This is a genomic window from Pseudomonas pohangensis, from assembly GCF_900105995.1.
In the GTDB taxonomy this organism is placed as follows: Bacteria; Pseudomonadota; Gammaproteobacteria; order Pseudomonadales; family Pseudomonadaceae; genus Aquipseudomonas; species Aquipseudomonas pohangensis.
Window position 1 is genome coordinate 452466 of the sequence record NZ_LT629785.1, and the last position, 55184, is coordinate 507649.

Below are 55184 nucleotides of genomic sequence, written 5' to 3' on the forward strand. Positions count from 1 at the left end.
AGCTTGAAAGCCATCGAATTGGGGTTTATGTACTGTTGTACCTGGCCTTCTTCTTCGTATTCGCTTATCTGCTCAAGCGTGAGTTCTGGAAAGACGTACACTAAGACCTACTGGCCGTTCGAAGCGCGCGCCCTTTTGGGCGCGCTTGTCTTTCTGCCTCCCAAAAGCTATCTACTAGAGGAGGAGCGTCTTGAGCGCCATTAACAAACTGACCTGTTTTTCCGATCCTGCGGATCATTACAGTCACCGGGTGCGTCTGGTGCTTGCTGAAAAAGCAGTAGCCTGTGTGCATGTTGACGTTGCCAGCGGACAGTGTCCCGAGCAGCTGGCAGAGCTCAATCCTTACGGTACCCTGCCGACATTGGCAGATCGTGATCTGGCGTTGTACGAGTCAACGGTGGTGATGGAGTATCTGGATGAGCGCTATCCGCATCCGCCGTTGCTGCCGGTTTATCCGGTTGCCCGGGCGAATAGTCGTTTGTTGATCCACCGCATACAGCGTGACTGGTGTTCGGCAGTTGATCTGATTCTTGATCCCAAGACCAAGGAGTCTGCCCGCACCAAGGCGCGTAAAGAGCTGCGTGAAAGCCTCACGGGCATATCGCCGTTGTTTGATGACAAGCCCTTCTTCCTGAGCAACGAGTTCAGCTTGCTGGATTGTTGCCTGCTACCGATCCTCTGGCGCTTGCCGCAATTGGGCGTCGAGCTGCCGGCTCCGGCCAAGCCATTGCTCGATTACATGTCGCGAAACTTTTCCCGGCCAGGCTTTCAGGAGAGCCTATCCTCCATAGAACAGGCAATGCGTTGAGGAGATGCCCATGAACTCAAGCCGTCCATACCTGATTCGATCGCTTTACGAGTGGATCGTAGATAACGATTGCACGCCTCATCTGCTGGTTAACGCTGACTACAAAGGCGTTCAGGTGCCCTCCGGTTATGCGAGTGACGGGCAGATCGTATTGAATGTTTCGCCCCAGGCCGTTCGTCATTTGTTGATGGATAATGATGCCGTCAGTTTCGAAGGGCGCTTTGGTGGCGTGCCACAAACCCTGTTTATTCCGGCAATGGCAGTCCTGGCGATTTATGCCAGAGAGAACGGTCAGGGTATGGTTTTCGAGCTGGAGCAGCCGGAAGTCGAGCAGGAAGTTTCTGCAGCTGATCAGGCTTCGCCAGAAGTGCAGCCGCCCAATCCGGGCGGGCGTCCGAGCCTGAAAGTGGTCAAGTAAATAAAAAGGCGACCCGAGGTCGCCTTTTTATTTACAGCCAGACTGTTTAGTTTAATTGGTGTATTCGAAGAGTTTGACGACCTTTTGTACGCCTGCAGCTCCTGAAACGACAGCTGTGGCGCTTGCGCCTTCCTGACGGGTCACTATGCCCATAAGGAAAACCACCCCGTTTTCGGTGATGACCTTTATGCGGGCGCTCGGGACTGTTGAGTCAGCGAGCATCAATGTCTTGATTTTAGAGGTGATCAAGGCGTCATTGCTGCGTACCAGCAGCGAGGTGGGCTCCATGATCTGCAGCTCGTTATGCACGGTGCGGACCCCGCGTACCGAGCGTGCGGCTTGCCCGGCACGATCCTTCAGCTCGGCTCTGGGAGTCTGCCCGGCTATCAGAATGACGCCGTTATAACTGCTGGTGACAATGTGCGAGGTCGGGCTGCTCAGGTCGGGCGCTGCATCACTGATGGCAGAATTCACATCCGGGTCGAGAAACTGGTCATCAATCTTGTTGCCCATGCTGCGGTTACTGCAGGCTCCAAGCAAAAGAGTCGAGGCGAGTGCTGCAACCAGAAGGCTATTGCGGGTCATTCTTCACTCCCAAATAGTTGATGGTCAATCAGGTCGCACAGGCAGTGAATTGCCAGCAGGTGAACTTCCTGGATGCGAGCAGTAACTTTTGACGGTACACGAATTTCGACATCTTCAGGCAGCAACAGGGAGGCCATGCCGCCGCCATCTCGGCCGGTCAGGGCGACGACCAGCATTTCCCGGTCGTGTGCGGCCTGGATCGCCTGAATGACGTTTGCTGAATTTCCGCTGGTGGAGATAGCCAGAAGAATGTCTCCCGGACGGCCGAGCGCACGAATCTGTTTCGAGAAGACTTCGTTATAGCTGTAATCGTTGGCGATCGAGGTAATCGTCGAACTGTCAGTGGTAAGTGCAATTGCCGGTAGGCTGGGGCGCTCGCGCTCGAAGCGATTAAGCAGTTCCGAGGAAAAGTGCTGGGCGTCACCAGCCGAACCACCATTGCCACAGGTGAGAATTTTTCCTTCATTGAGCAGCGCATTTACCATCAGCAGGCTTGCCTCGGCGATGCTTGGTGGTAGTGAATCGATAGCCAGCTGTTTGGTTTCTATGCTGGCCTGGAAAAGCTGTCGAATGCGAGATTGCATTTCCATCGGGTTTAACCTTTCTAAGTTATGTATTCGGCATCGGTCAGGCTGCCTCAGTGCTTGCCTGTCTGCGTAGTTCCTTTAGCCAGCAAGTAAAACATTGCCCTTGTTCAGCTTTCAAATGCGCTTTTCAGCCAGTTCAGCTGTGGTGAGTCCGGCTGTTTGCCCGGCTCGATGGCGATGACATCAAACCGGCAGGGTGACTTGCTCCAGCGCGGCTCGCTTTGTAAATACTGTTGTGCAGCCAGTATCAGTTTGCCACGTTTACGCATGTCCACGCTTTCCAGGGCGCCTCCCCAGGCCGCGTGCTTGCGAAACCGCACCTCGACAAATACCAGGGTATTCCCTTCGAGCATTATCAGATCCAGCTCGCCACGCTTGCAGCGCCAGTTCTGTGCGACAAGCGTAAGGCCGTTTTGTTCCAGATGCTGGCGGGCAAGCTTCTCTGCTGTTTGCCCGCTGTGCTGGCTAATCCCCATCAGAGTGGCTGGACAAATCCATCACGAAACTCGGCCCATGGCAACTGGCGAACCACCCGTTGTGTCGGGCTCAGGCTGAGCAGGCCGGAGAGTCCCTGGGTATTGCTGTCAGGCAGCGCTTTCAGCTGGGCCAGATACGAGGTCAGCAGGTAGGCATCGTTGCCCATGGCGAACAGGCGACCCATGCTGCCCGCTGCTTGCGGCCATTGTGCAATTACCTGCTGTTGCAGGGGGGCCGAAGTATTCAGCAGCCAGGGGGTTTCACAGAAGAGGATGCCGTTCAGGTCTGCGGGTTGTGGCTGGTTGATCGAACCGCCAAGCAGGTGCGAGGTGGCATATACCGGCACGTCACCGGCGTACTGGAAGGCAAGGGTGGGCTTGATCTGTTGTGCCTGTTGCGGTGTGGCGGCGAGGAAAATGAAGTCAATGTCCTGGCGGCGCGCCGGTTGTGAGGCAATATCGACACCCAGTAGTGATTTCAGGCGTTTGGCGCGTGCTTCGCTGTCGCGCAGTTGAAACAGGCTGGCTATTTGCTGGGCCAGCTCGACCGGCTGTTCGACATGCTCAGCTGCGATCAGGCTGCCGCCTTCTGCCAGCCAGCTCTGCTGGAAAGCTGCCAGTGTTCTGTCACCCCACTCGCCGCGAGGTACCAGTGCTACAGCGCGACGCATGCCGTCAGCCCATGCACGGCGTGCCACTTCGCGTGCTTCGTCTTCGGCAGAAAGCCCGAATTGAAACAGTTGGGGCGGGCCGGGTTCTGTTGTATCGCTATAGTTCAGTGCCAGAGTTGTGATCGGCAGCTGGGATTGGGCGTTAAGCTGCCTGACCAGTGGTTTTTCCAGCGGGCCAACCACAAGGTCAATGCCATCCAGCTTGGCCTGCTGGTAGAACTGATCCATCGAGGTCAGCTGGCTGCTGTCATAGAGAATGATTTCCGGAGCCGAGGCGCCGCTCGCCAGCGTCTGGTAATAGGCAGCCATGAAACCGTTGCGCAGGGCTTCAGCCACCGAGGCCAGCTGGCCTTGCTGAGGCAGCAGCAGGCCTACCTTGTTAGGTGACTGACTGGCCAGTGCCTTGATCTCGGTCAGCGGCTTGGGCAGCTTGAGTGCTGCCGGGTGTTGCGGGTTTTTGTTGCGCCAGTCGTCGATAGCCGCTTGTTGTTGCTCCAGGCTGCTGGCGCTGCGGGAAATTTGTGCCAGCGCAAGCCATCCGGACAGATCGGCATCGTTGCCGGCTTGCAACTGATCATTGGGCAGGCTGGCGACCAGCTCCCAGATCATCTCGTGATTACTGCTTGCCGTATCCCCGCTGAGCAGGGGTGCAATGAACACGCGCTCGCGCGCAGCGGCCAGAGTCTGGTTGTCGGCCTGGAGGGCTTCCGCACGCACCAGCGAGCTGCGCACCTGCTGCTTGACGGGTAGCTGTGCGAGGTACTGAAAGCTGGGGTGGTTCAGGTCATTGAGCGCGCTCTTGGGTTTGTTGCGATGCAGCGCCAGTTCGGCCTGCAGGGTTTGTGCGTAGACCTGTTGCGCCGGCTGCAGGCTTTGCAGGGGGACTTGCTGGAGGATGCTGCTGGACCGCATGAAATCCTGTTGCTGATAGGCAAGATCTGCAGCAGAAAGGCGCAGCGCATTGGCTTCTTCGGGATCGCTGTCGTTGGCTTCTTCAAGCATTTGCTCGATGCTGGCGTCAGGAGCGCTCGGCAGCTCGCCAATGGAGCCACCCTGCTTGCTGGCGCAGGCAGCCAGCAAGCAGGCCATGAAAAGTACTGTGAGTGGGCGCAGGCAGACGTTCATTGAGCTATTCCGATACTCGGTTCAAGAGTCCGCGATTGTACCCAAGCCCTGCCCATGGTGCGATCTTGCCGTACCAGTTATGACTACAATGGCGAAATTATTTGCATTCCGGAGGTTTCCGTTGAAGGTCCCAGAGCTACCTACCCAGTCCAGCGGTACGCTTTATGTGGTCGCCACACCAATAGGAAATCTGGAAGATATCAGTGCCAGGGCCCTGCGCATCCTGGCCGAGGTGGCCTTGATCGCCGCCGAAGACACCCGTCATTCCGCACGTCTGCTCCAGCATTTTGGTATTGCCACGCCGTTGCAGGCCTGCCATGAGCATAACGAGCGCGAACAGGGTGGACGCTTCATCGGCCGGCTGCAGGCGGGAGATGATGTGGCGCTGATTTCTGATGCCGGTACCCCGCTGATCTCGGATCCGGGCTATCATCTGGTGCGCCAGGCGCGGGCTATGGGCATCCGGGTGGTGCCGGTTCCGGGCGCCTGTGCGCTGATCGCTGCACTGTCAGCGGCAGGCTTGCCATCCGACCGGTTTATCTTCGAGGGATTCCTGCCGGCGAAAATGGCCGCACGGCGTGCGCGTCTGGAGTTGTTGCGTGAAGAGCCTCGCACGTTGATTTTCTATGAGGCACCCCATCGCATTCTTGAATGTATCGAGGATATGCGCCTGGTCTTCGGTGCCGAACGGCTGGCCTTGCTGGGGCGCGAGTTGACCAAGACTTTCGAGACGCTCAAGAGTCTGCCCCTGGGCGAGCTGTATGACTGGGTTGCGGCGGACAGCAATCAGCAGCGTGGCGAATGTGTGCTGCTGGTGGCTGGCTGGGAGGCTCCGGCGGGGGACGAGCAGGTGAGTGCAGGGGTTATGCGTGTGCTTGACCTGCTGCTGGCGGAACTGCCGCTCAAGCGAGCAGCTGCGCTGGCGGCCGAGATTACCGGGGTACGCAAGAATCTGCTTTATCAGCAGGCGCTGGAGCGGCAGAAGGGCGCTTGAGCTTGTTCTCTGGCTGGCAGGTGGTTAACCTTGCCGGCGGAGAGTCGATCGGACAGTCGCTGCCTTCGCAAGAAGGGGGAGGAAAGTCCGGGCTCCATAGGGCAGAGCGCCAGGTAACGCCTGGGAGGCGTGAGCCTACGGAAAGTGCCACAGAAAATAACCGCCTAAGCACGCAAGTGCCGGTAAGGGTGAAAAGGTGCGGTAAGAGCGCACCGCGCGGCTGGTAACAGTCCGTGGCTAGGCAAACCCCGCTCGGAGCAAGACCAAATAGGGTTCCATTGGCGTGGCCCGCGCTGGAACCGGGTAGGTTGCTAAAGGCGTGCAGTGATGTACGTCGTAGAGGAATGACTGTCCTCGACAGAACCCGGCTTACAGATCGACTCTCCTCTTTTTACTTCCAGCCTGCGCGAAATTCTCCCAGGTAATACCAAAAAATTCTTACTCTTCATAAATCACTTTAACTTCGTGATTCATGGCGCTGTGTTCGCTTGTTTTTGGTTAATTTTCATCCGTCAAAAGACTGCATATCCTTCCGCTTTCGCAGCTAAATCACCGCCCCGTAAGGATTTTTCCCTATTTGCGCGCCTTGACGGTGGGTGCTCTGCGTTCCTATAGTGTGCACAAGTGGTAGAAAGTGGGTTGAAGTGGTTTTTTATGGCTAGGAAAGCCGATTAATAAGGGGAAATGCAGCAGTGTTTCGTGGAGCCAACGCCATCAGTCTCGACGCCAAAGGGCGCCTCGCGATGCCAAGCCGGTATCGTGAAGAGCTTGTTGCGCGTTGTGCCGGCCAGCTCATCGTGACCATTGACGCGATTGACCCCTGTTTGTGTGTTTATCCCCTGGCCGAGTGGGAGCTGATCGAAGCCAAGCTGCGCGAACTGCCTTCCCTGCGCGAAGAGAGCCGTCGCCTGCAGCGCCTGCTGATCGGTAACGCCGTGGATATCGAGCTGGATGGCAATGGCCGCTTCCTGGTGCCGCCGCGTCTGCGCGAATATGCCCGGCTGGACAAGCACGCGATGCTGGTGGGCCAGTTGAACAAGTTTCAATTGTGGGACGAAGCTGCCTGGAACGCGATTGCGGATGCGGACCTGGCGGCAATCAAGCAATCCGGCAGCCTGCCGGAAGAACTTCGCGATCTGATCCTGTGATTATGACCACTGCCTATAACCATGTGACCGTATTGCTGGACGAGGCTGTAACTGCCTTGGCGGTGCGTCCGGCTGGCTGTTACGTGGATGGCACCTTTGGTCGTGGCGGGCATAGCCGGTTGATTCTCCAGCAATTGGGGGGTGACGGCAGGCTGCTTGGCTTTGACAAGGACCCTCTGGCGATTGCCGAGGGACAAAAGCTGGCGGCCGAAGATGGCCGCTTTGTCGTTGTGCAGCGCAGCTTTGCCGAGATGGCCGAAGTTCTGGCCGAGCGGGATCTGGCCGGCAAAGTGGACGGCATTCTGCTGGATCTCGGGGTGTCGTCTCCGCAGCTGGATGATCCCGAGCGCGGCTTCAGTTTCATGCAGGACGGTCCGCTGGACATGCGCATGGATCCGTCGCGCGGAGTGAGCGCTGCCCAGTGGATCAATACGGCTGCTGAAGAAGACATCGCCCGCGCCTTCAAGGAGTACGGCGAGGAGCGCTTTTCCCGGCGCATGGCGCGTGCCGTGGTGTTGCGGCGTGCCGAGCAGCCTTTCGAGCGTACGGCCGATCTGGCCAAGGTGCTTACTGTTGCCAATCCGGCCTGGGAGAAAGGCAAGAATCCGGCAACCCGCGCATTTCAGGGGCTGCGAATCCAGGTCAATGGCGAGCTGGAAGACCTGCAAAGCGGTTTGCAGGCGGCGCTGGAGGTGCTGGCAGTCGGCGGGCGGCTGGTAGTGATCAGCTTCCACTCGCTGGAAGATCGCATGGTCAAGCAGTTTATGCGCGTGCAGGCCAAAGGCGAGGCCGACCGCTTGCCGCGCAACCTGCCGGTCATCCCGAAAGTGTTCGAGCCGCGCCTGAAGCTGATGGGTAAGCCGCAGTTTGCCAGTGACGCAGAAACCCGTGCCAACCCTCGTTCGCGCAGTGCGGTGATGCGTGTTGCGGAGAAACTGAGATGAAGCGCAATCAGGCCAAGCCATTGCCAGCCGGGAGCTTGCTGTTGCTGTTGCTGTTTATTGGCGTGCTGGGCTCGGCGCTGGCGGTTTCCTACAGCGCCCATGTGCATCGCCAGTTGCTCAATGGTCTGTTTGACGAGTTGAACGCGCGTGACAAGTTGCAAGCCGAGTGGGGCCGTCTGATCCTTGAGCAGAGTACCTGGACTGCCCATAGCCGGATTGAGAATCTGGCAGTTGCGCAGCTGCACATGCGTATCCCCGAGCCGGCCGAAGTGCAGTTGGTGAAGCCATGATTCGTCTCGAAGGCGCGGTCTATCCATGGCGCTTCCGCATCGTGCTGGTGCTGCTGGGGCTGATGGTGTGTGCCATAGCCTGGCGGATCGTCGATCTGCAGGTGATCGACCGGGAGTTCCTGCAGGGCCAGGGTGATGCGCGCAGCGTACGGCACATGCCGATTCCGGCCCATCGCGGTCTGATCACCGACCGCAATGGTGAGCCGCTGGCTGTCAGTACGCCGGTAATTACCTTGTGGATCAATCCGCAGGAACTGGCTGCGGTCGAGTCGCGCTGGCCGGAGCTGGCCAACGCCGTGGGCCAGAACCCGGCCGATTTGAGTGCCCGTCTGCGGGCGAACAAGGACCGCGAATTCTTGTACCTGGCCCGGGGGCTGATTCCCGAGCAGGGCCAGCAGGTGCTGGATCTGAAGATTCCCGGCGTGTATGGCGTCGAGGAATTCCGCCGTTTTTATCCGGCAGGTGAGGTAACCGCGCAAGTGGTCGGCTTTACCGACGTGGATGACCACGGCCGTGAGGGCGTTGAGCTGGCCTTCGATCAATGGCTGGCCGGTGTACCCGGCAAGCGCCAGGTGCTCAAGGATCGGCGCGGCCGCATGATCAAGGATGTGCAGGTCACGAAAAATGCCAAGCCGGGCAAGACGCTGGCGCTGTCGATTGACCTGCGCCTGCAATACATGGCCCATCGCGAGTTGCGTAACGCCCTGATCGAGAACGGTGCCAAGGCCGGCAGTCTGGTGATCATGGACGTGAAAACCGGTGAAGTGCTGGCCATGGTCAACCAGCCTACCTACAACCCGAACAACCGCAGCAATCTGGATCCGCAGGCCATGCGCAATCGGGCGCTGATTGATGTGTTCGAGCCGGGCTCCACGGTCAAGCCGCTGTCGATGAGCGCGGCCCTGCAGAGCGGTCGCTGGAAGCCTTCGGATACGGTGGATGTGTGGCCGGGTTCGCTGCGCATCGGTCGCTACACCATCAAGGATGTTTCCAAGACCGAAGGGCGGACGCTGGATCTGACCGGCATCCTGATCAATTCGAGCAACGTCGGCATGAGCAAGGTCGCCTTCGATATTGGCGGCGAGACTATCTACAAGCTGATGCAGCAACTGGGACTCGGCCAGGATACCGGGCTGGGCTTTCCCGGCGAGCGTCTTGGCAACCTGCCCAACCACCGCAAGTGGCCGCAGGCGGAAACTGCCACCCTGTCTTATGGCTATGGCTTGTCGGTGACCGCGGTGCAGCTGGTGCATGCCTATGCCGTGCTGGCCAACAACGGCCGCAGCGTGCCGATGACCATGACCCGTGCCGATGTACAGCCAGCCGGCGCACAGGTGATGTCCGAAGATGTGGCAAAAACCATGCAGGGCATGTTGCAGCAGGTGATCGAAGCGCCGCGCGGTGTGTTCCGTGCGCAAGTGCCCGGTTATCACGTCTCGGGCAAGAGCGGCACCGCGCGGAAAAACAGCGTGGGCAGCAAGGGCTACCGGGAAAATGCCTATCGCTCCCTGTTTGCCGGCTTTGCGCCGAGTAGCAATCCGCGCTATGCCATGCTGGTGGTGATCGACGAACCGAGCAAGGCTGGTTATTACGGTGGTCTGGTTTCGGCGCCGGTGTTCAGCCGGGTGATGTCGAGCGTATTGCGTCTGATGAATGTGGCTCCGGACAACCTTCCGGAAGTGCCTGAGCCGGCCCCGGCCCCGGCCCCGGCCCAGGCAGCCGTGCAGCAGCCCGTCAGTGGAGGGCGCATCTGATGCCTATGCCACTTAACCAGCTGCTGCCGCAGGCAGAAACTTCGGTGCTGATTCGCGAGCTGACACTGGATAGCCGCAAAGTGCTGCCCGGCGACATGTTTCTGGCCATACCCGGCGCCCAACAGGATGCCCGCGATCATATTGCCGATGCTGTTGCACGCGGTGCGGCAGCAGTGGTTTACGAAGCCGAAGGTGCGCCGTTTGCACTGGCCAATCCCGGCGTAGCGCTGATTCCGCTCAAAGGGCTGTCGGCCCAGTTGTCAGCGATTGCCGGCCGCTTCTACGGCGAGCCGAGCCGGGCCATGCATCTGGTCGGCGTGACCGGCACCAACGGCAAGACCAGCGTGACGCAGTTACTGGCACAGGCGCTGGATCTGCTGGGCGAGCCTTGCGGCATTGTTGGCACGCTGGGCTGCGGCTTTCATGGTGCCTTGCAGGCAGGGCGGCATACCACGCCGGATGCACTGGCTGTGCAGGCCATGCTGGCCCGGTTGAAACAGACCGGCGCCCGGGCGGTGGCCATGGAAGTGTCCTCACACGGCCTGGATCAGGATCGTGTTGCAGCGCTGGATTTTGATGTGGCGGTGTTCACCAATCTGACCCGCGACCACCTTGACTACCACGGCTCCATGGATAGCTATGCCGCAGCCAAGGCGCGGCTGTTTGCCTGGCCGCAGCTCAAGTGCCGGGTAATCAATCTGGATGATGCCTTCGGTCGCGATCTGGCGAAACAGCGCCTGCCTTCGCGCTTGATCGGCTATAGCCTGGATAACCCGAGAGCAGATCTCTATTGCCTGGACGCACAGTTCAGTGACCAGGGAATTCAGGCCCGCATAGTCACCCCGCAAGGGGATGGTTTGCTGCGCAGTTCGTTGATCGGGCTGTTCAATCTGAGCAATCTGCTGGCTGCCATCGGTGCACTGATGGCACTGGGTTATCCGCAAGACGAGATTCTCGCGGTGATTCCCCGCCTGCAAGGCCCGGCAGGGCGCATGCAGCGTCTGGGTGGCGAGCAACAGCCGCTGGTGGTGGTGGATTACGCCCATACCCCGGATGCACTGGAAAAAGTGCTTGCCGCACTGCGCCCGCAAGTCAGCGGCGAACTGTTGTGTCTGTTCGGTTGCGGTGGTGACCGTGACCGTGGCAAGCGTGCGCTGATGGCCGAAGTCGCCGAGCGGCTGGCCGACCGTGTGCTGGTCACCGATGACAATCCGCGCAGCGAAGATCCGGCGCAGATATTCAGCGATATACGTGCCGGTTTTGTCCATCCGGAGCGGGTTACCTTCAAGCATGGCCGTGATCAGGCCATCAGCAGCCTGATTGCCGCTGCCAAAGCCGGTGATGTGCTGGTGCTGGCCGGCAAAGGCCATGAGGACTATCAGGAAATCAATGGTCAGCGCCTGCCGTTTTCCGACTTGCAGGAAGCTGCCAGGGCGTTGGCTGCGCGGGAGGTGCCGCATGCTTAAGGCGCTGACCCTGAGTGAAATCGCGGCGCCGCTGGGCGGTCGTCTGCTGGGTGCCGATGCGCAGTTTGCTGCGGTCTGCACCGACAGCCGGCAGATCGTGCCGGGACAGCTGTTCATTGCCCTGAGCGGGCCGAATTTCGATGGCCATGACTACCTGGCGGATGTGGCGGCCAAAGGTGCGGTGGCGGCACTGGTCGAGCGGGCGGTAGCAAACTGCCAGCTGCCACAGTTGCTGGTAGCCGATACCCGTCTGGCGCTGGGTCAGCTCGGTGCGCTTAATCGTCAGGCTTATCAGGGCCCGCTGGTCGCAATCACCGGTTCCAGTGGCAAGACCACGGTCAAGGAAATGCTCGCCAGTATCCTGCGTGCCGGACTGGGCGGAGAGGTACTGGCTACCCGCGGCAACCTGAACAACGATCTGGGTGCACCCTTGACCCTGCTCGAACTGGGCGCGCAGCACGTGGCGGCAGTGATCGAGCTGGGTGCCAATCATCTCGGCGAGATTGCCTATACCGTCGGCCTGACCCGTCCGCAGGTGGCGATCCTGAACAATGCCGGCAGCGCCCATGTGGGCGAATTCGGTGGCCCGGAAAAGATCGTTGAGGCCAAGGGCGAGATCATCGATGGTCTGGCTGCTGACGGTGTGGCGGTGCTGAATCGGGACGACAAGGCCTTCGGCATCTGGCAACAACGCGCCGGCGGCAGAAAGGTCCTGAGCTTTGCCTTGCGCAATCCGGCGGCAGACTTTTCTGCCCGTGACATCCAGCAGGATGCGCGTGGCTGCCCGGCCTTTACCCTGCAGGGTCTGGCGGGCGAGGCACGCATCCAGCTGAACCTGCTCGGTGAGCACAATGTGGCCAATGCCCTGGCCGCCTGTGCGGCTGCCCATGCACTGCAGGTGCCGCTGGTCGGAATCCGTCAGGGGCTGGAAAGCCTGCAGCCGGTCAAGGGCCGCGGCGTAGCGCGGTTGGCGGCCAGTGGCATGCGGGTTATCGACGATACCTACAATGCCAACCCGGTTTCGATGTGTGCCGCGGTTGATATACTCGCCGCCTTCTCCGGCCGCACCGTTCTGGTGTTGGGAGACATGGGCGAGCTGGGCGAGTGGGCCGAGCAGGGGCATCGCGAAGTCGGTGAATATGCCGCCGGCAAAGTCAGTGCGCTATATGCCGTTGGTCCGCTGATGCGCCATGCCGTGGCCGCGTTCGGCGGCAGCGGCCGTCATTTCGCCGATCAGGCCAGCCTGATCGACGCTTTGACCGAAGAGCAGGGACCCTCAACCACGCTATTGATCAAAGGCTCGCGCAGTGCGGCCATGGACAAGGTCGTCGCTGCACTTTGCGCAACCACTGAGGAGTCTCACTAATGCTGCTGCTGCTAGCGGAGTATCTGCAACAGTTCTACAAGGGCTTCGGGGTCTTCCAGTACCTGACCCTGCGCGGCATCCTTGGCGTGCTGACGGCATTGGCACTGTCGCTGTGGCTGGGTCCGTGGATGATCCGCACCCTGCAGATCCGCCAGATCGGCCAGGCGGTACGCAATGACGGGCCGCAATCGCATCTGTCGAAGAAGGGCACACCGACCATGGGCGGTGCGCTGATTATCTCGGCAATCGCCATCAGCACGCTGCTCTGGGCTGACCTGAGCAACCGCTATGTGTGGGTGGTGCTGGCTGTCACCCTGCTGTTTGGTGCAGTCGGCTGGGTGGATGACTATCGCAAGGTCATTGAAAAGAATTCGCGCGGCCTGCCCAGCCGCTGGAAGTATTTCTGGCAGTCGGTGTTTGGTCTGGGCGCGGCAATCTTTCTGTTCGTGACAGCCCAGAGCCCGGTGGAAACCACGCTGATCGTGCCGATGCTCAAGGACGTAAGCATTCCGCTGGGCATCGGGTTCATCGTGCTGACTTACTTCGTGATTGTCGGAACCAGCAACGCCGTCAACCTGACCGATGGCCTCGATGGTCTGGCGATCATGCCGACGGTGATGGTCGGTGGTGCGCTGGGCATCTTCTGCTATCTGTCGGGCAACGTGAAGTTTGCCGAATACCTGCTGATTCCCTATGTGCCGGGTGCCGGTGAGTTGATCGTGTTCTGCGCGGCGATGGTCGGTGCCGGGCTCGGTTTCCTCTGGTTCAACACCTATCCGGCCCAGGTCTTCATGGGTGATGTCGGTGCACTGGCCCTGGGCGCTGCACTGGGAACCATTGCGGTGATCGTACGTCAGGAAATCGTGCTGTTCATCATGGGCGGCGTGTTCGTCATGGAAACCCTGTCGGTAATGATCCAGGTCGCCTCGTTCAAGCTGACCGGCAAGCGCGTGTTCCGCATGGCACCGATCCATCACCACTTCGAACTCAAAGGCTGGCCGGAACCACGGGTGATCGTGCGCTTCTGGATCATTACGGTAATTCTCGTCCTGGTTGGCCTGGCCACCCTGAAGTTGAGGTAATAAAGAGTGTCGCTGATTACTTCCGATCAGTTCCGCATCGTTGTCGGTCTCGGCAAGAGCGGTATGTCGCTGGTGCGCTTCCTTGCGCAGCAGGGCGTACGCTTTGCCGTGGCCGATACGCGCGCGAACCCGCCGGAATTGGCGACCCTGCAGCGCGACTATCCGCAAGTGGAAGTCCGCTGTGGTGAACTGGATGTGGATTTCCTCTGCCGTGCCAGCGAACTGTTCGTCAGTCCGGGTCTGGCCCTGAGCACACCGGCTCTGCGCGAAGCAGCCGCGCGCGGGGTGAAGATGTCCGGCGATATCGACCTGTTTGCCCGGCATGCCAGGGCGCCGATCATTGCCATTACCGGTTCCAATGCGAAGAGCACCGTGACCACGCTGGTCGGCGAAATGGCCAGAGCCGCCGGCAAGCGTGTGGCAGTGGGTGGCAATCTGGGGCTGCCGGCACTGGATCTGCTGGCCGACGACGTCGAGCTGTATGTCATCGAACTGTCCAGCTTCCAGCTGGAAACCACCGAAGCGCTGAATGCCGAGGTGGCCACCTGCCTGAATGTCAGCGAAGACCATATGGATCGCTACGCCGATATGCAGGCCTACCATCTGGCCAAGCACCGCATCTTCCGCGGCGCCCGTCAGGTAGTGATCAATCGTGATGATGCCCTGTCGCGGCCATTGGTGGCCGATCAGTTGCCGCGCTGGAGCTTTGGTCTGGACAAGCCGGACTTCAACGGTTTTGGCCTGATCGAAGCGGATGGCGAAAAGTGGCTGGCGTTCGAGTTCGAGCCGCTGCTGCCGGTACGCGAGCTCAAGATTCGCGGTGCGCACAACCAGAGCAATGCACTGGCCGCCCTGGCCCTGGGGCATGCCGCCGGTTTGCCGTTTGCGCCCATGCTCGAGGCATTGAAAAGCTTCACCGGACTGGCCCACCGCTGCCAATGGGTTGGCGAGGTACGTGGTACCAGCTACTACGACGATTCCAAGGCGACCAATGTGGGGGCTGCACTGGCTGCCATCGAGGGTCTGGGTGCAGATATCCCGGGCAAGCTGCTGCTGATTGCCGGTGGTGACGGCAAGGGGGCGGATTTCTCGGCACTGCGCGCACCGGTGCAGCGCTTCTGCCGTGCCGTGGTGCTGCTCGGCCGGGATGCCGGCCGGCTCGCGGAAACACTGGAGTCGACGGCTCCGCAGATCCGCGTCAACAGTCTGGATGAAGCGGTGCAGGCGAGCGCAAATCTGGCCCAGCCAGGCGATGCCGTGCTGCTCTCGCCAGCCTGCGCCAGCCTGGACATGTTCAGGAATTTCGAAGAGCGCGGCCGCTTGTTCGCGCAAGCCGTGGGAGGGCTGAACTGATGCTGCCATCCCTGTTCAATGCGCCTTCGCCACTCTTCAGTTCGCGCGGTGTCGATCTGGATTTCCCGCTGCTGGCCGGTTGCCTGGCATTGCTCGGTCTCGGCCTGGTGATGATCGCCTCATCCTCTTCGGAGATTGCCGCCGTCAATCTGGGCAACACCCACTACAACACCATTCGCCATCTGATCTACCTGGCTATGGGCATGATCGCCTGTGGTGTGACCTTGATGGTGCCCATGGCTGATGTGCAGAAATACAGCGGGCACCTGCTGCTGATTGCCGTGGTACTGCTGATACTTGTCCTGCTGCCGGGGATTGGCCGCGAGGTCAACGGAGCCAAGCGCTGGATCGGCGTCGGCCTGTTCAATGTGCAGCCTTCCGAGGTGGCCAAGGTGGCTGCGGTGATCTTCCTTGCCGGTTATCTGGTGCGCCGGCAGCAGGAAGTTCGCGCTAGCTGGAAGGGCTTCTTCAAGCCGCTTGTGGTGCTGTTGCCGATCGCCGGTCTGCTGTTGCTGGAACCTGACTTCGGCGCGACGGTGGTGATGCTGGGCGCGGCCGCCGGCATGTTGTTCCTTGGTGGTGTCGGTCTGTTCCGCTTTGGCCTGATGGTGCTGCTGGGACTGGGGGCCGTCTATGCGCTGGTGCAGGACCCCTATCGCTGGGCGCGGATCACCAACTTTTCCGACCCCTGGGCCGACCAGTTCGGTGCGGGTTATCAGCTGAGCCAGGCGCTGATCGCCTTCGGTCGTGGCGAGTGGCTGGGTGTGGGGCTGGGCAACAGCGTGCAGAAACAGTTCTATCTGCCCGAAGCGCATACCGATTTCGTGTTCTCGATCCTCGCCGAGGAGCTGGGGCTGGTGGGTGCCTTGCTGACCCTGGCCTTGTTCGTCTTTGTCGCAGTGCGCTCACTGTATGTCGGTCTGTGGGCCGAGCGCGCAAGACAGTTCTTCTCTGCCTATGTGGCTTACGGGCTGGCGATTCTGTGGGTTGGCCAGATCCTGATCAATATCGGCGTGAATGTCGGTTTGCTGCCGACCAAGGGTCTGACCCTGCCGTTCCTCAGTTATGGCGGAAGCTCGCTGATCATCTGTTGCGCCAGTCTGGGCATGTTATTGCGCATCGAGTGGGAGACACGCACCTGTCTGGGTAGCGCCGAAGTGGAATTCAGTGAAGAAGACTTTGCCTTCGAGGAGCTGAAACATGCCCGGTAATATCCTGATCATGGCCGGTGGCACCGGCGGACATGTATTCCCGGCGCTGGCCTGCGCGCGCGAGTTCAAGGCCCGTGGCTATAGCGTGCACTGGCTGGGTACACCGCGCGGCATCGAGAATGAGCTGGTACCGGCTGCCGGCCTGCCATTGCACAACATCAGTATCAGTGGTCTGCGTGGCAAGGGCCTGCTGGCTCTGCTCAAGGCCCCCGTGCAATTGCTGCGTGCCCTGATGCAAGCGCGGCGCATTGTGCGTGAGCTGCAGCCGGTTTGTGTCCTGGGCATGGGCGGATATGTCACCGGCCCGGGCGGACTGGCCGCCTGGCTGAATGGTTCGCCGCTGATCATCCATGAACAGAATGCAGTTGCCGGTACGGCCAATCGCAGTCTTGCCCTGTTCGCCAGGCGTATTTGCGAGGCGTTCCCCAATACCTTTGCCAGCAGCTCCAAGCTGTGCACCACGGGAAACCCGGTGCGCGAAGAACTGTTTCTGGAAACCCCGCGACAGCCACTGTCCGGTCGCCAGCCACGGCTGCTGGTACTGGGCGGCAGCCTGGGCGCGGAGCCGCTGAATCAGCTGTTGCCGCTGGCACTGGCGCAACTGGACGCGGCACTGCGTCCGCAGGTATTCCATCAGGCTGGCAAGCAGCATGCCGAGATCACCGCCCGGCGTTACCGGGAGGTGCAGGTCGAGGCCGAGGTTGTGCCGTTCATTGCGGACATGGCAGCAGCCTACGCCAGGGCTGACCTGGTTATCTGCCGCGCCGGTGCCCTGACCGTTAGCGAGCTGGCGGCCGCCGGCCTGCCATCGTTGCTGATTCCCTTGCCGCATGCCATCGACGATCACCAGACGCAGAATGCAGGTTACCTGGCCGATGCCGGCGCAGCCGTATTGCTGCCACAACACAAGACCGATGCGGCACAACTGGCCGCGAAGCTGACAGAGGTGCTCATGCAGCCGGGAAAACTCAAGGCCATGGGCGGCACTGCGCGCCGTCTGGCAAAGCCGGACGCGACCCGTAGCGTGGTCAATATCTGCCTGGAGGTGGCGCATGTTTAAGCAGCCTGCGACCTATCAGCAACCCGAGATGCGCCGCATCCGCAATATCCACTTCGTCGGTATCGGCGGATCGGGTATGTGCGGGATTGCCGAAGTGTTGTTGAACATGGGCTATGCGGTTTCCGGTTCCGACCTCAAGGCTTCGCCGGTCACCGAGCGGCTGGAGCAGTTTGGCGCGCAGATCTGTATTGGCCACAGTGCCGCGAATGTCGCGAATGTGGACGTACTGGTGGTCTCCAGCGCGGTGAACAAGGCCAATCCGGAAGTAGCCAGTGCGCTGGAGCGCCGCATCCCGGTAGTACCACGTGCCGAAATGCTGGCCGAACTGATGCGCTACCGGCACGGCATTGCAGTTGCCGGCACGCACGGCAAGACCACCACCACCAGCCTGCTGGCTTCGGTGTTTGCCGCCGGCGGGCTGGATCCGACCTTTGTCATCGGTGGCCGGCTGAATGCTGCAGGTACCAACGCCCAGCTCGGTGACAGCCGTTACCTGATCGCCGAGGCCGACGAGAGCGACGCCAGCTTTCTGCATTTGCAGCCGATGGTGGCAGTGGTAACCAACATCGATGCCGACCATATGAGTACCTATGGCGGCGACTTCAATGTGCTGAAGAAAACCTTCATCGAATTTCTGCACAACCTGCCGTTCTATGGTCTGGCGGTGCTCTGCGTGGATGATCCGGTGGTAGGTGAAATCCTGCCGCAAGTGGGCCGTCCCACGGTGACCTACGGCTTCTCCGAAGAGGCTGATGTGCGCGCGATCAACGTACGCCAGCAAGGCATGCAGACCTACTTCACGGTACTGCGCCGCGATTGCGAAGCGCTGGATGTGTCGGTGAACATGCCGGGCAATCACAACGTCCTGAATGCCCTGGCGACCATCGCGATTGCCAGCGACGAAGGTATTTCCGACCAGGCGATCGTGGCCGGTCTTTCCGGATTCCAGGGTGTCGGGCGGCGCTTCCAGGTGTACGGCGAACTGGAAGTCGAAAACGGCAGCGTGATGCTGGTGGATGACTATGGCCATCATCCGCGTGAAGTGGCGGCGGTAATCAAGGCGGTGCGCGGTGGCTGGCCCGAGCGGCGTCTGGTGATGGTGTATCAGCCGCACCGCTTCAGTCGTACCCGCGACCTCTACGATGACTTCGTGCAGGTACTCGGTGATGCCAATGTGCTGCTGCTGATGGAAGTCTATCCGGCAGGTGAAGAACCGGTACCGGGCGCCGACAGCCGGCACCTGTGCCACAGCATTCGCCAGCGCGGCCAGCTGGATCCGATCTATGTCGAGCGTGGCATCGACCTGGCGCCGGTGCTCAAGCCTTTGCTGCGTGCCGGTGACATCCTGCTGTGCCAGGGCGCGGGGGATATTGGCGGGGTGGCACCGCAGTTGTTGCAAAGCGACTTGTTCAAGGCGCAAGCCGGGGGGCAGTCGTAATGAGTAACGGATTGAAATCGATGCTGCCGGTGAGTGCCTTCGGCCGGGTTGCCGTGTTGTTCGGTGGCAAGAGTGCCGAGCGTGCGGTGTCGCTCAAGTCGGGTCAGGCAGTACTGGATGCCTTGCTGGGCGCAGGTGTAAATGCATTCGGCATTGATGTCGGCGCTGACCTGCTGCAGCGTCTGGCCAGTGAAAAGATCGATCGGGCCTTTATCGTCCTGCACGGTCGCGGTGGCGAGGACGGCGCCATGCAGGGCCTGCTGGAGTGTCTGGAGATTCCCTATACCGGCAGCGGGGTGCTGGCTTCGGCACTGGCGATGGACAAGCTGCGGACCAAGCAGGTCTGGCACAGCCTGGGCCTGTCTACGCCCAGACATGCCGTGTTGGCCAGCGCGGAAGATTGCCATGCCGCCGCCAGTGCACTGGGCTTCCCGTTGATCGTCAAGCCGGCCCACGAAGGCTCGAGTATCGGCATGGCCAAGGTAAGTAATGTCGAGGAACTGATCCGGGCCTGGCAGGACGCCGCGCGCTATGACGCCCAGGTGCTGGTCGAACAGTGGATCAGCGGTCCGGAGTTCACCATCGCCATGTTGCGCGGGCAGGTATTGCCGCCCATCCGCGTAGGCACGTCAAAACTCTTTTACGACTACGAAGCCAAGTATGTCGACAACGATACCCGCTACCAGATTCCCTGCGGTCTGGATGCAGTCAAGGAAGCGGAACTGATCGAATTGACCCGCCGCGCCTGTGAAGCGGTAGGTACCCGCGGCTGGGCGCGGGCTGATGTGATGCAGGACGCCGATGGGCGCTTCTGGTTGCTTGAGGTGAATACCGTTCCGGGGATGACCGATCACAGTCTGGTGCCCATGGCGGCACGTGCTGCCGGTCTGGATTTCCAGCAATTGGTGCTGTCGATTCTGGCCGACAGCGTAGAGACGAGGGGCTGATGGCATGAGCAGCGCAACCCTGCGTTATCCATCCTCACCAGTGCGTGCTCCGGCACGCAGCAAGCCTGCGCCGCGCGGGGCGAGCCGGGTAGTGGTTAAAGAGCCGCGCAAGGTGCAGCTACCCAAGCCCGACTTCGTGGTAATCAAGCGTCTGATCTGGCCAGTGTTGCTGGTGTTGCTGGTGGCTGGCGGGCTGTCTATGGGTGACCAGGTACTGCCGCTGCTCGATCGTCCGATCAGCAAGATCATGGTGCGTGGTGAACTCAGTCAGGCCAATCAGCAACTGGTGGAACAGCTGGTGGCACCTTATTCCGGTAGCAGTTTTTTTGCTGCCGACATGTCCCAGTTACGCGCCGAGCTGAAGCAGTTGCCCTGGCTGTCCGAGGTTGAAGTGCGGCGTGTCTGGCCCGACCAGATCCGCATAAGTCTTGAGGAGCAGTTGCCGGTGGCGCGCTGGGGCGAGGCTGCCCTGTTGAACAACAGCGGGACGGCATTTACCCCACGTGATCGCGAGAAATATCAGCATTTGCCGCTGTTGCAGGGGCCGCAACGGGCCCAGCAGCAAGTCATGCAGCAATACCAGATGCTGAGCCAGATACTGCGACCGCTTGGTTTTTCCATCACCCGGCTTGAACTGCGTGAGCGCGGCAGCTGGTTCGTATCCACGGCGCAGGGTATTGAACTGCTGCTCGGGCGGGATCATCTGGTGGAAAAGGTTCAACGATTCGTCGCCATCTATAACAAGGCGCTGAAAGACAAGACGGCCAACATTGCCAGTGTTGATTTGCGTTACCCGAATGGCTTGGCAGTTGCCTGGCGTGAGGCCGTAGTGCCCGCCGCCGCACCTGCTGCCGCAGTGAATTGAGGAGAGTGAAAGCCATGGCAACCGAGCACAGCAACAAGATGATCGTCGGTCTGGATATCGGCACATCGAAAGTGGTGGCCCTGGTCGGCGAGTTGAATGCCGATGGCGAGCTGGAAGTGGTCGGTATCGGCAGCCACCCTTCGCGCGGCCTGAAAAAAGGCGTTGTGGTCAATATCGAATCAACCGTGCAGTCGATTCAGCGGGCGATTGATGAAGCGCAGCAAATGGCCGGTTGCCGCATTCACTCTGCTTTTGTCGGTATCGCAGGAAGCCATATCCGCAGCATGAATTCGGACGGCAGCGTGGCGATTCGCGATCGCGAGGTGAGCTTTGCTGACCTCGAGCGGGTCCTTGAAGCCGCTCAGGCGGTGGTGATTCCGGCCGACCAGCGTGTCCTGCACACCTTGCCGCAGGATTATGTGATCGATAACCAGGAGGGCATTCGTGAACCTCTGGGCATGTCCGGTGTGCGCCTTGAGGCACAGGTGCATGTGGTTACCTGTGCGGTCAACGCGGCGCAGAACATCGAGAAGTGTGTGCGGCGTTGCGGACTCGAAGTGGATGACATCATTCTGGAGCAGCTGGCGTCTTCGTATTCGGTGCTGACGGATGATGAAAAAGAGCTCGGCGTGTGCCTGATCGACATAGGCGGCGGCACCACCGACATCGCCATCTTCACCGAAGGTGCAATTCGCCACACCGCAGTAATTCCGATAGCTGGAGACCAGGTCACCAGCGATATTGCCCACGCACTTCGTACGCCAACCCAGTATGCCGAAGAGATCAAGATTAGGTATGCTTGCGCCCTAGCCAAACTGGCCGGCGCCGGAGAGACCATCAAGGTTCCTTTCGTCGGTGACCGGCCACCGCGGGAGCTGTCCCGTCAGGCTCTGGCAGAGGTAGTAGAGCCTCGTTACGACGAGCTTTTTACCCTCATTCAGGGCGAGCTGCGGCGCAGCGGCTATGAGGATCTGATTCCTGCCGGGATCGTCCTTACCGGTGGCACCGCCAAAATGGAAGGTGCTGTCGAGTTGGCCGAAGAGATCTTTCACATGCCGGTGCGCTTGGGAATTCCGCATGGGGTCAAGGGACTGGCCGATGTCGTGCGCAATCCAATCTATTCAACCAGCGTTGGACTTCTGTTGTACGGCCTGCAAAAGCAAGCCGCAGGAGGTACCGGCACGGTTGGATCGTTTTCCGAAGAACCCAAGACACCTGTTCTGGATCGGCTTAAACGCTGGGTTCAGGGCAATTTTTAACCGCGGTGCAGTAAGGCTATAAAACTAGAAGAAAGGAGAGGGGCCATGTTCGAACTCGTAGACAATCAACCACAAAATGCAGTCATCAAGGTAATCGGCGTGGGTGGCGGTGGCGGTAATGCTGTCAATCACATGATGCGAAGCAACATTGAGGGTGTGGAGTTCATTTGTGCCAATACCGATGCCCAGGCGTTGAAGAACGTCGGTGCGCAACGCGTACTGCAACTGGGTACCGGCGTAACCAAGGGGCTGGGAGCGGGTACCAACCCCGAAATCGGTCGCCAGGCCGCCATGGAAGACCGTGACCGTATCCAGGAAATTCTCCAGGGTGCCGACATGGTGTTTATCGCTACCGGCATGGGTGGCGGTACCGGCACCGGTGCAGCCCCGATCATTGCTCAGGTTGCCAAGGAAATGGGCATCCTGACCGTGGCCATTGTCACCCGACCATTCCCTTTCGAGGGCAAAAAGCGCATGCAAGTGGCCGACGAAGGCATTCGCATGCTGGCCGAGTGCGTTGACTCGCTGATCACCATTCCCAATGAAAAGCTGCTGACCATTCTGGGCAAGGATGCCAGTCTGCTGTCCGCCTTTGCCAAGGCTGACGATGTTCTGTCCGGTGCGGTCCGCGGCATCTCCGACATCATGCAGCGTCCGGGCCTGATGAACGTCGACTTTGCCGACGTCAAGACAGTGATGGGTGAAATGGGCATGGCGATGATGGGTACCGGCTGCGCCAGCGGTACCAACCGTGCGCGTGAAGCCACTGAAGAAGCTATCCGCAACCCGCTGCTGGAAGATGTCAACCTGCAGGGCGCTCGCGGCATTCTGGTCAACATCACTGCCGGTCTGGATCTGTCGCTCGGTGAGTATGGTGCGGTAGGCGAGATCATCGAGGCCTTTGCCTCGGAGCATGCAACCGTCAAGGTGGGTGCAGTAATCGATCCGGACATGGGTGACGAGCTGCATGTGACCGTGGTTGCGACGGGGCTTGGCTCGCGTCAGGACAAGCCGGTCAAGGTGGTCGACAATACGGTGCATGTTGCCCCGTTGAGTGCGGTCCAGCCAGCTGCGCAGCCAAGCACGCGTCAGGATGGCAGCGTCAACTACAAGGACTATGATCGCCCGACAGTTCAGCGGCAGAGTCATGCCGGCGCGGCTACTGCAGCCAAGCTCAATCCGCAGGACGATATGGATTATCTGGATATTCCGGCTTTTCTACGGAGGCAGGCTGATTAGTCTCTTCTATGAGGCGAGTTAAAGTTGTAGCGATGTTCAGCAAGGGCTGGGTCTGCTATATTTCCAGTGATTGTTGATAACTTTTCTCAACTCGCCTTGAAGCGACCAAAACATGATCAAACAGCGCACACTGAAGAACACGATCCGGGCTACCGGCGTTGGCTTGCATTCGGGGGAAAAGGTATACCTGACCCTCAAGCCGGCCCCTGCCGATAGCGGAATAGTTTTCTGCCGCACCGATCTGGATCCTGTCGTGCAGATTCCGGCGCTGGCTGGAAATGTCGGCAAAACCACCATGTCGACAACCCTGGTCAAGGGCGACGTCAAGGTGGATACCGTCGAACACCTGCTTTCCGCGATGGCCGGTCTGGGGATTGATAACGCGTATGTCGAGCTTTCGGCACCGGAAGTGCCGATCATGGATGGCAGCGCCGGGCCATTCGTGTTTCTCATCCAGTCTGCCGGACTGGAAGAGCAGGATGTGCCAAAGAAGTTCATCCGCGTGCTGCGTGAAGTGAGCATTACTGACGGTGATAAAAGCGCCACCTTCGTGCCCTTTGATGGTTTCAAGGTGAGCTTTACCATCGACTTCGATCATCCGGCGTTTGCCGGCAGAACGCAGACAGCCAGCGTCGATTTCTCCAGCACGTCTTTTGTCAAGGAAGTCAGCCGCGCGCGTACCTTTGGTTTTATGCGCGACATCCAGTACCTGCGTTCACAGAACATGGCACTGGGCGGCAGCATGGACAATGCGATTGTGGTCGACGAGTTGACCGTGCTCAATGAAGACGGTTTGCGTTATGAAGACGAGTTCGTCAAGCACAAGATTCTTGATGCAATCGGTGATCTTTATCTGCTGGGCAATAGCCTGATCGGTGAGTTTCGCGGAGTTAAATCCGGGCACGAACTGAATAACCGGCTGTTGCGTTTGCTGATAGAGCAAGAGGATGCATGGGAAGTGGTTACTTTTGACGACGCCAGTCTGGCGCCGATTTCCTATGTAAGACCTCTGGCCGCAGGTTAAGCGGCAGGCTTTTCAGGTAATACCCTCTCGTTTCAATTTTCAGGCCACCCTTGGGTGGCCTTTTTTATGAGTTGGGTTTGTTGTCAAGCGGATTTCCTTCGCGCACCCAGAACAGGGTGGCACCGGCGACGGCCGCCGGCATGGCGAGTATGTTGACCACCGGCACCAGCAGCACCAGATAGGTCATGCCGCCAAAGCCGAGGCTTTGCCAGCGCCTTTCACGCAGCCATGCAAGCATCTCGTTCCAGCCCAGTTGGTGATTGTCGGCCGGATAGTCAATGTACTGCACCGCCATCATCCATACGCCAAAGAGCACCCATAGGGGTGTGGCGATCAGGTTGACCCCGGGAATCAGCGACAGAATCAGCAGGCCGATGGCCCGGGGCAGGAAGTAGACCAGTTTGCGCAATTCGCGGCCTATGGTTCTCGGCACCATCGCCAGCAGTTCACTCCAGTAGAACGGCGGTGATACATCGGTACCGCGTACAACGCTTTCAACCTTTTCCGAGAGAAAGCCGTTGAAGGGTGCAGCCAGCAAATTGGCGACCATGGTGAATGTGAAGAACATGATCACCAGCACCAGCAGGGTGAAAAGCGGCCAGAGCAGGAATTCGAGAAAGTCCAGCCAGTCCGGCAGCGAGGGCATGAATGCATCCAGCAGCATATTGAATTGCTGTGCCGCCACGCTGATGAGGCCGATAAACAGTAGCAGGTTGATGGTCAGCGGCAGGATTACAAAGCGGCGCAAACCCGGTTGTAAAACCAGCCGCAAGCCGGCGGTAAAGTAATCCGGGCCACGGATGGCGGGTGGCTGCATGGTTGGCTCCTGCGTGAAGTCTGCAATGAATGGGATGCTTGAACGGGCTTAAACCGTGCGGCGCTGCAGTGGTGGTGTCGCAAAGCGTACGCCAGCCAGGCCGCTGCGGATAAGCGCCCGGATGTTGCCGTGGTCCAGGGCGTCAGGGCTGGCGAGGACACTGCGATAGTGCTCGCCGAAGGCCAGCAGGGTTTCTTCCAGGCTCAGGCCTTCGAGTTGGGCCAGTCCGATCAGCCGGCAGGCGCCCTCGTTCTGGCCGGCCGGATTGTGCAGGTCGCCATTGTCGAATTGGCTGGGGCTGTAAACGTAATGCTCGGCAATGAACTGCAGGGTATCGGCAAATGGATAGTCTCGCTCATGCAGGCGCGCGCGGAATTTCTGCAACTCAGTCATCGGGTTTGTTCTTTTCGAACGCCGTCAGCTGTGCCGCAGAGGCCTCTTTCTGATAGCGCGATTTCCATTCGTGGTAAGGCATGCCGTAAATCTGTTCGCGGGCCTGTTCGGCACTGAGTTCGATGTCCAGATCATCGGCTGCGGCCTTGTACCATTTGCCCAGGCAGTTGCGGCAGAAGCCGGCCAGATTCATCAGGTCGATGTTCTGCACGTCAGGGCGTGAGCGCAGGTGCTGCACCAGCCGACGAAACGCGGCGGCATCGAGGTTTACGCGATCTTTCTCATTCATGTCGGGACGCCTTTTCCAGATTAACGATGGCTGGCCAGGGTAATTGAAACCGACTCGGCAAAGCGCAGGGCATGCGGTTTGTCGACTTCCACTTCGGCATAACTGACAGACTCGTTTTGCATGACCAGATCGAGAATTTCCTGGGTCAGGCGTTCCAGCAAGGCAAAACGATGGTCTTCCACATGCCGAATGATCGCCTTGGTGATGGTGCGGTAATTCAGGGCATGTTCGATGTCGTTGTCACGCACGGCTTCAACCGAAGGATACAGAATCGTCAGGTTGATCAGAACATCCTGCTGATTGAGGATTTCTTCTTCCTTGATCCCGATAAAGGTTCGCAGGCGCAGATCCTTGACGCGGATGCGCGCCATTCCAGGTTCAAGTCTTGGCATTTAGCGGCCTCTGCCGATCAGTTGGAGGAATTCATGGCGAGTGTTGCAGGACTCGCGGAATGCGCCAAGCATAACTGATGAGCTCATGACCGAATTCTGCTTCTCCACGCCGCGCATCATCATGCACATGTGCTTGGCTTCAATCACCACCGCAACGCCGGCCGCATTGGTAACCTGTTGAATGGCCTCGGCGATCTGCCGGGTAAGGTTTTCCTGTATCTGCAGGCGACGGGCGAACATGTCGACGATGCGTGCCACTTTCGACAATCCGAGTACTTTGCCGGTGGGTATATAGGCCACGTGCGCCTTGCCGATGAACGGCAGCAGGTGGTGCTCGCATAGCGAATACAGCTCGATATCGCGGACAATCACCATCTCGTCGTTGTCTGATTCGAACAGCGCGCCATTCACGACTTCTTCCAGACTCTTGCTGTAGCCGTTGCAGAGGTACTGCATGGCTTTTGCAGCGCGCATGGGGGTGTCGATCAGCCCTTCACGACTTGGATTCTCGCCCAGGCCGACCAGTATCTGCTGGTAATGATCGGAAAGTTGCGTATTCATTTTTAATTCCTCGCAAGACGCCTTACTTGAGGTGGCGCCCGCCATTGACGTTAAGGGTGGTGCCTGTCAGGTAGGGATTGTCGAGCAGATAGCGCAGGCTCTGGTAGATAACTTCAGCGCCCGGCTCGAGGCCGAGTGCCGACTTGGCCAGGGTATTTGCCCGGTAAGCATCAGTGTCAGCGGGTTGAAACTGGATCAGCGCCGGTGCAATGCCGTTGACTTTGATCTGTGGCGCCAGGCGTGCGGCAAACGACAGGGTCAGGTTTTCCATGCCGGCCTTGCTCGCCGCATAGGCCATGTGGCGAACGCTGCCTTTGCGCACCACGTCATCACTTATATGCACGATGTCGGCGGGCGAGGATTGCTCGAGCAGGTCGGCACACTGCAGGTTGATCAGATACGGCGCGAGCATATGGACATTGACCAGTTGCCGGAATGCTTCGGCTTCCTTGCCGTCCTGTTCGGGCAGCCAGACGGAAGCATTGTGCACGATGGCGCGCAGGCTGCCGGTTGTGTTCCGTACTTGGTCGATGAATTCAAGGATGCCCGCTTCGCTGGAGAAGTCGGCAAACAGCATGGTCGCGCCCATATCCCGCAGCTCACTCACTCCCGGACGATCGGTGCGATAGCTGGCAATCACCGGATGTCCATCAGCGATCAGGCGCTTGGCGCAGTGCAGTCCGATGCGCTGGCTGGCGCCGGTAATCAGTACGGGAGCTTGAAATGCGGTCATCAAATGTTCCAGATGAAATTCTGCGAGGACTGATTGTCGATTCGGGAGAACAAGTTATACCGAATGGAGTATTTGTACAACTAAACACATATTTTGCATAAGTTTTAGCAGGCGTGCATATTTTCAATGCTTACAGAGAAATTGTTCGGGAGGCTGTGGCAGCCCCTGTTTTACAGGTGAATTGCCCGGTTAATTCTGGACAGGGGCGGGACGCACTGTCCACCCGTTAAAAAGTGTAGTGGCAAACCGGCGAACGTTCGTACGACCTGATTCGGGTGGCGCAGCAACTAGCCCTTGCAGTACTGATTGATCTTGTACAGGATTTGTCGAATGTAAGCCGGGTGTGCCTGGGTTACAATTTGACCATCCCTCCTTGCTGACGTGCTGCCATGACTGACGTGAACAGAACTCCCGGTTTTGCTTCGGCATCTTTCAAACAGGAAGAGCTGTTTCCGATTCGGGAAGTTTCCCGGCTGACAGGGGTCAACCCTGTGACCTTGCGGGCCTGGGAGCGACGCTACGGCTTGATCGAACCAACCCGCACCGACAGTGGGCACCGGCTTTATTCCCAGGTCGATATCGAGACCGTGCGCAGCATACTGGCGTGGATTGATCGCGGTGTTTCGGTAAGCAAGGTTGGCAAGATTCTGGCCCGTACCGATGCCGCCAAAGCGGTTGTCGTGCCGCGCGATACGGATGCCGCCAGCACTGAGTGGGACGAGTGGCAAGAACAGCTGCGCAGAGCGGTCAGTGCTTTTGATGAGCCCGCCCTGGCGCGGTTGTATGGCCATGTATTTTCCACCTACCCGCTGGCTGTGGTGTTTGAGCAAATCATGCTGCCACTCTGGCAAGCGCTGCTGGTTCGCCAGGATGAGTTTGGCCAGACCAGTGAGTGGCTGTTTTTCGACAGCTTCCTGCGGGGCCGGGTGCTTGCAAGGTTGCAGTCAGGACAGGTGGCCAGTGGCCGCAAGGTTTTGCTGGTAGCCATGCCGGGACATTGTCATGAGCTTGAGTTGCTGGTGGCCGGTTTATTGATTGCCGGTCAGGATACCGTGATCCAGGTACTTGCTCTTGGTCAGCCACTGCTGGAGCTGCCGCTGGTGTGCGAGAAAGTCGAACCACAAGCGCTGGTGCTATTTTCCAATCACGCACCCGATCAGACGTTGCACCGCGATATGTTGCGACTGGCTCAGGGCCTGGAGTGTCCGGTTGCGCTCGCCGGAGAGGCTGCAGAGTTGGCCGCAGAGTCACTGGCGGGCACGGCCATCGGTTCCCTGGGCAGCGAAGCAGTACTCATGCGCCGCCGCCTGCAGCAGTTCCTCGACGGCCATCTGGATACCTAAGACCTTCCAGATTTTCGCTACCTATTCGTTCGTTACATCCCCCCTCCACCACTTGGGCGTCGAGCTGGCGTTAGTCTGGCCTGTCGATAAAGCTTGCAGCTTTTCGCTAAAACCTATACAAAAACTATACACAAGTACTTTTATGTATAGATAAGAGGTTTTCCCATGCCAACTTTCCGTGCCCCCCTGCGTGACATGAAGTTTGTCTTTGATGAGGTTCTGGATGCCTATCCGGTGTTGCAGGCAATACCTGCGCATGCCGATTTCACGGCAGATCTCGGTGAGGCGATACTGGATGAGGCTGCCAAACTGGCAGAAAACGTACTGGCACCGCTCAACAGTTCAGGTGACAAGCAGGGTTGCAGCTACGACGCCAAAACGCACAGTGTGAAAACCCCCGAAGGATTTGCTGCTGCTTATGACCAGTTTGCCGGTGGCGGCTGGACAGCTCTTGCCTGCTCAACCGAATTTGGTGGCCAGGGTCTGCCGCATGTTTTGAATATGATGGTGGAGGAGATGGTCTGCTCGGCCAATCTTTCTCTGGGCATGTACCCGGGTTTGACCCATGGCGCGATCAATGCGCTGACCCAGCACGGCACAAGAGAGCTACAGGAGCGTTTTTTACCGAACCTGATCAGTGGCCAGTGGACCGGAACCATGTGCCTTACCGAACCGCAGTGTGGTACTGATCTCGGCTTGATTCGTACCCGCGCGGAGCCCCAGGCGGATGGTAGTTATGCGATTACAGGTACCAAAATCTGGATTACCGGTGGAGAGCACGATCTGGTCGATAACATTGTGCATCTGGTACTCGCCAAGCTGCCGGAGGCGCCTGACAGCGTGAAGGGCATTTCCCTGTTCGTGGTGCCCAAAGTGCTTGAGAGTGGCGCCCGGAATCCGGCGTTTTGCGGTGGGCTTGAGCACAAGATGGGTATCAAGGGCTCTTCGACCTGTGTGATGAACTTCGAGGGCGCCCAGGGGTGGCTGGTCGGTGCGCCCAATGAAGGCTTGCGCTGCATGTTCACCATGATGAACTCGGCACGTCTGATGGTTGGTCTGCAAGGGCTGGGTATTGCTGAGGCCGCGTATCAGATCAGTTTCGGCTTCGCCCGGGAGCGGCTGCAAAGTCGTTCGCTCTCAGGTCCGAGGGCAGCCGACAAACCGGCCGATCCAATCACTGTTCATCCGGATGTACGGCGTAATCTGTTGCGCCAGAAAGTGATGATCGAAGGCGGTCGTGCGCTGGCATATTTCACCGGAGTACAGGTCGACGTGGCGCATGGGCATGAGGATGCGTCTGTGCGACAGCAGGCGGACGATCTGGTGCAGTTGCTCACGCCGGTCGTTAAAGCCTTTTTGACGGATGAGGGCTTCAGCTGTGCCAACGACGGGCTGCAGGTAATGGGTGGTTCCGGCTTTACCGAAGACTGGGGCATCGAACAATTGGTGCGTGATGTGCGGATTACCCGCATCTATGAAGGTACCAATGGTATCCAGGCGCTTGACCTTGTCGGAAGAAAGCTCGGTTTGGGCGGCGGCCGGGCTGTTCGTACCTTCTTTGCGCTGGTTGAGACTTGGCTCAGGGCCAATCCTTCGTCCCCCCATGTAGCGGCAGTGGGCAAGGCTTTGCAGCAGTTGCAGCGAGCAACCGTGTGGGTTGCCAGCGAAGGTATGAAAGATCCGGAGCAGGCCGGCGCTGCCGCTACACCTTATCTGCGTCTGTTTGCTCTGACCAGTCTGGCCTGGATGTGGGCGCGCATGGCCGCCGTAGCCAGTGCGCAGCTTGTGCAGGGAAGCACGGAGAAGAGTTTTTACAGCGCAAAACTGAAATCAGCGGACTTCTTCATGGCGCGCATTCTGCTTGAAAACGACACGCTGCTTGCTGAAGTGCTGGCGGGCAAGGCCACGTTGATGGCTTTTGAGGATGATGAGTTTGCGGCGTAAGGAAAGCCTGCAGACCCCCTGCAATTGCAGTGCCGCAGACTGCTATCCGGCAGTCCGCGGTTGGCTTTCCGAGCGCTACAGATTTTAACAGGCAGGAATTTTTTGGCGGCCTCTATTGCGGCTTGTCTGTACCCAGTTCTGTCAGTGCGTCAGGCTGGTTCTTGAATGCCCGGGCGAAAATTTCGCGGTGGCGGGCCATATAGATGCCCAGTTCTTCAAGTTGCTCCTCGTTCAGCGAGGGCACGGCCTGCTGCAGGACTTGCGCGAGGTTTTCCGCCAGCTCGAGCATCTTGTCATGCCGGTCGGCTTCCGCTTTATCCATGAACAGTTGCTCCGGATCGCGACTGCTGCGGTACACCACTTCGACGGCCATTCATCACCCCATACCTTTTATCAATAAAACTGCTGTTCGTTTGTACAGTATGCCAGTGCCCGGGCTAATTGCCTATGCTCGGCTTGTGGCGTGCAGCTGTATGGGCTGCGAATGCGCTCAAACTGCTCCCGCCGCTGCAAGGTTGCTCTGCTGAAGCGAAAATAAATGCCGGCGTAAAGCAATTAATAAACCGATTGACTGTCATAGCGGTGCTTCTGACCTGGCGCCGGGTGTAGATGAATCACGCATGGATGCGCTATTAGTGGTCCGGCTGCCTGATTAACGAGTTCTGAGGAGATGATGGATGCGCATTCTGCTGGTGGAAGACAATCGGGACATTCTGGCCAATCTGGCCGATTATCTGCAGCTCAAAGGCTATACGGTGGATTGTGCCCAGGACGGTCTTTCCGGTTTTCATCTGGCAGTTTCCCAGCCCTTTGACCTGATCGTGCTGGACGTGATGTTGCCCGGGCTGGATGGCTATGGCGTCTGTCGCCGTTTGCGCGACGAGGCGCGTATTGCAACGCCGGTGATCATGCTGACGGCGCGTGACACCCTCGACGACCGCCTGCTCGGTTTCAAGAGTGGTGCCGATGATTACCTGGTCAAGCCGTTTGCCCTGTCGGAACTGGCTGCGCGCATCGAGGCTGTGCTGCGCCGCAGTCTTGGCAGCAGCCAGCGCTTGCTGCAGGTCGGCGATCTGACCTATGACCTGGATACGCTGGAAGTCCGGCGTGGCGGTCAGGCCATCAAACTCAATCCGATCGGCCTGAAGTTGCTGGCCCTGCTGATGCAGCGCAGCCCGCACCTGATTCGTCGTGAAACGCTGGAGCATGCGCTCTGGGGCGATGACTGTCCGGACAGTGACAGCCTGCGCAGCCATATCCATCAATTGCGCCAGGCGATAGACAAGCCTTTTGCCAGCCCTTTGCTGCATACCCAGCATGGGCTTGGTTACCGTCTGCTGGAAAAGCCCGATGCGGTTTAAGCGCAGTCTGGCGCGGCGGATCGTCATTGCCTTCTTCGGCATGACGGTGGTGGTTGCAGGCGTCTTTGCGCTGGGCATCGTGGGCACCGTGTATATGCTGGAAGGCAGCCTGATTGCCGACGATCTGGGCAGCGAGCTGGACGGTCTGCTACGTATGGAAACCATGGAAGAGTGGCGCCTGAAACCCACCCCGGATCAACTCTTCTATTACAGCGACGGCCACGGCGAGCTGGCCATGCCGGAAGATCTGGCCGGCTTCTCGCCGGGCTTTCATGAAGTTTTCCGTGGCCGCTTGTCGTATCACATGGTGGTGCGGGAGGTGGATGGGCGCCGCTATTACCTGTTGCAGGACCAGAGTGATTTCGAGGATCGCGAGAACCAGCTGTTTCTGGTAGTGCTCAGCGGTTTCGTCCTCAGCAGCCTGCTTGCCGGGCTGCTTGGCTGGTTGCTGGCGCGCAGGGTGCTCGAGCCGTTGGGCCGGTTGGCCGGACAGGTGCGCAACCGTGAACAGTTGCTCAACGTGACCCCGTCGCTGGCACTCGACTATGCCAAGGATGAGGTGGGTGAATTGGCCGCCGCCTTTGACTACGCCATGGAGCAGTTGCACAACGCACTGGGCCGCGAGCGGATGTTTACCAGTGATGTCAGCCATGAGTTGCGTACGCCGCTGATGGTGATTTCCACCTCCTGTGAACTGCTCGAGGAGCAGCCGGGATTGCCGCCGCAGACGCTGCAGCAAGTACACCGCATTGCCAGGGCGAGTGCCGAGATGAAGGAGTTGGCAGAAACCTTTCTGTTGCTGGCGCGCGCCGAGCACGGGCGGCCGGATGTCTGCGCACAAAAGAGCTTGCGCGCGGTGGCCGATGATCAGGTGCAGGTCTGGCGTGAGCAGATCGAGGGCAAAGGACTGTCCTTTGTCTATCTGGCGGATTGCCAGCCGGATGGCATTTTCGATGAGGTATTTCTGCGTACCATCATGGTCAACCTGTTGCGCAATGCCCTGCACTACACCATGAGCGGCACCATTACCCTGGAACTGGATGCCACGGGCTTTAGCGTGAGTGATACCGGCAAGGGGATTCCCTCCGAACTACGCGCAGAAGTGTTCCAGCCATTTGTCCGCCATACGGATGTTGAGCAGGGTAGCGGTGTGGGTTTGTCACTGGTACGGCGCATTTGTCTTTTGCAGGGCTGGAAGATCGACCTGACTGCGGTGCAGCCGCAGGGCTGCCGGTTTGCGATCACGTTGCAGCCGGCTTGATGCTTTTTTCACTTTTTCCTGACCTGATCATCACGCGTCGGGGCATAGCCTGCCCGGCCGGTTACTGAAGGCAGGTGGACAATGTTGCCGCTCGTCGCAAGGCGGTGGCACATATAGCGTCTCTTGACTAGCTTCATAGGTAGTTAATTTGTATGTGTGTCATGGAGTTAAGTTAATGAAACTAGAAATTACTAGAGCTTTTGCAGTGTGCGCAGCCGTTGTGGTATGCGCTCTCGCCAGCGTGGCCTGGAGCGAGCCTGCGTTGAAGGTTCTTACTGCGGAAAACGGCCTGGGTTATTGCCCTGTTCCTGCGCAGGATTTGCGTCTGGAGGACCAGCAAGTCAATGAGGATTTTTTGTTGTTGATGTTCAGCCTGTCACAGGGCCGTGGCGGCTTGAGCTGATGTGCGAATGTTACCCGGCTGGCTTGGCATGACTGGCAAGACGCTCCAGGGCTGCTCGCAGCTGCGGATCACTGATGCCTTCGGCACTGGCCTGGATGGATCGCGCGGCATCGGCAGACAGGCTGACCTGGCGGGCGGCGGCTTGCGGCGCACTGACAGGTGGCCGCACCTTGAGGCTGATGCGTTGCAAGCCGGAGAATTCGGCCAGTTCGCCCAGCTGTTTCAACAGGCGCTTTTCCCGATAGCGCAAGCGGGTGGCCCACTGGCCATCGCTGACAATCAGTACGAGATGACCTTCGCGCCAGGTAGCTACCTTGCAATGCTCGCGCGCGGCAGGTTCCAGCTGGCCTTCAACTAACTGCTGCAGTAGCGACAGTCGCTGCGCCTCGCTGAACAATGACTGCAGTGGCCTTGCTTCGCGTAGCAAGGCAGACGGTGCCTTGGCAGGTAAGGGGCGGAAACTCATGCAGGCAGACCTCGGTCGGGATTGCTCATGCTAACAGCATGCTGGAATTTCTGCGGATTTCAGCAATCTGCCATTGCTTCTTGCTTCGCCGTCTGGCGGCAGATAGCTCGTTCGAGACGCTTGGCTGCTTTCCTGATTCGCGATTCAGGGTAGAATGCGCCCCTTGCATTCGGCCTGCAGGCCGCAAGGCTGTGCCAGCTGGCGCGTAGCCCCCTCTGAAAACTGGAAGATACAACTCCTATGTTTGCCCCCCTGTTGAAGAAAATCTTTGGAAGCAAGAACGATCGCGAAGTCAAGCGCATGCACAAGGCGGTGCAGGCGGTCAGCGCCCTCGAAGAGCAGATGCTCGGGCTTTCCGATGAGCAGTTAAGGGACAAGACAGCAGAGTTCAAGGGGCGCATAGCCAAGGGTGAAACACTCGACCAGCTCTTGCCGGAAGCCTTTGCCGTGGCCCGCGAGGCCGGTAAGCGGATCCTCGGCATGCGCCATTTCGATGTGCAGTTGATCGGCGGCATGGTGCTGCATGAGGGCAAGATTGCCGAGATGCGCACCGGTGAAGGCAAGACCCTGGTCGCGACGCTGGCGGTGTATCTGAACGCCCTGTCCGGTGATGGCGTGCATGTGGTCACGGTGAACGATTATCTGGCGCGCCGTGATGCCAACTGGATGCGCCCGCTGTATGAAGCTCTTGGTCTTACCGTAGGCGTAGTCACGCCATTTGCCGCGCCGGAAGAAAAGCGCGCAGCCTATGCCGCTGACATCACCTATGGCACCAACAACGAATTCGGTTTTGATTACCTGCGCGACAACATGGCATTTTCCCTCGAGGAAAAATTCCAGCGCGGGCTGAATTTTGCCGTGGTCGATGAGGTTGACTCGATCCTCATCGATGAAGCGCGTACACCGCTGATCATCTCCGGTCAGGCGGAAGACAGCTCGAAGCTGTATATCGAAATCAACAAGCTGATTCCGAAGCTGAAGCAACACATCGAAGAAGTCGAAGGCGAAGTCACACAGGAAGGTCATTTCAGCGTCGACGAGAAAACCCGTCAGGTTGAACTCAATGAGCAGGGTCACCAGTACATCGAAGAGCTGCTGACCAAGGCCGGTTTGCTGGCCGAGGGTGAAAGTCTCTACTCGGCACACAACCTCGGACTGCTGACCCATGTGTATTCCGGGCTGCGCGCGCACAAGCTGTTCCAGCGCAATGTCGAGTACATCGTGCAGGACAACCAGGTGCTGCTGGTCGACGAGCACACCGGGCGTACCATGCCGGGCCGTCGTCTCTCCGAAGGTCTGCACCAGGCCATCGAGGCCAAGGAAGGGTTGCCGATTCAGGCCGAGAGCCAGACTCTGGCTTCAACCACCTTCCAGAATTATTTCCGCCTGTACAAGAAGCTCTCCGGCATGACCGGTACGGCAGATACCGAAGCCTTCGAGTTCCGCCAGATCTATGGTCTGGATGTGGTGGTGATTCCCACGCACAAGGCGGTGGCGCGTACCGATTACAACGACCTGGTGTACCTGACCCAGGAAGAGAAGTTCCAGGCGATCATTGCCGATATCAAGGATTGCCAGGCCAAGGGCCGGCCGATGCTGGTGGGTACCGCCTCGATCGAAAGCTCCGAGACGGTCGCGCAGTTGCTGGTCAAGGCGGGTATCGAGCACAAGGTGCTGAACGCCAAATACCATGACAAGGAAGCCGAGATCATTGCCCAGGCCGGACGTCCGGGCGCGGTGACCATCGCCACCAACATGGCTGGTCGCGGTACCGATATTCTGCTCGGTGGCAATTGGGAAGCCGAAGTGGCTGCCCTTGAACTGGCCAGCCAGGAGCAGGCCGGATCGGAACAGGTTGCCCAGATCAAGAGCGAATGGCAGAAGCGCCATCAACAGGTTATCCAGGCTGGCGGTCTGCACGTGATTGCCTGCGAGCGGCACGAATCAAGGCGTATCGACAACCAGTTGCGTGGCCGTGCGGGTCGTCAGGGTGATCCGGGCTCCAGCCGTTTCTACCTGTCGCTGGAAGACAACCTGATGCGTATTTTCGCCTCTGACCGGGTTAAAAACTTCATGAAGGCGCTTGGCATGCAGGCCGGCGAGGCTATCGAGCATCGCATGGTGTCGAATGCCATCGAGAAGGCCCAGCGCAAGGTGGAAGGGCGCAACTTTGACATGCGCAAGCAGTTGCTGGAATTCGATGACGTAGCCAACGAGCAGCGCAAGGTGATCTACCACATGCGCAACAGCCTGCTGGCGGCGCAGGATGTCGGTGAAACCATCGCCGAGTTCCGCGAAGAGGCACTGAAGAACGCCATCGACGCGCACATTCCGCCGCAGTCGTTGCCCGAGCAGTGGGATATCGCCGGGCTGGAAGCGGCACTGTTCAGCGACTTTGGCAGCAAGATTCCGGTACAGCAATGGCTTGACGAAGACGACAAGCTCTACGAAGAGCCGCTGCGTGAGCGCATCCTGCAAACGCTGGTGGATGCCTACAAGGAGAAGGAAGAACAGGCTGGCGCCGAAGGCCTGCGTACCTTCGAGAAGCAGATTTTGCTGCGCGTGCTGGATGATCTGTGGAAGGATCACCTGTCGACCATGGATCACCTGCGGCATGGTATCCACCTGCGCGGTTATGCGCAGAAGAACCCCAAGCAGGAGTACAAGCGTGAGTCATTCACGCTGTTCCAGGAACTGCTCGACTCGATCAAGAATGACACCATCCGGGTACTGTCGTTCGTCCAGGTGCGTCGTGAGGATCCTGCCGAGGAAGAGGCGCGTCTGCGCCACGAAGCCGAGGAAATGGCCAAGCGCATGCAGTTCCAGCATGCCGAAGCCGCTTCTGCTCTGGGCAACGAACCCCAGCCGGCACCTGCGGAAGGCCAGGAAGCAGCGGCCGTACCGGTGCGTAGCGAGCCGAAGATTGGCCGTAACGAGCCTTGCCCCTGTGGCTCCGGCAAGAAGTACAAGCATTGTCACGGCCAGCTGAGCTGAACCGGCTTGCCGTGAACTGACAACGCCGCGACCGGCCCAGCCGCTCGCGGCGTTTTGCCAACTTGCGCAGCGCCTATGGCTATATCGCCATGAGCAACGTTGTTGCAGCCAGCTTTCTGCTAAAGAAGTTCGCGATGATTATGTTGCTGCAAGTACCCTCGAAGAGAAGGGCGGCTTTGTCAGAAATATCCTTGAGCTGACCGGTACTCGCGAGACTTAGGGATGATTGAGAAAAGACCCTGCAGGGTTGGTGGACGACAGACCGGTCAGGCAAGTGCGGTGCAGTAAGGCTTTCCCATAACCCATCTTCAACGAAGGCATCTGGAGCGTTGGTTTGCTGAAAGGACTGTTGGCCATATTGCGTTCCATGCTCGGGAGCTTTCGGGATCTGCTGCCGATTATTCTCGTCATTGGATTTTTTCAGCTTGTCGTGCTGCAACAACCTGTTCCCGATCCTGGTGATTTGTTCGTCGGTTTTGTCTGTGTCTTGCTGGGGCTGACCTTCTTTATCTTTGGCCTGGAAATGGGCCTGTTTCCCATCGGTGAGTCGATGGCTCACGCCCTGGCGCGCAAAGGCAGTGTGTCCTGGTTGATCGCCTTTTCCTTTGCCCTGGGTTTTGGCACCACCATTGCCGAGCCTGCATTGATAGCGGTTGCCGCCGAAGCCGCCTCGGTTGCTGCAGATGGCGGAATAATTGCGGGCGATGACTCGGCCAAGGCGTCCTACGCGTGGGGTCTGAGGTTTACGGTGGCATTGTCGGTGGGTTTGGCCATCATATTGGGGGTGTTGCGGATACTGTTTGGCTGGTCGATCCAGTGGATGATTATGGGGGGCTATCTGCTGGTCGTGATAATGACCTTCTTTGCTCCCAGGGAAATCATTGGCATCGCCTATGACTCTGGAGGGGTGACGACATCGACCATCACCGTTCCCCTGGTTACCGCGCTCGGCGTTGGGCTTGCTTCGTCGATCAAGGGGCGCAACCCACTAACGGATGGTTTCGGTCTGATTGCCTTTGCTTCGCTGACGCCGATGATTTTTGTCATGGCCTACGGCATGTTGTTCACGGGAGCCTAGTGATTTGATCGATTTTTTCGCAGAACTATTCGCAGTGCTGATGGTGACGGTCACGGATGTCTTGCCCATCCTCTGTGTTTTGGTGGGCTTTCAGTTGCTGGTGATTCGCAAACCGATACCCAGTCTGAAGAAAGTGGCGATCGGTTTCGTCTACGTTCTGCTCGGCTTGTCACTATTTCTGTTGGGTCTGGAAAAGGCACTGTTCCCCGTTGGCAAACTCATGGCCGAGCAATTGACCAAGCCTGAATTTATTTCCCAGGGAAAGGCATTTTCCGCGAACGGCTTGCAGTGGTTCGATTACTACTGGGTATATATCTTCGCCTTGGCGATAGGCTTCAGTACGACTATTGCCGAGCCATCTTTGATCGCTGTTGCGATGAAGGCCAACGTTGTTTCCGGTGGCGCGATAGGTGTTCTGGGACTGCGCATTGCTGTGGCGCTGGGTGTCGCGGTCGGCATTGCCCTGGGGACTTATCGGATTGTTTCCGGCGTGCCGATCCATTACTTCATTATCTGCGGGTATATCGTGGTGCTGATCCAGACCTTTTTCGCTCCGAAGATGATCGTGCCACTGGCTTACGACTCCGGCGGCGTCACAACCTCCACCGTGACGGTGCCTCTGGTCGCAGCCCTGGGCTTGGGGCTGGCCGGTACGGTACCGGGGCGCAGCACCCTGATCGATGGCTTTGGCCTGATCGCCTTTGCCAGCCTGTTCCCGATCATGTCGGTAATGGCCTATGCACAGTTGTCGGAATATATGAATAAAAGGGCCAGAGCCAAGCGGGATTGAATCCGGCCAGTACACATGGGTTTTTAACGAGGAAAGGTCTATGCACTTCAAATTGCTGCTGGTTTTTGTCGATCTGGACAAAACAGACAAAGTCATGAAAGCCGCACGTGATGCTGGCGCAACCGGTGCAACGGTCATTACCAACGCCCGGGGTGAGGGTATGGAGCAAAGCAAGACCTTTTTTGGCCTGTCGCTGGAAACCACCCGGGATGTACTGCTGTTTCTGGTAGAAGAGCACCTGAGTCGTCACATCCTGGAAACCATAGGTATCGTCGGCGAGCTTGATACCAGCGCCGGCACCGGTATCGCCGTGCAGATCGACGTGGAAGATGCCGTCGGCGTCTCCCACCAGATTCAATCCCTGGCGACCAAGGTGGAGGAAAAGCTATGAGTGAGCCAAAGCGTCAGGTAGTCAAAACCCGGGACGTCATGCAAAAGCGCTACATCCTGATGGATGGCTTGATGACGGTGAAAGAAGCACTGGTGCGGATGAAGGAATATGACGCGACCATGGTGCTGATCAACAAGCGGAGTGACCAGGATGAGTACGGTCTGGTGCTGCTCTCGGATATCGCCAAAAAAGTGCTGGCAAAAGACCGCTCGCCCGAACGTGTCAACCTTTACGAAATCATGTCGAAGCCCGTGATTGGCGTCTCTCCCGACATGGACGTGCGCTATTGTGCGCGACTATTCGACCAGTTCGGCCTGTCCATCGCTCCGGTCATAGATAATGGCGAAGTGATCGGATCAGTTGGTTACACCGAGCTGGTGCTTGATGGCTTGTTGGTTGAACAGCGCTCGCTGGAGTAAAGGTTACAGCGTATTTTGTTGACCTCGGATAACTGGCCGAAGCTGACTCGGCTAATAGAACAGATTGCCTAAATAAGGAGCTTACACATGGCTGTTGGTCTTGGTCCCTTACCCACCCTGCACCCGGTTGCGGGATTCGAGCTCGGTATTGCCTCGGCGGGCATCAAGCGGCCGGGCCGCAAGGACGTGGTGGTGATGCGCTGCGCCGAAGGTTCCCGCGTAGCTGCAGTCACCACCACCAATGCCTTCTGTGCCGCACCGGTGCTCGTCACCCGCGAGCGCGTGCAAGGTGATGTGCGCTACCTGCTGACCAATACCGGCAACGCCAACGCCGGCACCGGTGCCGAGGGGCTGGCCAACGCCCGGCGTACCTGTGCTGCGCTGGCCGGGCTGACCGGTGTGCCGGAGACCGCCATCCTGCCGTTTTCCACCGGCGTGATCGGTGAGCCGCTGCCGGTAGAAAAGATCGAGTCCGCCCTGCAGGCAGCGCTCGACGATCTGGCGCCGGAGCACTGGGCTGAAGCCGCCACCGGCATCATGACCACCGACACCCTGCCCAAGGGTGCCAGTCGCCAGTTCCGCCATGCCGGTGAGACCATCACCGTAACCGGCATCAGCAAAGGCGCCGGCATGATCCGGCCGAACATGGCGACCATGCTCGGCTACATTGCCACCGATGCCAAAGTGGCCCGTGACGTCCTGCAGAATCTGGTGCTGGATGCGGCGAACAAATCGTTCAACCGCATCACCATCGACGGCGATACCTCGACCAACGACTGCTGCCTGCTCATAGCCACCGGCCAGACCAACCTTGCGGAAATCACCGAGGCCAGCGGCGAGCTGTACACACAGCTCCGGCAGGCGGTGTTCGAGGTGTGCATGGAAGTCGCCCAGGCCATCGTCCGCGACGGTGAGGGTGCCACCAAGTTCGTCACCGTGCAGGTCAACGGCGGGGGCAACCATCAGGAGTGTCTGGACGTTGGCTATGCGGTGGCGCATTCGCCGCTGATCAAGACCGCACTGTTTGCCTCCGATCCGAACTGGGGGCGAATTCTCGCGGCAGTGGGTTATGCCGGCGTGCCGGATCTGGATGTGAGCAAAATCGACGTGTTCCTCGGCGATGTCTGCATCGCCAGCCAGGGCGGGCGTGCTGCCAGCTACACTGAAGCGCAGGGCGCGGCGGTGATGCAGCAGGAAGAAATCAGCATCCGTATCGAACTGGGTCGCGGCACTTGTAGTGAAACCATCTGGACCACCGACCTGTCCCACGAGTATGTGCGGATCAATGCGGAGTACCGCAGCTGAGGCTGCCGGAGCCGGATGCCAATCGGCGCTTCGCTGACCAGCAAAGCAATGGTGGAAAATCGCGGAGCGAGTTTTCCACCCAACCAATGCGAGGGTCGAAACATGCAGCTGGTGATAGGTGACAAGAACATTTCCTCCTGGTCGCTGCGTGCAGCACTGGTACTGGAACTGACCGCTGAACCCTACGCGGAGATACTGGTAAGGCTGTATCAGCCGGACACGCGGGCGCGCATCCTCGAACATTCGCCGACCGGCAAGGTACCTTTGCTGAAAACCGCAGAAGGCCCGATCTGGGATTCGCTGGCGATTGCCGAATACCTGGCGGAAACCTACCCCGAAGCACATCTGTGGCCGCGCGGTGAATATGCCCGGGCAGTCGCGCGCAGTGTCTGCGCGGAGATGCACAGCGGTTTCGTCGCCCTGCGTACCCATCTGCCGATGGACCTGTGCCGCGATCAGGCCCTGACTGTTGTGCCGGACGAGGCGCAGGCGGACATCCAGCGTATTTGCACGCTGTGGGCCGGGTGCCGCGCACAGTTTGGTCAGGACGGCCCTTTTCTGTTTGGTCATGCGAGCATCGCCGACGCTTTTTATGCGCCGGTGGCCAGCCGCCTGCGCAGTTACCGTATCGAGTTGCCGGAAGTGGCAGCAGCTTATGTCGAGAGCATCTATCAGTGGCCACCGTTCCAGCGCTGGCTGCTGGCCGCCAGGCAGGAAGTAACGGCTTGAAACGGGTGCATGTGGCGGCTGCAGTGATTCGCCGCGCCGATGGCTGCATCCTGCTGGCCCGGCGCCCCGAGCACTTGCATCAGGGCGGGCTGTGGGAGTTTCCCGGTGGCAAGGTCGAGGCCGGTGAAACAGTGCTGGCCGCCCTTGATCGTGAGTTGCACGAGGAGTTGGGGATTCGCGTCGGTCGTGCGCGACCGTTGCTCAAGGTCAGTCATGACTACCCGGACAAGCAGGTGCTGCTGGATGTCTGGGAGGTCACGCAGTTCAGTGGCGAGCCCCATGGCGCCGAAGGCCAGCCGCTGGCCTGGGTGTCGCCGCGACAATTGCCGGAGTATGACTTCCCGGCGGCGAATCAGCCGATCATTGCCGCAGCGCGCCTGCCGGACAGCTACCTGATTACGCCTGATGACTTGAGCCACGACGAAGTGCTGGTTGGTCTGCGTGAAGCCCTGGCCCGCGGTATCAAGCTGGTGCAGTTGCGTGCGCCGAACATGTACAGCCCGGCCTATCGTGATCTGGCGCTGGATGCCCAGGGTCTGTGTGCCGGCAAGGCACAGCTGATGCTCAAGGGCCCGCTGGAATGGCTGGGTGACTTTCCGGCGGCCGGCTGGCATCTGACTGCCGAGCAGTTGCGCAAGTATGCCGCTGCCGGGCGACCGTTCCCCCGTGAGCGCTGGCTGGCGGCCTCCTGTCACGGCGCTGAAGAGTTGCAGCTGGCGCAGCAGATGGGGGTGGATTTCGTCACCCTGTCGCCAGTGCAGCCGACCCGTAGTCACCCCGAAACTGCAGCGCTGGGTTGGGATGTGGCTGCCAGATTGCTGGAAGGGTTCAACCAGCCGGTGTATCTGCTTGGCGGCGTAGGCCCGGATCAGCGGGAGCAGGCCTGGCAGGCGGGGGCGCAGGGAGTGGCGGGAATCCGCGCGTTCTGGCCCGAAGCCTGAATCCGGGCTATTCGCCCAGGCGTGCCTTGAGTGCGGCCACTTCGGCTTCCAGTTCGATCACGCGCTGGCGCGCCTCGACGGTATCGCTGACATCCTTCTGGATGCCGATGTAGTAGGTCAACTGATCGGCTTCATTGAATACCGGGGTGATTGATAGCTCGTTCCAGAAGGCGCTGCCGTCCTTGCGGTAGTTGCGAATGATCTGCCGGCAGGGCTGGTTGTCGACAATCGCCTGATGGATTGCGTGCAGGCCGGGCTGGTCACGGTCACCGCTCTGCAGAAAACGGCAATCCTGGTAGAGGATTTCCTCGGTGCTGTAACCGGTCAGGCGCTCGAAGGCGGCGTTGGCATAGATCAGGATGTTGTCTTCGCCTTCCTGTTCGGCTACGACTATTCCGTCATTGGAGGCATTGACTACCAGTTGCAACAGTTTGGCATTGATCATGGTCTGGCATCCGGGTTGGTAGTTGCAGGAGCGCGTCAGCTTCTGGATTGCGGTTATGCAAGGCATTCTAAGGTATCAGGACGGGCCGTCCACTTGCGGCATAATGCCTGTCTCTGTGTTCTGTTTCAGGAGTTTGCATGAAGGTAGCGATTTTATCCGGCTCGGTTTACGGAACAGCCGAAGAGCTGGCGCGGTACGCGGAAAGCCGGCTCAAGGCTGCCGGGCTGGAGGCCTGGCACAAGTCTGCATTGACTCTGGAAGAGTTGCAGGCCTTCGCCCCGCAGGCACTGCTGTGTATCACCGCCACCACCGGGATGGGCGAGCTGCCGGACAATCTGCAGCCGCTGTATTTTGCCCTGCGTGATCGCCTGCCCAATTGGCGCGGTCTGCCCGGTGCCATACTGGCGCTGGGCGACTCCAGTTATGCCGATACCTTCTGCGGTGGTGGCGAACTGGTCAACGAACTCTACGAAGAGCTGGGCATCCATCAGGTGTTGCCGATGCTGCGCCTGGATGCCAGCGAAAGCGCGGACCCGCAAGGCGATGCCGAGCCATGGCTAGATGAGCTGATCGTGCAGCTGCAGGCGCTGCAGAGCCAGAACTGAGGGTGCCAGAGGATTCCCGCGCTACCGCCCGGGAATCCTGACCTTCAGGCATTGATTCCAGCTGCTGCTCAGAGCGGCAGGCCAGCCTTGACCCGGTAATGGCTACGTACCGGATTGGCATACTGCAGGATCAGGCAATCCCGATATTCGGCCGGGCAATGCTCCAGCCGCCGCTGCCATTCACCTTCGGCGCGGCGCAGGTCATCTGCCGGGAACAGTTCGCTGATCTGCGGTACCTGTATCTGCGCATCCTGCTGATCCCACATGGCATAGGCCAGGTAGTGCACCGGGAATAGCCGGTAATGGGTCAGGATTACCTGATCCAGCGCCGTTGCCAGCTGTTTGGCATCCTCGCAGGGCGCACTCATTTCGTTGCCGAAATGCAGGTGTACACGGCCTTTGTAGCCGGTGATGCCCAGGGCAATGCTGGCGTCGTCCTCGCCCTGTGCCTTGGTGTAGCTGCCACTGCTGGCACGGATCGACAGTTCGCGGGCCTTGGCCTGATCGCAGGGGTCGTATTCGTAGCTGATCGATACCGGAATGATGTGCAGCTGGCTGATCACTTCGGCGAAGGGCTGATCCTTGCGGCTCATGTGGAACATCTTGAGGATCGCCGGATCGGTACGGTCATTGCCGTCCTTGGCACGGCCCTCGGCCTGGGCGATCCATACCGATTCGCGGTCGTTGCGGATCGAGTGATTGATATAGGCCGAGAGCAACTGAAAAGCGGCCAGTTTTTCGCGGCGGCCGGTAATCGAGCGCGGCACGATGAAACTCTTGTTCAGGCGCATCAGGTCGCCGACAAAGGGTTTCTGCAGCAGGTTGTCGCCAATGGCAATGCGCACAGTCGGGTGCTTGCTGTGGTACAGCGCGTAGTTGACGAAGGCCGGGTCCATGACGATGTCACGGTGATTGGCGATGAACAGGCACGGCTTGCCTGCCGGCAATTGCTCGAGCCCTGAATAGGTGACACCGTCGGTGGCTTTCTCGATGGTGCGATCGACGTAGGGCTCGACCTTGTCCTGCAATTTGGCCACGCAATCGATGCCGGCACATTCGCGGCGCAGACGCCAGGCAATCAGCGGACGCAACAGCCAGCCAAGGGGGCCGGCCAGATGCGGAAAGCGGAAGCGCGTGAGCATGCCCAGCAGGGTCCGGTCGCTGGTCAGTCGCGTCAGTACGGCGGCAACTTCATCATCTTGGTAAGGTCGGATACTGTCGAATTCGCCCATCATCATCTCGGTATGGCTGGAGGCTGGCTGCACGGAAAAAAACGTCGGCTGGAAAACCCGTGCCCAAGTTGCAATTATAAGCGCAAGTGGCCGGAGATAAGTTCATGCTGGAACGCGAGGATTTTCACTGTCCCTACTGTGGCGAAAGGATCAGCGCATTGCTTGATCTTTCCGCTGGTGACCAGCAATACATCGAGGATTGTTCGGTCTGTTGCCGGCCTATGGTTTTCCAGCTGCACACCGATGGCGACAGCTGGGATCTGCAGGTACAGCGGGAGGATGACTGATGCAGCGAATTTACGAGCCGGAAAATCTGCTGGAAGCCGAGATGCTGCTGGGCATGCTCGCCAGCGAAGGGGTGACGGCACGTCTGACCGGTGAGCATTTGCTCGGCGCCATCGGTGAGTTGCCGGCTGCCGGGCTGCTTGGCTTGCTGGTGCTGGAAGATCAGGCCGAACGCGCCAGCGAGTTGATCGCTGCGTACAATGCGGCGCAACCTTTGCCGGGCGAAGCGCCGATGGACACCGAAGGCAGCCTGCTGTGCTGATGCTGCAATCCGCGGTGCATTTCGCTGAATAGATTTCCTTCGAGTTCACTTCCGCATGTCTGCACGCTATGCCCTGTTTCGCTGGTCTGCCCAGCTTGCCGCGCTACCCGGTTTTCCCGGCGAGTTTCAACCCTGCTGGAATCTGCTGCCTGGCGCCCAGGCCCTGATCCTGCGCGAGCAGGACGGTCAGCAACGTATGGATCTGGCGCGCTGGGGCCTGACCCCGGCCTGGTTCACCGATTTTTCGCGGACCCCGGCCCATGCGCGGCTGGAAAGCATCGCTACCCAGCCGATGTTTCGTCAGCCTTTCCAGCAGCGCCGCTGTCTGCTGCCGGCCAACGGTTTCTTCGAGTGGCGCGGTGTACGCAAACAGCCTTACTGGATGAGCATTGCCGAACCGCTGCTGTACTTTGCCGGAATCTGGGAAGCCTATCCGTCCGGTGCTATCGAGTACCTGAGTTTCGCCATGATCACCCGCGAGGCTGGCGCGCAGCGCCGGCCGATTTTGCTCAACGCGTCTGAGCAGCAGCAGTGGCTGGATCCGCACGCGCCTGTGGAGCGCTTGCAGGAATTACTGCAGGAGACCCGGCCAGCCTTATTCGAGCGCGCGCTGGCAACTATCGTTAATGATCCGCGGGTGGATGGCCCGGAGTGCCTGACCCCGATCTAACCGGCCCGGTTGCGATAGCTGCCGGGCACCGGTTGTGCTGTCAGGCCCGGAGCGGAGTACATGGCTTATGCCGCGTGGGTGCGAGGGGTTGCAGCAGTCGTTAGCCCGGTCCGCTTAGTTGCACGGCTTGCCAGACCGCATACAGCGCCAGCACGGCAAAGGCGCTGGCGGCGATGCGGCGGATCAGCGTCAGCGGCAGGCGCTCGGCGGCGAAGTTGCCGGCCAGCACCACCGGCACGTTGGCCAGCAGCATGCCCAGCGTGGTGCCGATCACCACCAGCAACAGATGCGGGTACTGTGCGGCCAGCATGACCGTGGCGATCTGCGTCTTGTCGCCCATCTCGGCGAGGAAGAAGGCAATCAGCGTGGTGACAAACGGGCCGTAGCGTTTCAGCCCGGACTCGTCGTCCTCGTCCAGTTTGTCCGGCACCAGTGTCCACAGCGCCACGGCAGCAAAGCTGATGGCCAGCAGCCAGGCCAGTGTGGCGGCAGAGAACAGGCTGCCCACCCAGTTGCCCAAAGCGCCGGCAGCGAAATGGTTGGCCAGGGTGGCGATGACGATGCCCCAGATAATCGGCCAGGGCCGGCGAAAGCGCGCTGCCAGCAGCAGAGCCAGCAGCTGGGTCTTGTCGCCGATTTCGGCCAGGGCAACGATACCGGTGGGGATCAGCAGGGATTCGAGCATGATTTTTCTCTGAGAGATTATTGTTCAGGTGGTGCAGTAAGGGGGGTAAAAAGCAGGGCGGACTTCAGCCCGCCATCGCCGAATCAGAGTCTTGGTGGGCTGAAGCCCACCCTACGATCACTCCTCCAGAATTTGGTCAGCGCTTGCTGGCCTGATAGATACGAAAACCTTCGGCATCGGCCAGTGTCTGGCAGCTGCCCAGATGCTGCTCGATCAGTGGCTTGTATTGCAGGAAGCTGTTGGCTACCAGCCGCAGTTCACCACCGGGCTGCAGATGCCCGCTGGCTTCACGCAGCAACTGTTCGGTGGCGGCGTAGCTGGTATGTACCCCCTGATGAAAGGGGGGATTACTGAGGATCGCTGCCAGCCCGAGGGGCGCGGCATGGATGCCGTCGCCGGCCAGTACTTCGGCTTGCAGGCCGTTGGCCGCGAGGGTCAGGCGACTGCTGGCCACGGCAAAGGCATCTACATCGAGCAAGCTGATCCGGCTCTGCGGATAACGGCGCTTGAGTACGGCACCCAGCACCCCGGCACCGCAGCCGAAATCCAGCAGATGGCCTGCGGGCAAGCGATCCAGATGTTGCAGCAGCAGTGCAGTGCCGCGATCCAGCCGGCCGTGGCTGAACACCCCGGGCAGGCTGATTACCTGCAGCGGGCCGTCGTCCAGCTGCAGACTGAACTGCTGCGCCAGCTCCTCCAGTTGCGGCACCAGCGGCACCTGCGCGACCTGCACCTGCCACAACTGGCAATGTCGGGCGCTATCCAGCTTGCGCGGCTTGCCGAAAGCCGCCAGCTGCTTGCTGGCGCGCTCGATGCCGGCGCGTTTTTCGCCGACCAGGTAGAGCATGCCGCCAGCAAGATGCGCCGCCAGTGCCTGCAGCAGGTAGTCGGTGAGTTCGCGGGATTTGGGCAGGAACAGCACAGCACTATCGAAGCGCGCTGCGCCTGGCTCAGTACCGTAATGGCAACGCCCGGCAAAGCGCGCGTCCAGCTGCGCCTGTTCGCCGGCATGCCAGCTCCAGCCATGGGCTGCCGGCAGCTGGCCGAGCAGGTCGTCGGCCGGCAGCCCGGCCAGCAGCACAGGGCCCTCGAACAGCCGGGCCTGACGCAGCAGCACTTCACTTCGCGGGTCCATGGGCCTGATCCTTTAGCGCGGGGGAATTGGGGGTGGCTAGATTAACCGACCACCCTTTGCGGCGCACCCGCGGCGAAGGCTGCGGCATTCTCCGCCAGCTGGCCAACGATCCGCTGCCGCGCCTCGCGGCTGCCCCAGGCGTTGTGCGGGGTGATGATCAGGCGCGGAATATCGGCCGCCAGTAACGGATTGCCATGCCGTGGCGGCTCTTCGCTGAGTACATCGAACGCGGCGCCGCCCAGATGCCCGGCGCGCAGGGCGTCGGCCAGTGCCTGTTCATCGACCAGCCCGCCGCGAGCGGTGTTGATCAGCAGTGCCTGCGGCTGCATCAACGCCAGCTCGCGGGCGCCAATCAGGTTGCGCGTCTGTTCGGTCAGCGGGCAGTGCAGGCTCAGGGCATCCACTTGCGGCAGCAGCTCATCCAGCGGCAGGCGCCCCGGCTGGGCAGGCCGTCCAGGCAGCTGGCCGAGCAGCACGCGCATGCCGAAGGCTTCGGCCAGCCTGGCGACGGCGCTGCCCAGCTCGCCATGACCGAGCAGGCCGATGGTCTTGCCGTCCAGTTCCATGATCGGAAAATCCAGCAAACAGAACTGCTGGGCCTGTTGCCAGGCACCGCCGCGCACGGCCTGCTGGTAGTCACTCAGACGCGTGGCCAGCGCCAGCAACAGCAGCAGCGTGTGCTGGGCGACCGAGGGCGTGCCGTAGGCGCGGCAGTTACAGACTGTCACGCCACTGGCCCTGGCCGCCTGCAGGTCGACGTTGTTGGTGCCGGTCGCGGCAACCAGAACCAGTTGCAATTGCGGGTTGGCGGCAAAGGTTGCGGCGGTTAGCGGCACCTTGTTGCTGATCGCCACCTGCGCGCCTTGCAAGCGCGCGCTGACCTCGTCAGGGCTGGTCTGTGCATGCAGTTGCAGGCTGGCGAAACCGGCGCGTAACAGATCCAGATCCAGGTCGCCGAGGTCGAGGGAGGCATGGTCAAGAAATACGGCATGCAATTTATTGCTCAAGGGTTTTACCTGCACAGGGTTGATCAAGTAGGTTAGCCGGCCAGTTTTGACTATTTTGCGGGAGCCTTGCGTGCACTGGACAGATCTTTATTGGCAAGAGTTTCTTACCGTGGCGCTGGTGCATCTGCTGGCGGTGGCCAGCCCGGGGCCGGATTTTGCCATCGTGATCAGGGAGAGCGTGAGTCACGGCCGTACCGCGGGCACCTGGACGGCGCTCGGCGTGGGCGTCGGTATTCTGCTGCACGTCACCTATTCGTTACTGGGCATCGGTCTGGTGGTGGCGCAGTCAGCGGTTCTGTTCAATCTGCTGAAATGGGCCGCGGCGGCTTATCTGTTGTATCTGGGGATCAAGGCGCTGCGCAGTCGGCCGCTGGTGGTGCAGGCTGTGGATCCGCTGGCACAGAAAGTCCGCACGGCACACGGTGCCTTTGCCAGTGGCTTTATCACCAATGGGCTGAACCCCAAGGCCACGCTGTTCTTTCTTTCGCTGTTCACCCTGGTGATCAACCCGCAGACGCCGTTGCTGATTCAGGCCGGTTATGGCCTGTATCTGGCTTGTGCCACGGCAGCCTGGTTTTCGCTGGTGGCGCTGCTGTTCAGTCAAGCACGAGTGCGCAGCGGCTTTGCGCGCATGGGCCACTGGTTTGATCGTCTGATGGGTGTGGTACTGGTCGGTCTGGCGGTGCGGCTGGTGTTCAGCGAGATGCGTTGAGATGCGGATTGGTAATCCGCAGGGGATTTCACTGCATTTCTATTGCCGATTAGCGTGCATGTCTGAGGCATTGGTTCCGCCCTGCTGGGCGTCTCACTTTTGCCAGTCGCCCGGCAAAAGTAAGCAAAAACGCTTGCCCCTGCATCCGGCCCTGCGCTGCGCTCCGGGTTCCCTCGCTCCGGTGCCGCTCCGCAGGCACGCCCCGAAGGGCCGTCCATGGCCCATCGGGGCTTTCTCGGCGTCCTGCCTCGAAACCTGCTGCGCAACACCTGCACTCGGCCTTCTGAAGGGGCGGTTGGGTGCCCACCGCATCATCTGCGTTTAACCAATCAAGGAGCTACCTGTTTGCACGGACTAGCAGTCCCGTCAGGAGGGTGAGCGGAATCGGTGTGGAAGCGGGCCCCTGGAGCAGCGATGCAGCGAACGAACCCGGTACGTAGCGCAGCGAAGAACCGGGCCGGATGCCGGGCGCGCTTTCTCTTTGCTTACTTTCTCTTTGCGCGCGCAAAGAGAAAGTGAGGCGCCGTGCAAGGCGCAACCTGAAGCCGAGTGCCGAGGAAAGCGCTACGGGCTAACTCGAAGCCTAAGCCAACCAAAAAATCAAAGCGGATTACCAATCCGTAAACACCTTACGGCATCCCTGCGCTGTCGAGCCGCTGACGCTGAAACGACAAAGCCCGGCACTTGGCCGGGCTTTGCTTTGAACGGTCGGGGCTTACAGCAGTTCGATCGCCACTGCCGTTGCTTCACCGCCACCGATGCACAGCGAGGCCACACCACGCTTGCCGCCCTTGCGTTGCAGGGCGTTGATCAGGGTGACGATCAGTCGCGAGCCGGTAGAACCAACCGGGTGGCCCTGGGCGCAGGCACCGCCGAACACATTGACCTTGGCGTGATCCAGGCCGTGCTCGCGCATGGCCAGCATGGTGACCATGGCGAAGGCTTCGTTGATCTCGAACAGATCGACGTCATCCTTGCTCCAGCCGGTCTTGTTGAACAGGTTGGTCAGCGCGCCGACCGGGGCGATGGTGAATTCGCTCGGGTCCTGGCTCTGGGTGGCGTGACCAACGATTTTCGCCAGTGGCTTGAGGCCGCGCCTGGCTGCTTCTTCGGCAGTCATCAGGACCAGAGCGCTGGCGCCATCGGAGATCGAGCTGGCGTTGGCTGCAGTCACGGTGCCGTCTTTCTTGAACGCCGGTTTGAGCGTCGGGATCTTTTCCAGATTGGCGTTGAACGGCTGCTCGTCGTCCTTGACCACTACATCGCCCTTGCGTCCGGCCACGGTGACCGGAACGATTTCACTGGCCAGCGAACCGTCGGCAATTGCCGCCTGGGCGCGCTTGAGCGATTCGATGGCGTAGGCGTCCATGTCCTCGCGGGTGATGCCGTACTGGTCGGCGGTGTCCTGGGCAAAGGAACCCATCAGACGGCCAGTGCGGGCATCTTCCAGACCGTCGAGGAACATGTGGTCCTTGACTTCGCCATGCCCCATGCGCAGACCGCCGCGGCCTTTTGGCAGGATGTAGGGTGCGTTGGACATGCTTTCCATGCCGCCGGCGACCATTACCTCGTTGCTGCCGGCCTTGAGCGCATCGTGGGCCTGCATCACGGCTTTCATGCCCGAACCGCAGAGCTTGTTGATGGTGGTGCAGCCGGTGGCGGCAGGCAGACCGGCGTTCAGCGAAGCCTGACGGGCCGGGCCCTGCTTGAGACCGGCGGGCAGTACGCAGCCCATGATCACTTCCTGCACATCGGCAGGCTGGATGCCGGCGCGGGCAACGGCTTCGCGAATGGCGACGGCACCCAGATCAACGGCCGGCACTGCGGCCAGGCTGCCCTGGAAGCCGCCCATGGGGGTGCGCACAGCGCTGACGATTACGATATCGGACATGGTATATGCACCTTTCAATAGAAGTGGGTGTGAACGGAATTGTGAATTTATTCTAACATGTGACTAGAATGCGTAAAATAGTCACAGTGATGAATGGTTTTCTGCTTGCGGAAATCTGGTCTAGCATCAGTATTCTGCAACTCATGCCAATCACAAGAGCCTTTCAGGTAATCGCCATGCTCCAGACTCGTGTTATTCCGCCAGCCGAAAACGCCTACCAGTACCCATTGCTGATCAAGAGCCTGCTGCTCACCGCCGGCCGCTATGAGCGAACCCGCGAGATCGTCTACCGCGACAAGGTGCGCTACACCTATCCAACCCTGCTCGAGCGGATCGCACGTCTGGCCAACGTACTCAGCGAAGCCGGAGTCAAGGCCGGCGATACAGTCGGGGTGATGGACTGGGACAGCCACCGTTATCTGGAATGCATGTTTGCCATCCCCATGCTCGGCGCAGTTCTGCAAACTATCAATGTCCGTCTGTCGCCCGAGCAGATGCTTTACACCATGAATCACGCGGAAGCGAAGTTCGTGCTGATCAACAGTGACTTCATCCAGGTGTTCAATGATGTAGCGCCGCATCTGAACAGCGTGCGCAAGACCATCCTGTTGACCGATGGCGAAGAAAAAACCGCCAACCTGTTCAACCTGGTTGGCGAGTACGAGGAGCTGCTGAGTGCTGCCAGTACCAGCTACGACTTCGAGGACTTCGACGAAAACTCGGTCGCCACCACCTTCTATACCAGTGGCACCACCGGCAATCCGAAAGGCGTGTATTTCACCCACCGCCAGCTGGTGCTGCACACCCTGACCCTGGGCACTACCATGGGCTCGCTGGACAGCATTCGGCTGCTGGGCAACAACGACGTGTACATGCCGATCACGCCGATGTTCCACGTGCATGCCTGGGGCATGCCGCTGGTGGCGACCATGCTCGGTCTCAAGCAGGTCTATCCGGGTCGCTACGAGCCGGAGTACCTGGTCGAGCTGTGGAAAACCGAAAAAGTCACTTTCTCCCATTGCGTGCCGACCATCCTGCAGATGGTGATGAACGCCAAGGCCGCAGAGGGTGTGGACTTCAAAGGCTGGAAGCTGATCATCGGCGGCTCCGCGCTGAACCGCTCGCTGTATCTGGCGGCGAAGGAGCGTGGCATGCAGCTGACTGCCGCCTACGGCATGTCGGAAACCGGGCCGATCATCTCCTGTGCCTATCTCAACGACGAGGACATGGCCAGCGAGGAGTTGCAGGTCAAACATCGCATCCGTGCGGGGGTCAGCGTGCCGCTGGTGCAGGCGCGCATTGTCGATGCCGAAGGCAAATCGCTACCGCAGGACGGTCAGGCCCAGGGCGAGCTGGTGCTGCGTGCACCCTGGCTTACCCAGGCCTATTTCAACGAACCGCAGAAGAGCACCGAACTCTGGGAAGGCGGCTGGCTGCACACTGGCGACGTTGCGGCGATCGACCACAACGGCGGCATAGAAATTCGTGACCGCATCAAGGATGTTATCAAGACCGGTGGGGAGTGGATTTCCTCGCTGGAACTGGAAGACCTGGTCAGCCGCCATCCGGCGGTGCGTGAAGTGGCGGTGGTCGGCATGCCGGACGAGCGCTGGGGCGAGTCGCCGTTTGCCCTGGTGGTGCTGCGTGACAGCCAGAGTCTCGACGCTGCCGCTTTGCAAGCGCACATGCTGCCGTTTGTCGAACAGGGCCGCATCAACAAATGGGGTATTCCACGGCAGATCGCGCTGGTCAGCGAGATTCCCAAGACCAGCGTCGGCAAGCTGGACAAGAAGGTTATTCGTCTGCAGATCGCCCAATGGCAGACAGAAGGGAGTTCGATCATCTCTTCGTTGTAAACTCGGCCGGTCGCATCATGGTGGTGTGACCGGTTTCCTTTCTGGTTGTGATGATTCCTTTCCTTTCTCTGCGCCAGCTACTCCCCCTGTTCCTGCTTCTGGGTTGTGCACGCCCGGCTCTGGCCGGCTTGCCGTTCAATATCGGTGTGGTCGAGGCGCAGCTGGATAGCGCGCTGGATTACTCGCTGCTGTGGGCCACGGAAAATCCGCATAGCGACCTGATCGGCGCCAACAACGGCGGCCGTGGGCTGTCCACGGCAACCGACGATGCACGGCTGAATTATGGCCGTGGCGATAGCGTCAGCCGGCGTTTGAGCGGCTTCAATGCACTGGAATTGCGCTACCAGGACAGCGGTGCCTATCTCAGCGGCCGCTACTGGTATGACTTCGCCCTGCAGGACGACCACCTGCCGTTTCGCCAGATTGATGATGGCGGTCGTCAGCAGGGCGCCAAGTCTTCCGGCGGAGAATTCCTTGAGGCCTTCGTTTATCAGCGTTACCAGCTGGACCAGCAGCCCGGGGAAGCGCGGCTGGGCCGGCAGACGCTGAACTGGGGCGAAGGGCTGTTTATCGGCAATGCCCTGAATGACCTGAACCCGCAGCAGGCCTCGGCCTATCGCCAGCCGGTGACAGCGCTCGGTGAGGGCTTCTTGCCGAGCAATCTGCTGCATCTGTCACAAGCACTGAGTGAGCGCTGGGAGCTGCAAGGTTTCTATCAGTTGAACTGGGATGCCGATGTGGCGGAAAACTGCAGCACCTTCTTTTCTCCGGCGGATTATCAGGCGCCGGGTTGCAGCGACAATCTGGCGGTGTTGCGTACCCGGCAGCAGGTAGTCGATCAGTATGGCCAGGCGGCGCTGACCGGCCTGCAAGGGCTTGGGGTCGGCTGGAATGTCCCGGATGAGGGCGTGCTGGTGCGCCGTGGTGCCGATCGCGATGCCTCGGACGGTGGCCAGTTCGGTGTGGCCCTGCATTATTTTGCCGTGCCGCTGGACACCCGTTTCGGCCTGTATGCCCTGCATATCCACAGTCGCCAGGCCTATCTGGGCATCCAGGCGCCGGACCAGGCAGCCTATGACGCCGCCCTGACGCAGGGTGCTCTGGCGCCGCTGGTGGTGGCGGGTAACAGCCAGTACTTCATGACCTATCCGGAAGATCTGCAGACTTACGGCCTGAGTTTTTCCAGCCTGCTGCGCAATGGCACGACCTGGGCCGGCGAGTTGAGCTACCGGCCCAATGCGCCGCTGCAGTTGAGCAGCGTCGACCTGCTCGCCGCACCGCAGACCCCGCTGGATGCCAGCCAGTCGCCGTTGCAACTGGCCCCCGGGCAATCCCTGTCCGGTTACCGGCGCAAGGACATCACCCAGCTGCAGACCTCACTGAGCCAGACGGTTGATCAGGTGCTCGGCGCCAGTCAGATGCTCTTGCAGGGTGAAGTGGCGCTGGTGCAGGTAGGCGGGCTGGAGAGCCGCAATGCGGCGCGCTATGGCCGCGATCCGCTGTACGGCTCCGGTAGCCTGCCGGGCAATGCCTGCGTGACGCGCAATGCCGAGCAGCTGAATGCTGCCGGTGCCGCGCTGGACAATGTTGCACGCTACTGTTCGGGTGATGGCTTCGTCACTTCCACCGCCTGGGGCTACCGTACCCGCGCCGTCTGGGAATACCCGCAGGTTTTGCCG

The 55184-nt window shown here is 59.7% G+C and carries 58 protein-coding genes and 1 other RNA gene (2 of these 59 cut by a window edge); 41 read left to right on the forward strand and 18 right to left on the reverse strand.

What is annotated here, in order from left to right; genetic code table 11:
- The 3 genes from BLT89_RS02205 to BLT89_RS02215 all read left to right on the forward strand — a co-directional run.
- Positions 1 to 104: the 3' portion of a cytochrome c1 gene (locus tag BLT89_RS02205; protein ID WP_090192882.1), read on the forward strand. Its footprint begins 679 nt before the window's first position; the window shows 104 of its 783 coding nt (coding positions 680–783); its start codon lies beyond the left edge, outside the window; the stop codon is at positions 102 to 104.
- A gap of 86 nt (positions 105 to 190) precedes the next feature.
- Positions 191 to 808, forward strand: coding sequence for a glutathione S-transferase N-terminal domain-containing protein (locus tag BLT89_RS02210; protein WP_090192883.1), 618 nt, complete (start codon positions 191 to 193; stop codon positions 806 to 808).
- Between the two features lie 10 nt (positions 809 to 818).
- Positions 819 to 1226 (forward strand): ClpXP protease specificity-enhancing factor, encoded by a 408-nt coding sequence (locus BLT89_RS02215; protein ID WP_090192884.1) that lies wholly within the window; start codon positions 819 to 821, stop codon positions 1224 to 1226.
- A gap of 51 nt (positions 1227 to 1277) precedes the next feature.
- Here the strand turns inward: BLT89_RS02215 and BLT89_RS02220 are convergent, their stop codons facing one another.
- From BLT89_RS02220 to BLT89_RS02235, 4 genes are all read right to left on the reverse strand, one after another.
- Positions 1278 to 1811: a BON domain-containing protein gene (locus tag BLT89_RS02220; RefSeq protein WP_090192885.1), complete on the reverse strand. Its 534-nt coding sequence runs from the start codon at positions 1809 to 1811 to the stop codon at positions 1278 to 1280.
- On the reverse strand, positions 1808 to 2401 hold the full coding sequence (locus BLT89_RS02225; RefSeq protein ID WP_090192886.1) for a phosphoheptose isomerase: 594 nt from the start codon (positions 2399 to 2401) through the stop codon (positions 1808 to 1810). Before BLT89_RS02225 ends, BLT89_RS02220 begins: the two co-directional genes overlap by 4 nt.
- A 104-nt stretch (positions 2402 to 2505) precedes the next feature.
- Positions 2506 to 2874, reverse strand: coding sequence for a YraN family protein (locus BLT89_RS02230; protein ID WP_090192887.1), 369 nt, complete (start codon positions 2872 to 2874; stop codon positions 2506 to 2508).
- Positions 2874 to 4670, reverse strand: coding sequence for a penicillin-binding protein activator (locus BLT89_RS02235; RefSeq protein ID WP_090192888.1), 1797 nt, complete (start codon positions 4668 to 4670; stop codon positions 2874 to 2876). Before BLT89_RS02235 ends, BLT89_RS02230 begins: the two co-directional genes overlap by 1 nt.
- 121 nt (positions 4671 to 4791) lie before the next feature.
- Between BLT89_RS02235 and rsmI the strand changes: the two genes are divergently transcribed.
- The 18 genes from rsmI (at position 4792) to lpxC (ending at position 24110) form a co-directional block, all read left to right on the forward strand.
- A complete protein-coding gene (gene rsmI / locus BLT89_RS02240) occupies positions 4792 to 5664 on the forward strand; it encodes a 16S rRNA (cytidine(1402)-2'-O)-methyltransferase (RefSeq protein ID WP_231975053.1) in 873 nt (290 codons plus the stop codon).
- A 40-nt stretch (positions 5665 to 5704) separates the two neighbouring features.
- Positions 5705 to 6052: RNase P RNA component class A (gene rnpB / locus BLT89_RS02245), an RNA gene on the forward strand.
- Positions 6053 to 6356: 304 nt separating this feature from the next.
- On the forward strand, positions 6357 to 6812 hold the full coding sequence (gene mraZ, locus BLT89_RS02250) for a division/cell wall cluster transcriptional repressor MraZ (RefSeq protein ID WP_090192890.1): 456 nt from the start codon (positions 6357 to 6359) through the stop codon (positions 6810 to 6812).
- Positions 6813 to 6814: 2 nt separating this feature from the next.
- Complete coding sequence (rsmH, locus tag BLT89_RS02255) at positions 6815 to 7756, forward strand: 16S rRNA (cytosine(1402)-N(4))-methyltransferase RsmH (protein ID WP_090192891.1); 942 nt, start codon at positions 6815 to 6817, stop codon at positions 7754 to 7756.
- Positions 7753 to 8046, forward strand: coding sequence for a cell division protein FtsL (gene ftsL / locus BLT89_RS02260; RefSeq protein ID WP_090192892.1), 294 nt, complete (start codon positions 7753 to 7755; stop codon positions 8044 to 8046). Before rsmH ends, ftsL begins: the two co-directional genes overlap by 4 nt.
- On the forward strand, positions 8043 to 9800 hold the full coding sequence (locus BLT89_RS02265) for a peptidoglycan D,D-transpeptidase FtsI family protein (protein WP_090192893.1): 1758 nt from the start codon (positions 8043 to 8045) through the stop codon (positions 9798 to 9800). The genes ftsL and BLT89_RS02265 overlap by 4 nt, the downstream gene beginning before the upstream one ends.
- Complete coding sequence (locus BLT89_RS02270) at positions 9800 to 11266, forward strand: UDP-N-acetylmuramoyl-L-alanyl-D-glutamate--2,6-diaminopimelate ligase (protein ID WP_090192894.1); 1467 nt, start codon at positions 9800 to 9802, stop codon at positions 11264 to 11266. Before BLT89_RS02265 ends, BLT89_RS02270 begins: the two co-directional genes overlap by 1 nt.
- Positions 11259 to 12632 (forward strand): UDP-N-acetylmuramoyl-tripeptide--D-alanyl-D-alanine ligase, encoded by a 1374-nt coding sequence (locus BLT89_RS02275; RefSeq protein ID WP_090192895.1) that lies wholly within the window; start codon positions 11259 to 11261, stop codon positions 12630 to 12632. The genes BLT89_RS02270 and BLT89_RS02275 overlap by 8 nt, the downstream gene beginning before the upstream one ends.
- Positions 12632 to 13714 carry a phospho-N-acetylmuramoyl-pentapeptide-transferase gene (mraY, locus tag BLT89_RS02280; RefSeq protein WP_090192896.1) on the forward strand — a complete coding sequence of 361 codons (1083 nt, stop codon included), beginning with the start codon at positions 12632 to 12634 and terminating at the stop codon, positions 13712 to 13714. The genes BLT89_RS02275 and mraY overlap by 1 nt, the downstream gene beginning before the upstream one ends.
- 6 nt (positions 13715 to 13720) lie before the next feature.
- Entirely contained in the window at positions 13721 to 15067 is a 1347-nt protein-coding gene (gene murD, locus BLT89_RS02285; RefSeq protein WP_090192897.1) for a UDP-N-acetylmuramoyl-L-alanine--D-glutamate ligase, read from the forward strand.
- Positions 15067 to 16278: a putative lipid II flippase FtsW gene (gene ftsW / locus BLT89_RS02290; protein ID WP_090192898.1), complete on the forward strand. Its 1212-nt coding sequence runs from the start codon at positions 15067 to 15069 to the stop codon at positions 16276 to 16278. The genes murD and ftsW overlap by 1 nt, the downstream gene beginning before the upstream one ends.
- Positions 16268 to 17338 carry an undecaprenyldiphospho-muramoylpentapeptide beta-N-acetylglucosaminyltransferase gene (murG, locus tag BLT89_RS02295; protein ID WP_090192899.1) on the forward strand — a complete coding sequence of 357 codons (1071 nt, stop codon included), beginning with the start codon at positions 16268 to 16270 and terminating at the stop codon, positions 17336 to 17338. The genes ftsW and murG overlap by 11 nt, the downstream gene beginning before the upstream one ends.
- Entirely contained in the window at positions 17331 to 18776 is a 1446-nt protein-coding gene (murC, locus tag BLT89_RS02300; protein WP_090192900.1) for a UDP-N-acetylmuramate--L-alanine ligase, read from the forward strand. The genes murG and murC overlap by 8 nt, the downstream gene beginning before the upstream one ends.
- The gene (locus BLT89_RS02305; RefSeq protein WP_090192901.1) at positions 18776 to 19723 is read left to right on the forward strand and encodes a D-alanine--D-alanine ligase; all 948 of its coding nucleotides are present in this window, start codon (positions 18776 to 18778) and stop codon (positions 19721 to 19723) included. The genes murC and BLT89_RS02305 overlap by 1 nt, the downstream gene beginning before the upstream one ends.
- Positions 19724 to 19727: 4 nt before the next feature.
- A complete protein-coding gene (locus BLT89_RS02310) occupies positions 19728 to 20588 on the forward strand; it encodes a cell division protein FtsQ/DivIB (protein WP_090192902.1) in 861 nt (286 codons plus the stop codon).
- Between the two features lie 14 nt (positions 20589 to 20602).
- Complete coding sequence (gene ftsA / locus BLT89_RS02315) at positions 20603 to 21847, forward strand: cell division protein FtsA (protein ID WP_090192903.1); 1245 nt, start codon at positions 20603 to 20605, stop codon at positions 21845 to 21847.
- A gap of 45 nt (positions 21848 to 21892) precedes the next feature.
- Positions 21893 to 23086, forward strand: a complete 1194-nt coding sequence (ftsZ, locus tag BLT89_RS02320) for a cell division protein FtsZ (protein ID WP_090192904.1) — start codon at positions 21893 to 21895, stop codon at positions 23084 to 23086.
- Positions 23087 to 23198: 112 nt separating this feature from the next.
- Positions 23199 to 24110 (forward strand): UDP-3-O-acyl-N-acetylglucosamine deacetylase, encoded by a 912-nt coding sequence (gene lpxC / locus BLT89_RS02325; protein WP_090192905.1) that lies wholly within the window; start codon positions 23199 to 23201, stop codon positions 24108 to 24110.
- 64 nt (positions 24111 to 24174) lie between these two features.
- Here lpxC and cysZ read toward each other — a convergent pair whose 3' ends face one another.
- The 6 genes from cysZ to folM are packed head-to-tail and all read right to left on the reverse strand — an operon-like array spanning position 24175 to position 27295.
- Positions 24175 to 24927: a sulfate transporter CysZ gene (gene cysZ, locus BLT89_RS02330; RefSeq protein WP_090192906.1), complete on the reverse strand. Its 753-nt coding sequence runs from the start codon at positions 24925 to 24927 to the stop codon at positions 24175 to 24177.
- A gap of 48 nt (positions 24928 to 24975) precedes the next feature.
- On the reverse strand, positions 24976 to 25320 hold the full coding sequence (locus BLT89_RS02335) for a HopJ type III effector protein (protein WP_090192907.1): 345 nt from the start codon (positions 25318 to 25320) through the stop codon (positions 24976 to 24978).
- Complete coding sequence (locus BLT89_RS02340) at positions 25313 to 25609, reverse strand: DUF1244 domain-containing protein (RefSeq protein ID WP_090192908.1); 297 nt, start codon at positions 25607 to 25609, stop codon at positions 25313 to 25315. The genes BLT89_RS02335 and BLT89_RS02340 overlap by 8 nt, the downstream gene beginning before the upstream one ends.
- Positions 25610 to 25629: 20 nt before the next feature.
- The gene (gene folX / locus BLT89_RS02345; RefSeq protein ID WP_090192909.1) at positions 25630 to 26001 is read right to left on the reverse strand and encodes a dihydroneopterin triphosphate 2'-epimerase; all 372 of its coding nucleotides are present in this window, start codon (positions 25999 to 26001) and stop codon (positions 25630 to 25632) included.
- Positions 26002 to 26562, reverse strand: coding sequence for a GTP cyclohydrolase I FolE (gene folE / locus BLT89_RS02350; RefSeq protein ID WP_231975054.1), 561 nt, complete (start codon positions 26560 to 26562; stop codon positions 26002 to 26004).
- A 22-nt stretch (positions 26563 to 26584) separates the two neighbouring features.
- Entirely contained in the window at positions 26585 to 27295 is a 711-nt protein-coding gene (gene folM, locus BLT89_RS02355) for a dihydromonapterin reductase (protein ID WP_090192911.1), read from the reverse strand.
- A gap of 389 nt (positions 27296 to 27684) precedes the next feature.
- Here folM and BLT89_RS02360 point away from each other — a divergent pair, with 389 nt between their 5' ends.
- Both BLT89_RS02360 and BLT89_RS02365 read left to right on the forward strand, forming a co-directional pair.
- Positions 27685 to 28638 (forward strand): MerR family transcriptional regulator, encoded by a 954-nt coding sequence (locus tag BLT89_RS02360; protein WP_090192912.1) that lies wholly within the window; start codon positions 27685 to 27687, stop codon positions 28636 to 28638.
- Positions 28639 to 28803: 165 nt separating this feature from the next.
- A complete protein-coding gene (locus BLT89_RS02365) occupies positions 28804 to 30582 on the forward strand; it encodes an acyl-CoA dehydrogenase C-terminal domain-containing protein (protein ID WP_090192913.1) in 1779 nt (592 codons plus the stop codon).
- 112 nt (positions 30583 to 30694) lie between these two features.
- On the opposite strand, the gene BLT89_RS02370 is transcribed toward BLT89_RS02365, so the two are convergent.
- Positions 30695 to 30955 (reverse strand): YebG family protein, encoded by a 261-nt coding sequence (locus BLT89_RS02370; RefSeq protein ID WP_090192914.1) that lies wholly within the window; start codon positions 30953 to 30955, stop codon positions 30695 to 30697.
- 304 nt (positions 30956 to 31259) lie between these two features.
- Between BLT89_RS02370 and BLT89_RS02375 the strand changes: the two genes are divergently transcribed.
- From BLT89_RS02375 to BLT89_RS02385, 3 genes are all read left to right on the forward strand, one after another.
- Positions 31260 to 31943: a response regulator transcription factor gene (locus BLT89_RS02375; RefSeq protein ID WP_090192915.1), complete on the forward strand. Its 684-nt coding sequence runs from the start codon at positions 31260 to 31262 to the stop codon at positions 31941 to 31943.
- Positions 31933 to 33204 (forward strand): sensor histidine kinase, encoded by a 1272-nt coding sequence (locus BLT89_RS02380; protein WP_090192916.1) that lies wholly within the window; start codon positions 31933 to 31935, stop codon positions 33202 to 33204. The genes BLT89_RS02375 and BLT89_RS02380 overlap by 11 nt, the downstream gene beginning before the upstream one ends.
- 175 nt (positions 33205 to 33379) lie before the next feature.
- Complete coding sequence (locus BLT89_RS02385) at positions 33380 to 33607, forward strand: hypothetical protein (protein WP_090192917.1); 228 nt, start codon at positions 33380 to 33382, stop codon at positions 33605 to 33607.
- A 10-nt stretch (positions 33608 to 33617) separates the two neighbouring features.
- Here BLT89_RS02385 and BLT89_RS02390 read toward each other — a convergent pair whose 3' ends face one another.
- Entirely contained in the window at positions 33618 to 34073 is a 456-nt protein-coding gene (locus BLT89_RS02390; protein WP_090192918.1) for a DUF721 domain-containing protein, read from the reverse strand.
- Between the two features lie 240 nt (positions 34074 to 34313).
- Between BLT89_RS02390 and secA the strand changes: the two genes are divergently transcribed.
- The 8 genes from secA to BLT89_RS02430 all read left to right on the forward strand — a co-directional run bounded on the left by secA (position 34314) and on the right by BLT89_RS02430 (position 42720).
- Complete coding sequence (secA, locus tag BLT89_RS02395) at positions 34314 to 37067, forward strand: preprotein translocase subunit SecA (RefSeq protein WP_090192919.1); 2754 nt, start codon at positions 34314 to 34316, stop codon at positions 37065 to 37067.
- Positions 37068 to 37401: 334 nt separating this feature from the next.
- Positions 37402 to 38145: a DUF1538 domain-containing protein gene (locus BLT89_RS02400; protein WP_197673528.1), complete on the forward strand. Its 744-nt coding sequence runs from the start codon at positions 37402 to 37404 to the stop codon at positions 38143 to 38145.
- 4 nt (positions 38146 to 38149) lie between these two features.
- On the forward strand, positions 38150 to 38935 hold the full coding sequence (locus BLT89_RS02405; RefSeq protein ID WP_197673529.1) for a DUF1538 domain-containing protein: 786 nt from the start codon (positions 38150 to 38152) through the stop codon (positions 38933 to 38935).
- A 40-nt stretch (positions 38936 to 38975) separates the two neighbouring features.
- Positions 38976 to 39326 carry a P-II family nitrogen regulator gene (locus tag BLT89_RS02410; protein ID WP_090192920.1) on the forward strand — a complete coding sequence of 117 codons (351 nt, stop codon included), beginning with the start codon at positions 38976 to 38978 and terminating at the stop codon, positions 39324 to 39326.
- Complete coding sequence (locus tag BLT89_RS02415; protein ID WP_090192921.1) at positions 39323 to 39745, forward strand: CBS domain-containing protein; 423 nt, start codon at positions 39323 to 39325, stop codon at positions 39743 to 39745. Before BLT89_RS02410 ends, BLT89_RS02415 begins: the two co-directional genes overlap by 4 nt.
- Before the next feature lie 87 nt (positions 39746 to 39832).
- Entirely contained in the window at positions 39833 to 41050 is a 1218-nt protein-coding gene (gene argJ, locus BLT89_RS02420; RefSeq protein ID WP_090192922.1) for a bifunctional glutamate N-acetyltransferase/amino-acid acetyltransferase ArgJ, read from the forward strand.
- 102 nt (positions 41051 to 41152) lie between these two features.
- The gene (locus tag BLT89_RS02425) at positions 41153 to 41779 is read left to right on the forward strand and encodes a glutathione S-transferase family protein (RefSeq protein ID WP_090198616.1); all 627 of its coding nucleotides are present in this window, start codon (positions 41153 to 41155) and stop codon (positions 41777 to 41779) included.
- The gene (locus BLT89_RS02430) at positions 41776 to 42720 is read left to right on the forward strand and encodes a Nudix family hydrolase (protein WP_090192923.1); all 945 of its coding nucleotides are present in this window, start codon (positions 41776 to 41778) and stop codon (positions 42718 to 42720) included. Before BLT89_RS02425 ends, BLT89_RS02430 begins: the two co-directional genes overlap by 4 nt.
- A gap of 7 nt (positions 42721 to 42727) precedes the next feature.
- Here the strand turns inward: BLT89_RS02430 and BLT89_RS02435 are convergent, their stop codons facing one another.
- The gene (locus BLT89_RS02435) at positions 42728 to 43165 is read right to left on the reverse strand and encodes a PAS domain-containing protein (RefSeq protein WP_090192924.1); all 438 of its coding nucleotides are present in this window, start codon (positions 43163 to 43165) and stop codon (positions 42728 to 42730) included.
- Positions 43166 to 43302: 137 nt separating this feature from the next.
- Here BLT89_RS02435 and BLT89_RS02440 point away from each other — a divergent pair, with 137 nt between their 5' ends.
- Entirely contained in the window at positions 43303 to 43770 is a 468-nt protein-coding gene (locus BLT89_RS02440; RefSeq protein ID WP_090192925.1) for a flavodoxin, read from the forward strand.
- Positions 43771 to 43838: 68 nt separating this feature from the next.
- Here BLT89_RS02440 and BLT89_RS02445 read toward each other — a convergent pair whose 3' ends face one another.
- Positions 43839 to 45005, reverse strand: a complete 1167-nt coding sequence (locus BLT89_RS02445) for a 1-acyl-sn-glycerol-3-phosphate acyltransferase (protein ID WP_408003063.1) — start codon at positions 45003 to 45005, stop codon at positions 43839 to 43841.
- Positions 45006 to 45106: 101 nt separating this feature from the next.
- Here BLT89_RS02445 and BLT89_RS02450 point away from each other — a divergent pair, with 101 nt between their 5' ends.
- The 3 genes from BLT89_RS02450 to BLT89_RS02460 are packed head-to-tail and all read left to right on the forward strand — an operon-like array spanning position 45107 to position 46219.
- Complete coding sequence (locus tag BLT89_RS02450; protein ID WP_090192926.1) at positions 45107 to 45289, forward strand: CPXCG motif-containing cysteine-rich protein; 183 nt, start codon at positions 45107 to 45109, stop codon at positions 45287 to 45289.
- The gene (locus BLT89_RS02455; protein WP_090192927.1) at positions 45289 to 45549 is read left to right on the forward strand and encodes a putative signal transducing protein; all 261 of its coding nucleotides are present in this window, start codon (positions 45289 to 45291) and stop codon (positions 45547 to 45549) included. The genes BLT89_RS02450 and BLT89_RS02455 overlap by 1 nt, the downstream gene beginning before the upstream one ends.
- A gap of 55 nt (positions 45550 to 45604) precedes the next feature.
- Complete coding sequence (locus BLT89_RS02460; protein WP_090192928.1) at positions 45605 to 46219, forward strand: SOS response-associated peptidase; 615 nt, start codon at positions 45605 to 45607, stop codon at positions 46217 to 46219.
- Positions 46220 to 46319: 100 nt separating this feature from the next.
- On the opposite strand, the gene BLT89_RS02465 is transcribed toward BLT89_RS02460, so the two are convergent.
- The 3 genes from BLT89_RS02465 to BLT89_RS02475 all read right to left on the reverse strand — a co-directional run bounded on the left by BLT89_RS02465 (position 46320) and on the right by BLT89_RS02475 (position 49046).
- On the reverse strand, positions 46320 to 46904 hold the full coding sequence (locus BLT89_RS02465; RefSeq protein ID WP_090192929.1) for a TMEM165/GDT1 family protein: 585 nt from the start codon (positions 46902 to 46904) through the stop codon (positions 46320 to 46322).
- A 136-nt stretch (positions 46905 to 47040) separates the two neighbouring features.
- Positions 47041 to 48039: a class I SAM-dependent methyltransferase gene (locus BLT89_RS02470; RefSeq protein ID WP_090192930.1), complete on the reverse strand. Its 999-nt coding sequence runs from the start codon at positions 48037 to 48039 to the stop codon at positions 47041 to 47043.
- A 41-nt stretch (positions 48040 to 48080) separates the two neighbouring features.
- A complete protein-coding gene (locus BLT89_RS02475) occupies positions 48081 to 49046 on the reverse strand; it encodes a 2-hydroxyacid dehydrogenase (protein ID WP_090192931.1) in 966 nt (321 codons plus the stop codon).
- A 70-nt stretch (positions 49047 to 49116) separates the two neighbouring features.
- Between BLT89_RS02475 and BLT89_RS02480 the strand changes: the two genes are divergently transcribed.
- Entirely contained in the window at positions 49117 to 49758 is a 642-nt protein-coding gene (locus tag BLT89_RS02480; protein ID WP_090192932.1) for a LysE family translocator, read from the forward strand.
- A gap of 715 nt (positions 49759 to 50473) precedes the next feature.
- Here the strand turns inward: BLT89_RS02480 and BLT89_RS02485 are convergent.
- Positions 50474 to 51649, reverse strand: a complete 1176-nt coding sequence (locus BLT89_RS02485) for an acetyl-CoA C-acyltransferase (protein ID WP_090192933.1) — start codon at positions 51647 to 51649, stop codon at positions 50474 to 50476.
- Between the two features lie 176 nt (positions 51650 to 51825).
- Between BLT89_RS02485 and BLT89_RS02490 the strand changes: the two genes are divergently transcribed.
- Positions 51826 to 53505: a fatty acid--CoA ligase gene (locus BLT89_RS02490; RefSeq protein WP_090198622.1), complete on the forward strand. Its 1680-nt coding sequence runs from the start codon at positions 51826 to 51828 to the stop codon at positions 53503 to 53505.
- A gap of 50 nt (positions 53506 to 53555) precedes the next feature.
- Positions 53556 to 55184, forward strand: the 5' portion of a protein-coding gene (locus BLT89_RS02495) for a DUF1302 domain-containing protein (protein ID WP_090192934.1). 222 nt of this gene lie beyond the right edge of the window; 1629 of the gene's 1851 nt are visible here — the first part of the coding sequence; it begins with the start codon at positions 53556 to 53558; its stop codon lies beyond the right edge, outside the window.

Coding starts and splice junctions, on each gene's coding strand:
- ftsA (WP_090192903.1), top strand. CDS start 20,603: ATGGCAACCGAGCACAGCAACAAGATGATCGTCGGTCTGGATATCGGC.
- mraY (WP_090192896.1), top strand. CDS start 12,632: ATGCTGCTGCTGCTAGCGGAGTATCTGCAACAGTTCTACAAGGGCTTC.
- BLT89_RS02310 (WP_090192902.1), top strand. CDS start 19,728: ATGAGCAGCGCAACCCTGCGTTATCCATCCTCACCAGTGCGTGCTCCG.
- BLT89_RS02365 (WP_090192913.1), top strand. CDS start 28,804: ATGCCAACTTTCCGTGCCCCCCTGCGTGACATGAAGTTTGTCTTTGAT.
- murC (WP_090192900.1), top strand. CDS start 17,331: ATGTTTAAGCAGCCTGCGACCTATCAGCAACCCGAGATGCGCCGCATC.
- BLT89_RS02305 (WP_090192901.1), top strand. CDS start 18,776: ATGAGTAACGGATTGAAATCGATGCTGCCGGTGAGTGCCTTCGGCCGG.
- BLT89_RS02440 (WP_090192925.1), top strand. CDS start 43,303: ATGAAGGTAGCGATTTTATCCGGCTCGGTTTACGGAACAGCCGAAGAG.
- lpxC (WP_090192905.1), top strand. CDS start 23,199: ATGATCAAACAGCGCACACTGAAGAACACGATCCGGGCTACCGGCGTT.
- BLT89_RS02385 (WP_090192917.1), top strand. CDS start 33,380: ATGAAACTAGAAATTACTAGAGCTTTTGCAGTGTGCGCAGCCGTTGTG.
- BLT89_RS02415 (WP_090192921.1), top strand. CDS start 39,323: ATGAGTGAGCCAAAGCGTCAGGTAGTCAAAACCCGGGACGTCATGCAA.
- BLT89_RS02265 (WP_090192893.1), top strand. CDS start 8,043: ATGATTCGTCTCGAAGGCGCGGTCTATCCATGGCGCTTCCGCATCGTG.
- BLT89_RS02445 (WP_408003063.1), bottom strand. CDS start 45,005: ATGATGGGCGAATTCGACAGTATCCGACCTTACCAAGATGATGAAGTT.
- BLT89_RS02335 (WP_090192907.1), bottom strand. CDS start 25,320: ATGACTGAGTTGCAGAAATTCCGCGCGCGCCTGCATGAGCGAGACTAT.
- BLT89_RS02380 (WP_090192916.1), top strand. CDS start 31,933: ATGCGGTTTAAGCGCAGTCTGGCGCGGCGGATCGTCATTGCCTTCTTC.
- secA (WP_090192919.1), top strand. CDS start 34,314: ATGTTTGCCCCCCTGTTGAAGAAAATCTTTGGAAGCAAGAACGATCGC.
- BLT89_RS02230 (WP_090192887.1), bottom strand. CDS start 2,874: ATGGGGATTAGCCAGCACAGCGGGCAAACAGCAGAGAAGCTTGCCCGC.
- BLT89_RS02360 (WP_090192912.1), top strand. CDS start 27,685: ATGACTGACGTGAACAGAACTCCCGGTTTTGCTTCGGCATCTTTCAAA.
- cysZ (WP_090192906.1), bottom strand. CDS start 24,927: ATGCAGCCACCCGCCATCCGTGGCCCGGATTACTTTACCGCCGGCTTG.
- ftsW (WP_090192898.1), top strand. CDS start 15,067: ATGCTGCCATCCCTGTTCAATGCGCCTTCGCCACTCTTCAGTTCGCGC.
- BLT89_RS02270 (WP_090192894.1), top strand. CDS start 9,800: ATGCCTATGCCACTTAACCAGCTGCTGCCGCAGGCAGAAACTTCGGTG.
- BLT89_RS02215 (WP_090192884.1), top strand. CDS start 819: ATGAACTCAAGCCGTCCATACCTGATTCGATCGCTTTACGAGTGGATC.
- BLT89_RS02235 (WP_090192888.1), bottom strand. CDS start 4,670: ATGAACGTCTGCCTGCGCCCACTCACAGTACTTTTCATGGCCTGCTTG.
- BLT89_RS02275 (WP_090192895.1), top strand. CDS start 11,259: ATGCTTAAGGCGCTGACCCTGAGTGAAATCGCGGCGCCGCTGGGCGGT.
- BLT89_RS02375 (WP_090192915.1), top strand. CDS start 31,260: ATGCGCATTCTGCTGGTGGAAGACAATCGGGACATTCTGGCCAATCTG.
- BLT89_RS02425 (WP_090198616.1), top strand. CDS start 41,153: ATGCAGCTGGTGATAGGTGACAAGAACATTTCCTCCTGGTCGCTGCGT.
- BLT89_RS02225 (WP_090192886.1), bottom strand. CDS start 2,401: ATGGAAATGCAATCTCGCATTCGACAGCTTTTCCAGGCCAGCATAGAA.
- BLT89_RS02465 (WP_090192929.1), bottom strand. CDS start 46,904: ATGCTCGAATCCCTGCTGATCCCCACCGGTATCGTTGCCCTGGCCGAA.
- BLT89_RS02410 (WP_090192920.1), top strand. CDS start 38,976: ATGCACTTCAAATTGCTGCTGGTTTTTGTCGATCTGGACAAAACAGAC.
- murG (WP_090192899.1), top strand. CDS start 16,268: ATGCCCGGTAATATCCTGATCATGGCCGGTGGCACCGGCGGACATGTA.
- BLT89_RS02390 (WP_090192918.1), bottom strand. CDS start 34,073: ATGAGTTTCCGCCCCTTACCTGCCAAGGCACCGTCTGCCTTGCTACGC.
- BLT89_RS02370 (WP_090192914.1), bottom strand. CDS start 30,955: ATGGCCGTCGAAGTGGTGTACCGCAGCAGTCGCGATCCGGAGCAACTG.
- BLT89_RS02455 (WP_090192927.1), top strand. CDS start 45,289: ATGCAGCGAATTTACGAGCCGGAAAATCTGCTGGAAGCCGAGATGCTG.
- BLT89_RS02490 (WP_090198622.1), top strand. CDS start 51,826: ATGCTCCAGACTCGTGTTATTCCGCCAGCCGAAAACGCCTACCAGTAC.
- ftsL (WP_090192892.1), top strand. CDS start 7,753: ATGAAGCGCAATCAGGCCAAGCCATTGCCAGCCGGGAGCTTGCTGTTG.
- BLT89_RS02460 (WP_090192928.1), top strand. CDS start 45,605: ATGTCTGCACGCTATGCCCTGTTTCGCTGGTCTGCCCAGCTTGCCGCG.
- BLT89_RS02435 (WP_090192924.1), bottom strand. CDS start 43,165: ATGATCAATGCCAAACTGTTGCAACTGGTAGTCAATGCCTCCAATGAC.
- BLT89_RS02450 (WP_090192926.1), top strand. CDS start 45,107: ATGCTGGAACGCGAGGATTTTCACTGTCCCTACTGTGGCGAAAGGATC.
- BLT89_RS02220 (WP_090192885.1), bottom strand. CDS start 1,811: ATGACCCGCAATAGCCTTCTGGTTGCAGCACTCGCCTCGACTCTTTTG.
- folM (WP_090192911.1), bottom strand. CDS start 27,295: ATGACCGCATTTCAAGCTCCCGTACTGATTACCGGCGCCAGCCAGCGC.
- rsmH (WP_090192891.1), top strand. CDS start 6,815: ATGACCACTGCCTATAACCATGTGACCGTATTGCTGGACGAGGCTGTA.
- BLT89_RS02485 (WP_090192933.1), bottom strand. CDS start 51,649: ATGTCCGATATCGTAATCGTCAGCGCTGTGCGCACCCCCATGGGCGGC.
- BLT89_RS02470 (WP_090192930.1), bottom strand. CDS start 48,039: ATGGACCCGCGAAGTGAAGTGCTGCTGCGTCAGGCCCGGCTGTTCGAG.
- BLT89_RS02340 (WP_090192908.1), bottom strand. CDS start 25,609: ATGAATGAGAAAGATCGCGTAAACCTCGATGCCGCCGCGTTTCGTCGG.
- argJ (WP_090192922.1), top strand. CDS start 39,833: ATGGCTGTTGGTCTTGGTCCCTTACCCACCCTGCACCCGGTTGCGGGA.
- folE (WP_231975054.1), bottom strand. CDS start 26,562: ATGAATACGCAACTTTCCGATCATTACCAGCAGATACTGGTCGGCCTG.
- ftsZ (WP_090192904.1), top strand. CDS start 21,893: ATGTTCGAACTCGTAGACAATCAACCACAAAATGCAGTCATCAAGGTA.
- folX (WP_090192909.1), bottom strand. CDS start 26,001: ATGCCAAGACTTGAACCTGGAATGGCGCGCATCCGCGTCAAGGATCTG.